50 protein-coding genes and 1 tRNA gene (1 of these 51 running past the window's edge) are annotated in these 57,671 nt (G+C 39.2%); 22 read left to right on the forward strand and 29 right to left on the reverse strand.

Going from position 1 to position 57,671, the window contains the following annotated elements:
* Nucleotides 1-1,047 (forward strand): T9SS type A sorting domain-containing protein (locus F3059_RS03540; protein ID WP_151166576.1); only part of this gene is annotated, 1,047 nt, incomplete at its 5' end.
* 20 nt (nt 1,048-1,067) lie between these two features.
* The gene (locus F3059_RS03545) at nt 1,068-3,170 is read left to right on the forward strand and encodes a T9SS type A sorting domain-containing protein (RefSeq protein WP_151166577.1); all 2,103 of its coding nucleotides are present in this window, start codon (nt 1,068-1,070) and stop codon (nt 3,168-3,170) included.
* A 114-nt stretch (nt 3,171-3,284) separates the two neighbouring features.
* Here the strand turns inward: F3059_RS03545 and F3059_RS03550 are convergent.
* The 5 genes from F3059_RS03550 to F3059_RS03570 form a co-directional block, all read right to left on the reverse strand.
* A tRNA-His gene (locus F3059_RS03550) sits at nt 3,285-3,360 on the reverse strand.
* 102 nt (nt 3,361-3,462) lie between these two features.
* Nucleotides 3,463-4,332 (reverse strand): tRNA (adenosine(37)-N6)-dimethylallyltransferase MiaA, encoded by an 870-nt coding sequence (miaA, locus tag F3059_RS03555; RefSeq protein ID WP_151166578.1) that lies wholly within the window; start codon nt 4,330-4,332, stop codon nt 3,463-3,465.
* Nucleotides 4,333-4,337: 5 nt separating this feature from the next.
* Nucleotides 4,338-4,856 (reverse strand): IS1096 element passenger TnpR family protein, encoded by a 519-nt coding sequence (locus F3059_RS03560; protein WP_151166579.1) that lies wholly within the window; start codon nt 4,854-4,856, stop codon nt 4,338-4,340.
* A 48-nt stretch (nt 4,857-4,904) separates the two neighbouring features.
* Nucleotides 4,905-5,618, reverse strand: coding sequence for a head GIN domain-containing protein (locus tag F3059_RS03565; RefSeq protein ID WP_151166580.1), 714 nt, complete (start codon nt 5,616-5,618; stop codon nt 4,905-4,907).
* A 70-nt stretch (nt 5,619-5,688) separates the two neighbouring features.
* Complete coding sequence (locus F3059_RS03570) at nt 5,689-6,168, reverse strand: response regulator (RefSeq protein WP_151166581.1); 480 nt, start codon at nt 6,166-6,168, stop codon at nt 5,689-5,691.
* Between the two features lie 179 nt (nt 6,169-6,347).
* On the opposite strand from F3059_RS03570, the gene F3059_RS03575 reads away from it, so the two are divergent.
* Genes F3059_RS03575 through F3059_RS03590 form a run of 4 tightly spaced genes read left to right on the forward strand, consistent with a single transcriptional unit; the run spans nt 6,348 to nt 11,329 of the window.
* Nucleotides 6,348-7,376, forward strand: a complete 1,029-nt coding sequence (locus F3059_RS03575) for a ThiF family adenylyltransferase (protein WP_151166582.1) — start codon at nt 6,348-6,350, stop codon at nt 7,374-7,376.
* Nucleotides 7,373-8,080 (forward strand): GNAT family N-acetyltransferase, encoded by a 708-nt coding sequence (locus tag F3059_RS03580; RefSeq protein WP_151166584.1) that lies wholly within the window; start codon nt 7,373-7,375, stop codon nt 8,078-8,080. Before F3059_RS03575 ends, F3059_RS03580 begins: the two co-directional genes overlap by 4 nt.
* A 2-nt stretch (nt 8,081-8,082) precedes the next feature.
* Entirely contained in the window at nt 8,083-10,236 is a 2,154-nt protein-coding gene (locus tag F3059_RS03585) for a sensor histidine kinase (protein WP_151166586.1), read from the forward strand.
* Nucleotides 10,226-11,329, forward strand: a complete 1,104-nt coding sequence (locus tag F3059_RS03590) for a hybrid sensor histidine kinase/response regulator (protein WP_151166588.1) — start codon at nt 10,226-10,228, stop codon at nt 11,327-11,329. Before F3059_RS03585 ends, F3059_RS03590 begins: the two co-directional genes overlap by 11 nt.
* 37 nt (nt 11,330-11,366) lie before the next feature.
* Here F3059_RS03590 and F3059_RS03595 read toward each other — a convergent pair whose 3' ends face one another.
* Entirely contained in the window at nt 11,367-14,036 is a 2,670-nt protein-coding gene (locus F3059_RS03595; protein WP_151166590.1) for a lectin-like domain-containing protein, read from the reverse strand.
* Between the two features lie 356 nt (nt 14,037-14,392).
* On the opposite strand from F3059_RS03595, the gene F3059_RS03600 reads away from it, so the two are divergent.
* The 3 genes from F3059_RS03600 (at nt 14,393) to F3059_RS03605 (ending at nt 16,043) form a co-directional block, all read left to right on the forward strand.
* On the forward strand, nt 14,393-14,977 hold the full coding sequence (locus tag F3059_RS03600; RefSeq protein WP_151166592.1) for a hypothetical protein: 585 nt from the start codon (nt 14,393-14,395) through the stop codon (nt 14,975-14,977).
* Nucleotides 14,978-15,040: 63 nt separating this feature from the next.
* Nucleotides 15,041-15,208, forward strand: coding sequence for a DUF6728 family protein (locus F3059_RS13860; protein WP_394349546.1), 168 nt, complete (start codon nt 15,041-15,043; stop codon nt 15,206-15,208).
* A 235-nt stretch (nt 15,209-15,443) separates the two neighbouring features.
* A complete protein-coding gene (locus F3059_RS03605) occupies nt 15,444-16,043 on the forward strand; it encodes a hypothetical protein (RefSeq protein WP_151166594.1) in 600 nt (199 codons plus the stop codon).
* Here F3059_RS03605 and F3059_RS03610 read toward each other — a convergent pair.
* The 5 genes from F3059_RS03610 to F3059_RS03630 are packed head-to-tail and all read right to left on the reverse strand — an operon-like array spanning nt 16,037 to nt 20,307.
* Nucleotides 16,037-16,759, reverse strand: coding sequence for a shikimate dehydrogenase family protein (locus F3059_RS03610; RefSeq protein ID WP_151166596.1), 723 nt, complete (start codon nt 16,757-16,759; stop codon nt 16,037-16,039). The two genes, F3059_RS03605 and F3059_RS03610, sit on opposite strands and share 7 nt — an antisense overlap.
* Nucleotides 16,760-16,817: 58 nt before the next feature.
* Entirely contained in the window at nt 16,818-17,765 is a 948-nt protein-coding gene (locus tag F3059_RS03615) for a DUF368 domain-containing protein (protein ID WP_151166598.1), read from the reverse strand.
* Complete coding sequence (locus tag F3059_RS03620) at nt 17,762-18,079, reverse strand: rhodanese-like domain-containing protein (RefSeq protein WP_151166599.1); 318 nt, start codon at nt 18,077-18,079, stop codon at nt 17,762-17,764. Before F3059_RS03620 ends, F3059_RS03615 begins: the two co-directional genes overlap by 4 nt.
* A 6-nt stretch (nt 18,080-18,085) precedes the next feature.
* The gene (locus F3059_RS03625) at nt 18,086-18,871 is read right to left on the reverse strand and encodes a phosphosulfolactate synthase (protein WP_151166601.1); all 786 of its coding nucleotides are present in this window, start codon (nt 18,869-18,871) and stop codon (nt 18,086-18,088) included.
* Nucleotides 18,868-20,307 (reverse strand): tetratricopeptide repeat protein, encoded by a 1,440-nt coding sequence (locus F3059_RS03630; RefSeq protein ID WP_151166602.1) that lies wholly within the window; start codon nt 20,305-20,307, stop codon nt 18,868-18,870. Before F3059_RS03630 ends, F3059_RS03625 begins: the two co-directional genes overlap by 4 nt.
* Nucleotides 20,308-20,608: 301 nt before the next feature.
* Between F3059_RS03630 and glmM the strand changes: the two genes are divergently transcribed.
* Genes glmM through F3059_RS03645 form a run of 3 tightly spaced genes read left to right on the forward strand, consistent with a single transcriptional unit; the run spans nt 20,609 to nt 23,916 of the window.
* Nucleotides 20,609-22,000, forward strand: a complete 1,392-nt coding sequence (gene glmM, locus F3059_RS03635; RefSeq protein ID WP_151166604.1) for a phosphoglucosamine mutase — start codon at nt 20,609-20,611, stop codon at nt 21,998-22,000.
* A gap of 3 nt (nt 22,001-22,003) precedes the next feature.
* The gene (locus tag F3059_RS03640; protein WP_151166606.1) at nt 22,004-23,155 is read left to right on the forward strand and encodes a cysteine desulfurase family protein; all 1,152 of its coding nucleotides are present in this window, start codon (nt 22,004-22,006) and stop codon (nt 23,153-23,155) included.
* Nucleotides 23,155-23,916, forward strand: a complete 762-nt coding sequence (locus F3059_RS03645) for an MBL fold metallo-hydrolase (protein WP_151166607.1) — start codon at nt 23,155-23,157, stop codon at nt 23,914-23,916. Before F3059_RS03640 ends, F3059_RS03645 begins: the two co-directional genes overlap by 1 nt.
* Here F3059_RS03645 and F3059_RS03650 read toward each other — a convergent pair.
* From F3059_RS03650 to F3059_RS03660, 3 genes are read right to left on the reverse strand one after another with little or no spacing between them, the layout of a single operon-like run.
* Nucleotides 23,913-24,581 (reverse strand): hypothetical protein, encoded by a 669-nt coding sequence (locus F3059_RS03650; protein ID WP_151166609.1) that lies wholly within the window; start codon nt 24,579-24,581, stop codon nt 23,913-23,915. The two genes, F3059_RS03645 and F3059_RS03650, sit on opposite strands and share 4 nt — an antisense overlap.
* A 7-nt stretch (nt 24,582-24,588) precedes the next feature.
* Nucleotides 24,589-25,842 carry a dihydroorotase gene (locus tag F3059_RS03655; protein WP_151166611.1) on the reverse strand — a complete coding sequence of 418 codons (1,254 nt, stop codon included), beginning with the start codon at nt 25,840-25,842 and terminating at the stop codon, nt 24,589-24,591.
* A 5-nt stretch (nt 25,843-25,847) separates the two neighbouring features.
* Nucleotides 25,848-27,866 carry a BatA domain-containing protein gene (locus F3059_RS03660; RefSeq protein WP_151166613.1) on the reverse strand — a complete coding sequence of 673 codons (2,019 nt, stop codon included), beginning with the start codon at nt 27,864-27,866 and terminating at the stop codon, nt 25,848-25,850.
* 140 nt (nt 27,867-28,006) lie between these two features.
* Here F3059_RS03660 and F3059_RS03665 point away from each other — a divergent pair, with 140 nt between their 5' ends.
* A complete protein-coding gene (locus F3059_RS03665) occupies nt 28,007-28,630 on the forward strand; it encodes an energy transducer TonB (protein ID WP_151166615.1) in 624 nt (207 codons plus the stop codon).
* A gap of 4 nt (nt 28,631-28,634) precedes the next feature.
* On the opposite strand, the gene F3059_RS03670 is transcribed toward F3059_RS03665, so the two are convergent.
* Genes F3059_RS03670 through F3059_RS03690 form a run of 5 tightly spaced genes read right to left on the reverse strand, consistent with a single transcriptional unit; the run spans nt 28,635 to nt 32,563 of the window.
* On the reverse strand, nt 28,635-29,909 hold the full coding sequence (locus F3059_RS03670; RefSeq protein ID WP_151166617.1) for a nucleoside recognition domain-containing protein: 1,275 nt from the start codon (nt 29,907-29,909) through the stop codon (nt 28,635-28,637).
* A gap of 46 nt (nt 29,910-29,955) precedes the next feature.
* The gene (locus F3059_RS03675) at nt 29,956-30,246 is read right to left on the reverse strand and encodes a helix-turn-helix domain-containing protein (RefSeq protein ID WP_151166619.1); all 291 of its coding nucleotides are present in this window, start codon (nt 30,244-30,246) and stop codon (nt 29,956-29,958) included.
* 41 nt (nt 30,247-30,287) lie between these two features.
* Nucleotides 30,288-31,070, reverse strand: coding sequence for a sulfite exporter TauE/SafE family protein (locus tag F3059_RS03680; RefSeq protein ID WP_151166620.1), 783 nt, complete (start codon nt 31,068-31,070; stop codon nt 30,288-30,290).
* Nucleotides 31,071-31,091: 21 nt separating this feature from the next.
* Nucleotides 31,092-31,808, reverse strand: coding sequence for an NRDE family protein (locus F3059_RS03685; protein WP_151166622.1), 717 nt, complete (start codon nt 31,806-31,808; stop codon nt 31,092-31,094).
* A gap of 5 nt (nt 31,809-31,813) precedes the next feature.
* Entirely contained in the window at nt 31,814-32,563 is a 750-nt protein-coding gene (locus F3059_RS03690) for an acyl-CoA desaturase (protein WP_151166625.1), read from the reverse strand.
* 229 nt (nt 32,564-32,792) lie between these two features.
* Here F3059_RS03690 and F3059_RS03695 point away from each other — a divergent pair, with 229 nt between their 5' ends.
* Complete coding sequence (locus F3059_RS03695) at nt 32,793-36,248, forward strand: T9SS type A sorting domain-containing protein (protein ID WP_151166627.1); 3,456 nt, start codon at nt 32,793-32,795, stop codon at nt 36,246-36,248.
* 32 nt (nt 36,249-36,280) lie between these two features.
* Here F3059_RS03695 and F3059_RS03700 read toward each other — a convergent pair whose 3' ends face one another.
* Nucleotides 36,281-36,607, reverse strand: coding sequence for a hypothetical protein (locus F3059_RS03700; protein WP_151166629.1), 327 nt, complete (start codon nt 36,605-36,607; stop codon nt 36,281-36,283).
* 69 nt (nt 36,608-36,676) lie between these two features.
* Here F3059_RS03700 and F3059_RS03705 point away from each other — a divergent pair, with 69 nt between their 5' ends.
* The gene (locus F3059_RS03705) at nt 36,677-38,278 is read left to right on the forward strand and encodes a T9SS type A sorting domain-containing protein (RefSeq protein ID WP_151166631.1); all 1,602 of its coding nucleotides are present in this window, start codon (nt 36,677-36,679) and stop codon (nt 38,276-38,278) included.
* Between the two features lie 35 nt (nt 38,279-38,313).
* On the opposite strand, the gene F3059_RS03710 is transcribed toward F3059_RS03705, so the two are convergent.
* The 7 genes from F3059_RS03710 to F3059_RS03740 all read right to left on the reverse strand — a co-directional run bounded on the left by F3059_RS03710 (nt 38,314) and on the right by F3059_RS03740 (nt 46,658).
* Complete coding sequence (locus F3059_RS03710) at nt 38,314-38,811, reverse strand: porin family protein (protein ID WP_151166633.1); 498 nt, start codon at nt 38,809-38,811, stop codon at nt 38,314-38,316.
* Nucleotides 38,812-38,921: 110 nt separating this feature from the next.
* On the reverse strand, nt 38,922-40,715 hold the full coding sequence (locus tag F3059_RS03715) for an acyl-CoA dehydrogenase family protein (protein ID WP_151166635.1): 1,794 nt from the start codon (nt 40,713-40,715) through the stop codon (nt 38,922-38,924).
* A gap of 19 nt (nt 40,716-40,734) precedes the next feature.
* Nucleotides 40,735-41,916 carry a thiolase family protein gene (locus F3059_RS03720; RefSeq protein ID WP_223274541.1) on the reverse strand — a complete coding sequence of 394 codons (1,182 nt, stop codon included), beginning with the start codon at nt 41,914-41,916 and terminating at the stop codon, nt 40,735-40,737.
* A gap of 11 nt (nt 41,917-41,927) precedes the next feature.
* Nucleotides 41,928-44,309 (reverse strand): 3-hydroxyacyl-CoA dehydrogenase/enoyl-CoA hydratase family protein, encoded by a 2,382-nt coding sequence (locus F3059_RS03725; RefSeq protein ID WP_151166638.1) that lies wholly within the window; start codon nt 44,307-44,309, stop codon nt 41,928-41,930.
* 43 nt (nt 44,310-44,352) lie between these two features.
* A complete protein-coding gene (locus F3059_RS03730) occupies nt 44,353-44,817 on the reverse strand; it encodes a MarR family winged helix-turn-helix transcriptional regulator (protein ID WP_151166640.1) in 465 nt (154 codons plus the stop codon).
* Nucleotides 44,818-44,957: 140 nt separating this feature from the next.
* A complete protein-coding gene (locus tag F3059_RS03735; protein WP_151166642.1) occupies nt 44,958-46,223 on the reverse strand; it encodes a Y-family DNA polymerase in 1,266 nt (421 codons plus the stop codon).
* Nucleotides 46,224-46,658, reverse strand: a complete 435-nt coding sequence (locus F3059_RS03740; protein WP_151166644.1) for a LexA family protein — start codon at nt 46,656-46,658, stop codon at nt 46,224-46,226.
* 276 nt (nt 46,659-46,934) lie between these two features.
* Here F3059_RS03740 and F3059_RS03745 point away from each other — a divergent pair, with 276 nt between their 5' ends.
* Nucleotides 46,935-48,122, forward strand: a complete 1,188-nt coding sequence (locus tag F3059_RS03745; protein WP_151166645.1) for a GAF domain-containing protein — start codon at nt 46,935-46,937, stop codon at nt 48,120-48,122.
* Here the strand turns inward: F3059_RS03745 and F3059_RS03750 are convergent.
* A complete protein-coding gene (locus F3059_RS03750; RefSeq protein WP_151166647.1) occupies nt 48,119-49,084 on the reverse strand; it encodes an SUMF1/EgtB/PvdO family nonheme iron enzyme in 966 nt (321 codons plus the stop codon). The two genes, F3059_RS03745 and F3059_RS03750, sit on opposite strands and share 4 nt — an antisense overlap.
* A 208-nt stretch (nt 49,085-49,292) precedes the next feature.
* On the opposite strand from F3059_RS03750, the gene F3059_RS03755 reads away from it, so the two are divergent.
* From F3059_RS03755 to F3059_RS03780, 6 genes are all read left to right on the forward strand, one after another.
* Nucleotides 49,293-50,192, forward strand: a complete 900-nt coding sequence (locus tag F3059_RS03755; protein ID WP_151166649.1) for an ORF6N domain-containing protein — start codon at nt 49,293-49,295, stop codon at nt 50,190-50,192.
* A 322-nt stretch (nt 50,193-50,514) separates the two neighbouring features.
* The gene (locus F3059_RS03760; protein ID WP_170265023.1) at nt 50,515-51,060 is read left to right on the forward strand and encodes a lysozyme inhibitor LprI family protein; all 546 of its coding nucleotides are present in this window, start codon (nt 50,515-50,517) and stop codon (nt 51,058-51,060) included.
* 157 nt (nt 51,061-51,217) lie between these two features.
* On the forward strand, nt 51,218-51,793 hold the full coding sequence (locus F3059_RS03765) for a hypothetical protein (RefSeq protein WP_151166653.1): 576 nt from the start codon (nt 51,218-51,220) through the stop codon (nt 51,791-51,793).
* On the forward strand, nt 51,790-52,230 hold the full coding sequence (locus F3059_RS03770; protein ID WP_223274532.1) for a DUF4145 domain-containing protein: 441 nt from the start codon (nt 51,790-51,792) through the stop codon (nt 52,228-52,230). Before F3059_RS03765 ends, F3059_RS03770 begins: the two co-directional genes overlap by 4 nt.
* Nucleotides 52,231-52,626: 396 nt before the next feature.
* Nucleotides 52,627-54,432, forward strand: a complete 1,806-nt coding sequence (locus tag F3059_RS03775; protein WP_151166655.1) for a DUF6119 family protein — start codon at nt 52,627-52,629, stop codon at nt 54,430-54,432.
* A 131-nt stretch (nt 54,433-54,563) separates the two neighbouring features.
* Nucleotides 54,564-55,427 carry a restriction endonuclease gene (locus tag F3059_RS03780; protein ID WP_151166656.1) on the forward strand — a complete coding sequence of 288 codons (864 nt, stop codon included), beginning with the start codon at nt 54,564-54,566 and terminating at the stop codon, nt 55,425-55,427.
* 950 nt (nt 55,428-56,377) lie between these two features.
* Here the strand turns inward: F3059_RS03780 and F3059_RS03785 are convergent.
* Nucleotides 56,378-57,671: the 3' portion of a heavy metal translocating P-type ATPase gene (locus F3059_RS03785; protein WP_151166658.1), read on the reverse strand. It continues 740 nt past the right edge of the window; the window shows 1,294 of its 2,034 coding nt (coding positions 741-2,034); its start codon lies off the right edge, out of view — the gene reads right to left on this strand; it ends in the stop codon at nt 56,378-56,380.

The following is a 57,671-nucleotide window of genomic DNA, read 5'->3' on the forward strand; positions in this document are numbered from 1 at the left end:
CTCAACGAAACTGCTTGTGGCTCTTACACAGTTCCGAGTGGAGATGAGACGTACACAACGAGTGGAACATACATGGATACGATTCCGAATGCTGCTGGCTGTGATAGTGTTCTGACGATTAACTTAACTATTCAGAATACTACTGCATCGATCACAGCAACTGCTTGCGATAGCTACACCGTTCCGAGTGGCGATGAAACATACTCGGCAAGTGGGTCTTACATGGATACGATTCCAAATTCAGCAGGTTGTGACAGCATCTTAACGATTAACCTCACAATCAACAACTCTTCATCAGCCACACTCATTGAAACGGCTTGCAGTTCATATACAGTTCCCAGTGGGGATGAGACGTATATTACGAGTGGAACGTACATGGACACGATAGCAAACTCAGCAGGCTGTGATAGTGTTCTGACCATTAATCTTAGCATTGAGAGCACGAGTTCTTTAATTGATGTTACTGTATGCGACTCTTATACTGTTCCGAGTGGAAATGCTACTTATAATACTACTGGAACGTATATCGATACTATTCCTAATACATCTGGCTGTGATAGTATTATCACAGTAAATCTTACTGTTAATCCGCTCGATACTTCTGTTACGGTGTTGTCACCTGGCGGACTCGTGTCTAACGCTTCAAATGTTACTTATCAATGGATTGACTGTGAAACAAATCGAGCTATTCCTGGTGAAACTGATAGTGCGTTTATTCCTGATGTTAGTGGAAGTTATGCAGTAGAGATTAGCAATGGTTCATGTACTGATACTTCATCGTGCCGAGAAGTTATTGGAGTAGGAGTTAACCAAGAAATTTCATTGAAAGGTGTAAATGTTTATCCTAATCCAACAAGAAACATTGTGAATGTCTCTATAACTGGAAATCAAACTGCATATAAGTATCAGGTATTGGATTTTACAGGAAAGTTGATAGAGTCTGGAAAGATGAGCAAAGGGCTTAATAGAATTGATTTATCAAACAATGCCCAGGGAGTTTACTTTTTGAGAATTGAAGGCAATATTTATAGAGTGATTAAGAATTAATTCCTAATTAAAAGTTAAAGATGAAAAAGATTCTATTTATAATAATAGTTTGTTTAGTTAACATTTCATTTAAAGGCTTGTCTCAGTGGAGCCAGTTAGGAAGTCCTATAGATGGGGTTGCTTCTGGTGATGAACTTGGTTATAATGTTGCTATTAGCGGTGATGGAAATGTAATCGCACTAGGAGCCAGGTTCATGGACTCTTCAAACTCCAGTAATGTGGGGGGAGTGTTAGTTTATGAGTTATCTGGTAACCAATGGATTCAAAAAGGTTCAATATTGTATGGTGAAGACTCAGGTGAAGAAGCTGGCACAAGGGTAGATTTGAATTATGATGGAAGTGTTGTTGCCTTTGGATCACCTGACAATAGTGATAATGGAAGTAATAGTGGACAGGTAAGAGTTTACGAATGGATCTCGAATTCATGGATGAAGAAAGGTACTGATATTAATTTTCCACAGGGTTCTTTTTTAGCTGGAGCAGCTCTTGATTCGGCTGGGATGACAGTTATTGTAAGTGGTAGATCATATAATAGTAGCACTGGTAAAGCCAGAGTATATGAATGGCAGAATGGAAATTGGTCTCAAAAAGGATCAGATATAAATGGGATTCAGAGTAATGATAAATTTGGTCAGGATGTAGACATAAACTTTGATGGTTCAAAAATAGTAGTTGGAGCTCTTGGCCCTGGAGAAATGAGAGTATTTGAGTGGAGTAATAACTCATGGGGTCAACTTGGAGGTTCAATATCTGCAAGTTCATCAGGTGGACAATTTGGTCGATCAGTATCAATGAATAGATCAGGGACAATCGTTGCTTCAGGAGCTCCAACAAATTCTAATGGAGAAGTTGGAGTATTCGAGTGGAATGGATCATCATGGGCTCAAAAGGGAGTGTTTTTGAATGGAGACAATTATGGTGATAGATTTGGTTATGGAGTTTCATTAGCAAAAAATGGTGATTACCTTTCTGTTGGAGCTTTCAGTTTTGATGGAAATGGATCAGAATCTGGACAATTAAAAGTGTTTAAATGGGATAATCCAAGCTCTTCTTGGATAGAGTCAGCAAGTTTTGTTGGCTCTAACTCAGGAGATCGATTTGGTTTTAATTGTGCCATTAGTGGAGATGGTAAGAGAGTTGTAGCAGGGGCTACTTACAATGACACTCCAGGCTCAAACTCTGGTCAGGCAATTGTTTATGAGTTTGTGTGTGAAAGTCATGATACTATAAATATATCTGAATGTATTTCCTATACAGTTCCTAGTGGCGATGAAATTTACACATCTAGCGGTACATATCTTGATACTATTCCAAACGTTTTTGGATGTGATAGTTTGATAACGATTAATTTGACTATTAATAATCCTTCAATTACAACAATTAATGAGTTTGTATGTGATTCCTACACGGTTCCTAGTGGCGATGAGACTTACACGAGTAGTGGTATTTATTTAGATACGATATCGAGCTCTGTTGGGTGTGATAGTATATTAATTGTAGATCTTGAAGTGGGTGTTACAAGCTCTTTACTTAACGTAACCAGTTGTGATTCTTTTACTATTTCTGGTAGTGGAAAAACTTACTATACATCTGGGACTTATCATGATACTATAATCAATGCTTTTGGTTGTGACAGTATCATAACTATTAATTTAACAATTGATTCTCTTGATAAATCTGTTACATCAGTAACTACTTCTATTCTCTTATCAAACGAAAGTAATGCGAGTTATCAATGGATTGATTGTGAAACAATGACTCCAATTCCCGGAGAAACAAAAAACCTTTTTAGGCCAGATGAAAACGGGATTTATGCAGTGGCATTAGATAATGGTTCTTGTGTCGATACTTCAAATTGTTTCGAAATTACCCAGGTATCATTTAATGAATATAGAAATTCTTCAAGAATTGACATTTATCCAAACCCAGTATCAGATTTTGTCAAAATTAAAATTGCTGGAGATAAACCTAATTATAAATTTATGATAAGTGACTACACGGGGAAAAGATTAAAAGATGGCAGGTTTAATAATGGAATGAATATACTTGATTTATCAAACAATGCCCAGGGAGTTTACTTTTTGAGAGTTGAAGGCAATATTTATAGAGTAATTAAGAATTAAGATTTTACAGTTATATTTTATTATTAAAGGCTGTCTTTGAAAAGAGACGGCCTTTTTTTATTATCCCTCAAAAACTAAAAAAGCTCCTTAAAGAAGGAGCTTTCAAAATCAAAAGGGTGGAAGATGGGACTCGAACCCACGACCTCCTGAACCACAATCAGGCGTTCTAACCAACTGAACTACAACCACCATTTTAAAATCCTCTAAAGAGCCTCGCAAGGCCGCTTTTGATGAGGGATTGCAAAATTAGAAATAGTTTTGAAATAAGAAAATAAATAAGCTCTATAAACTACTAATCAATTTTAAAAGGTGGATAGAGCCAGGTCGTATTTTCAAGTCTTCTAAACCACGTGATTTGTCGCTTCGCGTATCTGCGGGTGTTTCGCTTGATCAACTCAATTGCTCTTTCTAAAGAGATTGACCCTTCAATGAATTCAAAAAGCTCCTGGTAACCAACTGTCCTAAGGGCTCTATGGTCCTTGTATTTTTCAACGGATTTGACTTCATCTATTAAGCCAGACTCAATCATCTTATCTACTCGCAGGTTAATTCTATCGTGAAGTTCCTTTCTATCTCGGTTGAGAACGTAGATCTTGGTATCCCAGGGTCTTGTTCGTTGAGTGTTTTTTCTGAAAGAACTAAAAGTCTTGCCGCTGGCTCTCATAACTTCGAGGGCTCTAATGAGCCTTGTATGGTTCTGATCGTCAACTTCACTGTAGAATTGAGGGTCTAACTTTTCTACTTCGTATTGTAAAAATGCTAATCCGTGATCTTTATAATCTGAAGCGACTTGCTCTTTAATTTCGGTCGGAACCGAAGGCATTTCGTCAATACCGAAGAGTACAGCGTTTATATAAAGGCCGGATCCACCTGTGAGAATTACCTTATCATGAGTTTTGAAAAGGCTGTTGATCTTCTCAACTGCATCGATTTCATACTTACCTGCATTGTATTCTTCGAGAATACTGTGTGAGTTGATGAAGTGGTGTGGGATTCCCTGCATTTCATCATTGGTAGGTTTAGCCGTACCTATTGATAATTCTTTATAAAACTGTCTTGAATCGCAGGAAACAATTTCAGTATTCCACTTTTTAGCCAGCTCAATTGTGAAATCAGTTTTGCCAACAGCTGTCGGGCCTGTAATGACGATGAGCTGCTTCATGGAGCTTACAGTTCTTCCTCAAAAGGCTCGTCAAAATCTGACTTTTCGCTGTCGTCATCATCAGGATATGCATTCATAGTTCCAAAAAGGTCCTCAGCAGTTTTGGAGTGTTGATCTGGAGCTTCGCCATATGAAAGAGAGATTTTAGGGAACTCTTCATCTTTATCAGCATCACGAATTTCAGCTACTTCAACAAAGAATGTCCACATTCTAAGAAAATCAAAAACGTATAGAATCTTTTGTTTTTGGTCTTCAACAATGTCGTGGATGAGTGTTTCTTCCATCAATTTAGCCGGACCTTGCTTGCCGGCTCCCATATCCATTAATGCAATTTCTTCACCGCGTTCCCAGTCTTCATTACTGAGGTAGAATGATGCCATTTCTGAATTATCAAACCCAAATGCTTCCTGGATCTGATTGTGAAGATCTAAAAAAGATTGGTTGTTTTTGAGTACGATATCTCTGAAAACATCCTGCTTTTCAGCAGTGTCGATTAATACACGAAACTTAAAGGCTTTTTCCATGGCTGCAAATGTAGTTTTCCTTTAGCAGTTGTACGTAATAAAAGCGAATCAGTTATCATCAATTATCTCACCTGAGCCATCACCGGTTCTATTGATAGATGGAGATCCTTTGTATCGAATATCACCACTACCGGTTATGTTGGCATTAATTGTTTGTGAAACGCGAACTAAAGCATTTCCCGAAGCTGAAATGTCAGCATCAAGCGTTCTGGAGGGCATCTCAAATCCTTCAATATCTCCAGATTGGTTGATAGTGAGATTATGACTGTTACATTCGCCACGGTATATTACCTGTCCTGAACCGTTGATTAGAGTAGTTAATTGGTCAACTCTCATGGTCAGATCGCAGTCTCCAGATCCATTGATGACAACCTGGAAGTCCTCTACATCGATGATATCTTTAGAAGTTATTTTTCCAACTTGATCTATTGTAACACCAGTTAAAGAAGGCGTACGGACAGTCATTGAAACTTCTTTGTGGTTTTGGAGACAAGATGAGTAGGAGACGTGTAAGATATTATTATTTACACTTGTTTCAATAATTTCAAGAATATTTTCTTCTCCCTCAATTTGGATTTGAGTTTCGTTTAATGAAGTATCGATTTCTACGAATACATTACCAGATATTGAAACATCAACATAACTCGCTGGCTGCAGGGTTCTGATATTCAGTTTTCGCGGACCTGATCCTGATATGCACTCGTCTTTGCAAGCGTAAATTGAAAAGACCAGGACAAAAAATATTAAGTACCTCTTCATCATGAACGATACAAAGTTAGTGCAGATCTTTTAATAGTCTGTTCAATAAAGTAAGTTCTGAATACCAAAAGTATTAATCGAGAAGCTTTTGACGGAGTAGGAACTCTAATTGCTCGTTAGCTTTCTTTAGTTTTTCGAAAAGTATTTTATTCTCTTTTCTCAAAGAATACACTTCATGCGCATTTTTGATACTGAGCTCAAGTTGCTTATCATTCCAGGGTTTAGTAATGTAACGATAAACCTGACCTTTGTTGATAGAATCAATAACGGCTTCAATATCAGAGTATCCTGTCAACAGCATTCTAATAGGCTCAGGATGTTTATCCAAAATAGAAACTAAAAATTCAACACCTGTCTCATCTGGCATTCTTTGGTCAGTGATGATTATGTGAATTTCTTCTTTTTCTAAAACTTCACGGGCTTCATTTGCTGAGATAGCAGTCCATATTTTGAAGCTTCTTCTAAAACTAGCTTTAAAAGAAACCAAATTATGCTCCTCATCATCAACATACAACACGTGGATTTTTTCCTTTTCCTTATTTCCGTCTGTCATGATTCAGTGTTATGCTTGCAATACAATAATAAGGTATTCTAGCGATTATTTAACCAAAAAAGACCGTTAATAAAGCTAAAAACCTGATACTTTAAAGGAATTGACGTGTTGGCAAAAATGCTCACAAGAAAGGAATTGTTAATTTGGTGCATTCCAAACTCCACCAATAATAGTAAATAATGGATAAACAACTTTCACAACCAATTTTTCCTAACTCATTAGATGAATTAAAATCTAAACATAGTCCAAATTTTTATTCGAAGAGCTTATATTCAGATCAATTAAAAGAACTGGCAGTTTGTAGAGATGTCACAATAAAAGGAGATGATAAAAAGACACAAGAATTTGCCAATGAACTCAGTAACTCAGTAAATGCTAAATGGGTTTATTATCCCTGGCTAAATAGTGCATATGAAATCCTTGATGAAAAAGAGTTTGTAGAGGTCAGAACCAATAGAAACCAACTTAAAATCACACCTGAGGAGCAACAACAGCTTTCAGAATCTACAATTTCAATTGCCGGTCTTTCGGTTGGTAATTCTGTGGCTCTGACCCTTGCTATGGAAAGAGTTGGGGGTCATTTAATACTGGCAGATTACGATGAGCTCGAACTCAGTAACCTCAATAGATTGAGAACCGGTATTCCCCAAATAGGATTACATAAAGGAGTAATTGCTAAAAGACAAATTGCAGAATTAGATCCATATATAAAGGTTACTCTTTTTGATGAAGGGGTAACAGACAAAAACATTACATCTTTTTTAAATAAAGATGTTGACATATTAGTAGAGGTTTGTGATAGTTTGGATCTTAAACTGTCATTGAGGGAACGTGCTAAGGAAATTGAGATTCCGGTTATAATGGATACTAACGACCGCGGAATGATCGATATAGAAAGATTTGATCTGGAACCGGACAGACCAATTTTTCATGGGTTTCTTGAAGATTTAAACATGACAAATGAAGAACTCAAAAACCCTGAAAATAAACTTAGTTTGGTTCAAAGAATCGTGGGTGAAGATATATCAGAAAGATTAAAAAAATCAATGCCTGAAATTGGCAAAACCATCTCTAGCTGGCCACAATTAGCTTCAGGAGTTATGTTAGGTGGAGCCGCATCAACAAATATATGTAGACGAATATTACTCAATGAACACAAGAAATCAGGAAGATTTTATGTAGATTTTGAGCAGATTATAGGATCATGATCAAGATAAAAGCATTTCGAACCACCCAAAATCAGGAGTCTAGTGAGCTTTTTGCTGATGGTCATGAACAAGTTTTGCGTGATTTTGGCGTAGAAAAGGTTACAAGTGCTGATCGATCCTGGATGAGAAATCCTAATGTCTATGTAATTACTGTTGAAAATGAAGATGGTTCTAAGGTTTACGGAGGGGCTCGCATTCATGTAGTGGGAGATGAAACTGAAAAGCTCCCTGTTCAGGACGCTGTTGGTGAAATGGACAGTAATATTCATTCGATGGTAAAAGCTGATATACCTGAAGGAGTGGGTGAGTTGTGTGCTTTGTGGAACGCTAAAGAAATTAGGGGAAGTGGAGTTAGTACATTTTTGACAAAAGCCAGTGTTGCAAAAGCCGGAGTTAAAATTGCGAATCTTTTGAAGATTAATATTTTATGGGTACTCTGTGCTCCATATACTGTAGGCATGGTTGAAAAAGCCGGTTTTGAAGTTGTGAGGTCTTTGGGTAATGATGGCCAGTTCCCATATCCAAAACCTGACTTACCAGCTACTGTGCTTCGATTGAGTGATACAGATGATTTATCTAAAGCGAGTGATAAAGAAAGAAAAGAGATCATGAGCTTACGAAAAGAACCAAAACAGGAACTGGTAGAAAGAGGACCTAAAGGAGAATTAATAGTATCTTACGACTTATATATTGAAGATTTGTAGATATGAATAAAATAGCCACTATATTCATTTGCTTTATTTTTTCTACGATTCAGTTTTTTGCAGCTGTCGATACAATCAGTGTTTCTGATGAAATGAATGAACGCTTTATTGGCTCAAGGGTTAGTGTTTTTACTGATTCCACCGGGTCAATGAGTGTTTTAGATGTTCTGGATAAAAGCTTTACAGAAAATACCACCTCAGTAGTCAGTTTTGATCCTTCACAAAATGCTCAATGGATAAAGTTTAACCTCAAAAATGAATTGAATTCTTCAGAAGTGATTATTGAGGTTGACTATCCCATATTAGATTATATCGCTTTGTACGAGGAGACTGATGGTAAAGTGAGAATGATAGGGAAAAAAGGGGAGGAGTTTTCGTTTGATCAACGCGGAAATGAATATCCAAGCTTTCTGTTTAAAGTCAACATTCCCAAAGGAGAAACTAAAACATACTTCATTAGAGCTAAAAGTGGAGAAGTCATCAACTTGCCAGTCTTCGTAGGGGGGAATGATGATATGATGAGTACTCTTACAACACGCTCTCTAATTTACGGTATTTATGCCGGTGTAATGCTCGTAATGTTTTTCTATAACTTCTTTATTTACTTGACAACCAGAATTAGAAGTTATCTTTACTATGTACTTTATATAGCAATGGTAGGGTTGGTACAGGCTACATTAAACGGATATACATTTCGACTTTTCTGGCCTGATTCACCTGAGGTCGCACAACATAGTCTCTTTGTAATCAACGCTCTTACAGCTTTATTTTCCATAATTTTCTTTTTTGAATTCGTATCAATTAAAAGGATTTCAAAACCGCTTTACTATATAGTAATCGGTTCAGGTTCAATTTATTTAATAGAGTTGGTCCTGGTTTTTTCGGGCAATTTCAATGATGCTTACAGCGTAATGAATATTGCAGCTCTCTTATTAGCTTTATCAATGCTTATAAGTGCCATTTATGCAGCTTTTAAAAAGTCGAGAACAGCAATTTACTTTTCTATAGCCTGGGGTTTTTTCCTTACATCTGTTATCATTTTTGTTTTGAAGGATTCGGGCGTACTGGAGTACAACTTGTTTACAGCTAATGTTCTTGAATATGGCTCAGGCCTTGAAACTATAATGCTCGCTTTTGGTTTGGCTGATTATATTAACGTCTTGAGGAAGCAAAATGAAATAGCTCAAAAAGAAGCACTGGAAGTTTCAAAGGAAAACGAGAGATTGATCAAACGTCAAAATATCGTTTTAGAACAAAAAGTTCAGGAAAGAACAAAAGAGTTGAGTCTTACCAACTCAGAGTTAAATGAAGCTCTCGATGAGCTCAAGGAAGCTCAAACACAACTTGTAGAGCAAGAAAAAATGGCGTCACTGGGTCAGCTCACAGCCGGGATAGCACATGAAATCAACAACCCCATCAACTTCGTCACTGCAAACATTAACCCTTTAAAGAGAGATATTGAAGATATTATTGAAGTTTTCGAAAAATACCAGTCCATTAAAAATGGGGATGATTTTGAATTGAAAATCGATGAGATTAATGAACTAATTGAAGAGTTGGAAGTAGATTACCTCAAAGATGAGATTAACTCTCTTCTCAGAGGAATAGACGAAGGTGCTCGCAGAACAGCTGAAATAGTAAGAGGCTTAAAAGTATTCTCAAGAGCAGAGGAACAGGATATCAAGAAAGTGGATCTACTCGAAGGACTGGAATCTACCATAACGCTTTTAAATTCAACAATAAAAAATGAAGTTGAAGTTGAGCGAGACTTCGAGAATATACCAAAAGTAGAATGCTATGCCGGTAAAATCAACCAGGTGTTTATGAATATTCTCAGCAATGCAGTACAGGCCGTGAAGGAAGATAAATCACGGTCAGAGCCCGGTAAAATCAGGCTTAAGAGTTACTCCAAAGATGAAGATGTATATATCCAATTTATCGATAATGGACCGGGAATCGATCAAGAAGTTATCAATAAAGTATTTGAGCCATTCTTCACGACTAAACCAGTGGGTGAAGGTACCGGATTAGGTCTTTCAATAACTCGAAGTATAATCCAAAAGCACAACGGAGAAATTAAAGTTGAAAACAATAAAGATAGAGGTGTAACATTTACGATCAAACTGCCAAAATACCAGGTTACAGATGATAAATAAAATTCCTCCTAAAGCTAAAATACTCTTCATCGATGATGAAGAACCTAATCGATACGGATTCATTGCCGCTTTTAGAAAGTATTATGATATCACAACGGCTGAAACCGCTGAAGATGGTAAACATCGGCTATTAGAAAATGAGTTTCATATTGTGATATGTGATGAGCGTTTACCTGGTGAGAACGGTTCCTCGTTTTTGTGCTGGGTAAAAGAAAATTACCACGATATAATAACGATGCTCATAACAGGTTATGATGATTTATCACCTGCTATTGAGGCGATTAATAAAGGCGAAATCTACCAGTATATTCACAAACCATGGAACAATGATCAAGTGAAAATAATCATAGATCAAGCTTTTGAACGGTATTGTGATCATCTTAAGATTAAAAGTCAAAATTCACAACTTGAAAAAGCATATAATGAGCTAGACAGACTCCTATACAGTGCTTCTCACGACTTAAGAGGACCGTTGACCTCAATTTTAGGTTTGACCAGACTTATAAAAAACGAACGTGATGATGCCGTGCAAGGCACATATATTGGCATGATTGAAGAAAGTGTCAAAAAGCTCGAAAATATTCTTCAGGGTATTGCTCACTTTTCAGAAAACCTCAAGATTGACTTTAAGATTGAGCCAATAAAATTTGAAGATCTTCTAGAAGACGTTTTGTACAACATTAACTCTAGAGAGTTAAAGAACAGGTCAACAAAAATCATAAAAGTTGTAAGCCAACAGAATGAATTTAAAAGCGATCCAAAAAGGGTGAAAATTATTTTAGATCATTTGTTGAGAAATGCCTGTCATTTTCAAAATGAAAAAACTGCTGAACAAACAATAAAAACAGAGGTCATTGTTGATGAAGAAGAAGCGCGCATCTCTATCTCTGATAACGGTGTAGGCTTTGATAAAGAAACTGCTGATAAAGTTTTTCAAATGTTTTACAGAGGTCACAGTCAGAGCCGTGGAGCCGGCATAGGACTATACATTGTCAAAGAAGCGGTAGAGCGGTTAGGGGGATCAGTAAAAACAGAATCAGAACTCGGTAAAGGAACTTCATTTTACGTAACAATTCCAAATATTAGGGAATAATCCTGTTTCGGTTCTGACCGATAAATTTATTGAACTTTTAACGGTAGAGAAGGACGGTACCATCGTACTCACGTAGTTGTCCGCTAAAATCTCGATATTGAATCTTCCAGAGATAGGTCTCTTGATTTCTGTTAGCACTATTACTCTCAAAGTCAGTGCCATCCCAAAACTCATTAAAATCATCAGTTTCAAAGACAAGATCTCCCCATCTACTGTAAATAGTAAATCTGTAATTTCTAATATTTCGATCTACGATTTGAGGGCCAAAAGAATCGTTTAAACCATCACCATTTGGTGTAAATGCATTGGGAATAAAGAATGCCCGGTCTTCACCCATTACATAAACGGTTTTGATGGTAGTATCAAAACAGCCGGAGTCGTTTGAAACGATTAGCTCAACATCGAAATAACCTGAATCCTGAAACTCGTAACTGTGAGTATCAGCAGTAGATACAACAGTTCCACCAATGTACCAGGTTTGAGTTGTTTCACCTTCAGATTCGTCCTGGAAGAATGTCTCAAAGTTAGTCAATCTCGAGGCCGTATCAGGGCTATAAGTAAAGTCTGCCTCAGGAGTTTCATATATTTCGATAGCGCATGAATCAGTCCTCACACTATCACAATATTCTGTACTAATTGAGAGTGTAATATCATAGCAACCAGTATCTGGAAAAGGGTAATAAAATGAAGAGTCTGTAGCGAAATAACTATCACCAAATCCAAAGTTGAATTCGTAATCTGCTGAAGTATCGTATTCTGGAATCTCGAATAATATACCCTGATTGACACATGCAGGATCAACAAATGTATAAGCGTGTGAGGGATAATTATCAACAAAGACTTGAACGGAGTCAACCTGAGTTGGTGAACCGCACCCATCAGTTAGTGATACAGTGTAATATGTCGTAGAATCAGGATCGACATTAGTCGTTAAATTAGTAGTAGTATCAGGATCGTTCCATACAAAACTATAGTTACCATCCCCACCCGAACCTATTGACCATAAGTTGGCAGTATTACCAATACAAAGTCCTGTATCAGGACTAACTGTTAGTTCTAATGGAGGTAACACATTGAGGTCAAAGGAGGCATCATCTCCTGGACAGTTGTTATCATCAGTAACAGTTACTGAGTAAGTAGTAGTATCTGTTCCCCAAACATTAATTGCAGAAGAAACTTCTGAAGTATTCCAGGTGTAAGAGTAATTTCCAGATCCGCCTGTGACGTTAGTGAAAACAGAGATAGTTTCGTTTTGGCAAGCAACTATATCATTAAGTGGACTAATTGAAATTGGAGCAGGCTCATTGATGACTAATGGTATCGTATCCTGACATCCGCCACCATTATTGACAACTACATCATAATTTCCACCACATAAACCACTTTTAGATGTTCCTCCGGTTTGGTTAGGCCAGATGTATGTATAGCCTGAATTTGAGTGTGGGATATAAACCTGAGCTGCACCGTCACAGTAACCATTACAGGTTACATCTTGTGTAGTTGATTGCAATCCATTTAATATACCAATAGTAACTGTAGCACTTCCAGAAAAACCATTGGCACAGTTACCCTGACCAGAAAAACTGGTTATCGTATATGTTGTAGTAGTTGTTGGAGATACAGTGATTTTTTGTCCATTTGAAATCAGTCTACCGTTTATATCAACATTGTAGAGGTTTGCATTTGTGCCATCAAAAATTTGAACAGTAAACGGACCTGTTCCTGTGATATCTAAATTTAAAGGAACTGAAGTCCCTTCACATGTAATCGTATCTCCTGATAATGTAGCTGTATTACTATCAATGATAGTGTGAGTATAACTATCTGTTCTAAAGTAACCGCAAGAGTCATAAATGCTAACTGTATAGTTCGTGGTATTGCTTGGGGAGGCTATTGGGTCTTGAATAGTGCTATCACTTAGTCCTGTTCCGGGTGACCAATCATAAACATTTCCATACCCTGCATCAAGCGCAATAGGATTACCCTGGCACGTTGTTACATCTGGAATATCAGGCTGAAGCGTGGTGTATTCAATACACACTGTTTGAATATTACTATTAGATGATGTGCCGCCCGTAAAACCCCAATATACGTTTGGGTCAGATCCAAAAACTGAGTTAATGATATTATTATTGTAATCAATCACAAGATTACAGTCAAACCAAACTTTAAAGTTATTAACTGCAGGATCCCACTTGACGTGTAGCGCGTGATCGAGTGAATCTTCAATATTGGTAAGTATTGACGGACCAATCAAATTGTTAGTTGAAGTGTGCGAGTTATTTCCGTTTCTCATCAGTGAAATATGATCATCAGCTGGATCTGAATTTGCAGTACTTTGATCAGTATCCATCTCCACAACCAAACTTGGTAAAATCCCATTATAACCCATATTTCCGGGTGAAGGAACTCCAGCTAAAATGCCACCCTGATGAAATGAGAAACTCATACCGTTACCACCAGTAGTGTCTTTTCCACCAAAATTTAAAGTAGCATAAAGTTCAAAGGGTTGACTCAAATCAATTTGCTGGTTATACCAAACCTGACCTGTGACATTTGCCTGATCAGATGTTAACGTGAAGCAATCATTCCCTGTGCTCGTAGCATTATTATTTAATTGATATTGTTGTCCTACAACCACTGAACTTGCGAGCAAGGTCATGATAATAGCGATACAATACTTTAAAGAAAATTCCCTTTTATCCAATTTTTCTCCAGTTTTCCGTGCAAAAATCCTGCTTTGATAAACGAGTAAATACTCAAGCGGTTTGCTAAAATAATAACTTGAATTTTAATAGGCATTAACAGCATGTTCAAATTATTTATAATAGATAGCTCGTAATGCTAATTATAAACTTTTATTTTTATCACTTTAAACATATATCAAATTCATTCATGAATAAAGTTATTGCTTGTGTGATAGCTATTTTTGCTAACTGCTTCTTGTTTTCACAGGAAAATTCTGTTAATAATATTGATCTCAGAGTAGAGCTAATGTCTATTCATGAGTTGACTAATGATCACTATTTTAGAAGTAACAGTATAAATAGTGTCAGGTTTAATATGAAAATAAATACCCCTCAAAATTATTTCTTTGGATTGTATGCATCGCTAGGAGCTTCTGATTTAGATCCAGATAACTACAATAGTTATGTCAATAATACATTTACAGGACAGGGAGCTAAGGGAGTTAGAGAAGAAATAATGCTGGATTCATATATGAATCATTCTGGGTTTAATATTGAATTAGGCTTGCCTATCGGATTTACAATTGATTTATCAGATAAGCTGTACCTGGAAACAAGTGCCGGATTTTACGTAGCCTCCTGGGCTTCAACTATTAGTTCGGCCAGGCATAAAAATGCTATAGTCGAATATTCCTCACTTGGTTCAACTGAAGAAACCTATGAGCTCAACCAGTTGAGCTCAAATGGTTTTGGTTTCTTTACAGGTGTGGACCTTTGTTATAAATCAACCGAGAGCACAAGCGTTAATATAGGTGTAGGCTACAGCATGCTCGATAAAACATGGAATATAGAACACAGGTTAGGGCCTGATCTTGGAAATACTGAATATAATGCTCTTTTAGATTTACTTCGAGTTAGAATTGGTGTCTCTATTTTATCTGAAACAGATAGTTTTTTTTAATTACTTCTTTACCATAAGCTAAACTTTCAAACACGGCATCTGTTAAATTCGTAAACTTGTGATATGAAAGAATTGTGGTCAAAGTTTCTCAACTACCTTAACCCGGCTAGAGCATTTAGAAAATCAGAGACTAAGAATTTCAACCTAAAAATGATGCATGGTATTAACCGCATTTCTATTTTACTGTTCATCATTTGTTTGATTATCATGTTTTTTAAATTTGTATTGTAATGGCTAAGTTCAGTAAGTTATCTACGTCTGAAAAGTATAAGCTGGTCAAAAATAAAGGTCATTATGTAGCTTCACGTTATCACGGATCTTTTCATATTCACCTATACAGAGTTGAAGATTTTCTTACTGAAGTGTGGACAAGAGTAGGGCTAAACCAAATATGTTGGATCGAAGAAACCGATCACAAAGTTCTAGACTCCTATGCGGATCATGTTAAACTCAATATTAGCTTTTGATGAAAACCCACTTCACTAATTTAATAGTCTCAGTTTTATTACTCATTTTTTCAGGTACGTCTTATGCTCAAATAAAATCTCCAGCCGAGCATATTAAAGCCATGAAAAACGGAACTCTTTTGGTTCGTTTACACACAAAAGAAAACTCAATCCTGATGATGGAAGTTCAGGGGCAGCAGGAGCGAGCAGATAAAACTTTCAAAAAACAGCTCGAAAAGAATAAGGCTATAATGACTTCTTTTAAGAATACATTCGACTTTGCCCCGGTCTTATATTTCTTTAGTTATGATAGCGAAAAGGTTAAAAACAAAAACTTCAATGAGGTTTTCATTAATGAAGATTTCAAAATTGATCCTAACTTAAATGTTAAAGACACTTCCAATATTTACATCATTGATGTAGGAGAAGTTTACTTTAGGCGATTTGGTTCACATATGAAGGGGATCGTAATTCTTGATGATCAGTTCAATCCCTTACCTGATGAAATGCCGGTTATTGTAAGAAAAAGAGATGCAATTGCACTTTTTAGGAGATCTTATCCTGATATGATTGTCGAGTTAAACCAAAACCTGACTGAATTTTATAACGAGTATTATTGATTCCAAATCTCCCATGCCGCTTCAGCCTGCTTTTCCAGCATCTCATGACCATTCTTAATTCTACAACCTGCATTTTTAGCACGCATTAACAATTCTGTTTTGGGCGGATTGTAAACCAAATCAAATACTAACATATGTGGTTGTAGCGCTTCATAATGAATTGGCAAAATATCATCTTTTCCGTGTTTTGTTCCAACCGGTGTCGTATTAATCAAGATGTCATATTTGGCTAACTTGTTTGGTGTAAGCGAGTCATAATGCATGATTCCGGGCTTCATGTTTCTCGAAACCAGTTCAAAAGAAATGTCCAGTTTGTCAAGAGCAAAACTAACTGCTTTTGAAGCACCTCCGGTTCCAAAAATCAAAGCATTTTGGTCAGATCCATTTAGTAATGGCTCAATAGATTCCTTAAAGCCTACCCAGTCCGTATTGTGACCGATTAACTGACCCTCATTGATTTTTATTGTGTTGACTGCTCCTATCTCAATTGCTTCATTTGATAATGAGTCGAGGAGAGCGATAATTTGACTCTTAAAAGGAATGGTGACATTTAATCCAGAGTACTTTTGGAAATCAACACTCCGTAAATTAGCAGGGTTTTCGACTTCAATTAACTCGTAATCGGCAGTGATGTGTTCGTGCTTAAATTTGTCTTTGAAGTAGGAAGGAGAGAAGGAGTGTTTTAGTGATTTACCGATTAACCCGTATGATTTCATTTCCCCGCAAAATTGATTTTGGGAATCAAGATAGGAAAATTTCGGCTCTGACCGTTACTTAGTCTTCTTTTTGAATTGCTACTTTCTCGATCAGAATAATAAATGCTGCGCCTGCGATCATTAGTCCAATTGCTAAACCGATCTGTGATGGGGCCCCAGTAATCTGTTCAAATTGTAAGGGTAATACGCTAACCTGTTCAACCGGAACAACTTCTTCCTCAGGGGTGCCGGCTTTCTTGACCATTGTTGAAATGGTCTCTTTCCATGGCCATATTTTGTTTAATGAACCTAATAAGAATCCTGAAAGTAAAGCGATTGTTGCATCGTGATATTTGTGAAACATCCACTTGAGCAGGCGGGAAAAACTCAAAAGTCCGATGATTGCTCCGGCTCCGACCGTAGCGATAATAGCAAAGTCTCTTTCGTGAACCGCATCTAAAACAGCTTTGTACGATCCCATTAACAACAGTATGAATGAGCCTGAAATTCCCGGCAGAATCATAGCACAAATGGCGACCATTCCCGATAAAAAGTAATACGGATACGAAATGGGTCCCTGCGTAGCGGAAAGAATCGTGATGTAATAGGCAATTGAAGCTCCTATAATAAAAGTAAGAATGGGAGGGAAGGTCCATTTTTTTACTTGTTTGGCGACAAACCAAATACTGGCTGCAACCAGACCAAAGAAAAATGACCAAATTGGAATGGGGTGGTTCTCCAGTAAGTATGTGATGGCTTTGGCCAGTGAAACAACACTTATTCCGATTCCGAGTAGCAGGCTAACGATGAAGTTTCCGTTGACATGATTCCACGCAGCAGCCAGGCCTTGCTCTCTCAATACTTTAAAAGTATTGAGGTCGAACTTATTAATCGTTTCAATTAACTCTTCGTAAATGCCAGTAATGAATGCGATTGTTCCGCCAGAAACACCGGGAACAACATCAGCTGCGCCCATTCCCATGCCGCGGATGGCGATTCCTAAGTACTCTTTAACGGTACGACTCATGATACGTCAAGTGAAGAATCGATTTTATCTGCCCAGGCTTTGATTCCGCCTTCGAGATTGTAGAGGTTATCGTAACCGTACATTCTTTCAAGGCTGTCGATAACTGATGCGGAACGTTTACCACTTCGGCAGTGAACAATTACCTGTTTGTCTTTAGGGATTTCATCGATACGGTCGATGATGCTGCCCATCGGGATGTGATCAGCGCCAAAGTTTGCTTCTTCAACTTCGTAGTCTTCTCTTACATCAATCACTTTGATATCTTCTTTATTGTCGAGCTTTTGTTTGAGCTCTTCAACAGTAATAGAGTTCATAGTTGCTTACTTAAAAGGTTTGGCTACATCATCAGGGATGAAGCTAAAGAATGTATCTCCGCGCAGACCCAAGCGAAGTGTTTCGAGCGGAATAACCTCTTCAGGAGCGATGTTTCCGAGGTTTACATTGGCACCAAAGTGGTTGATAAACCAAACCTGCTGAGCTTTTTGAGGAGCTTCCCAAATGATGTTTTCAGCATTTACCTGCTCTGAAATGTGATCGATCATTTCACTTTTAGCACCACCTTCAGAATCGTAAATTCCGATTGTGCCACTTTCGCGTGCTTCAGCAATCACTTTCCATGAACCGGCTTTTAGCTCACTGTTCATTTTTGAAATCCACTCGCCATCGCTGAGAACAACATCAGCACTTTTACTACCAACCTCAGAAAGTACTTTAACCTGGTTGCTCAATTCTGAGATGTATTTCAGTTTCTTTTCCTGGTCGATGTGAATGCAACCGTCAGAAACCTCTGCTACTTCGAGATCGAGCTCATCGAGCAGCCTGCGGTAGTCGTCAAACATATCGCGAACTGCATAGGCCTCGAATAACGTACCACCGAGATAGCAGTTGATGTTAGCTTCTTTGTAGAGAGCTAATTTTATTTTGAGGTTTTTGGTCAGATAAGAAGTACCAAAACCAAATTTTACAAAATCTATGAGTTCACCACACGATTCAATGATGTATTCTGTTTGAGTGTTGCTCAAACCTTTATCCATCATCATTGTGATCCCGCTTTTACGCGGTTTTTGAGTTCTTTCGGGAAGAAAGGGTAAGTCGAAATTTTTCATTTATTCTCGAATTCTTCAAGCATGTTGTTTACGAAATCGTAATCTTCAGCTTCAGGCATAAAGTCAAAGAGGTAATTAATTTTACTCTTGTCCATCGACAGGGCGAGAAACAAAATATTCTCAGCCTCATCTAACTGCCCTGATTTAGTCAAATAGGCGGCAAATCTATAATAAATTTCAGATTTGTGCGGCTGGTTATCGAGCGCTCTATTCACAACTTTTGAAAGGTTATTTTCTTCACCGGCAGTATAAAGTGTATCGCAGTAATCAACCCACACATCAACTCCTTTCATGCCTTTATCTAGAGCAATTTCAAACGAATCGAAAGCCTCTTCAAAATAGTTCATTTTTCCCTGTAGTTGGGCTAACTTGTAGTATGGCTTTGGATTGTTTTTATCAATGATAGTTGCATGACGAGCGTGGTGAAGGGCTTCAACCCATTGCTCCTGCCTACTCAGTACTTTAGCCAGGCCTAACCAGGCATCACTCATGCGCTCATCGCTCTTTACACACTTGCGGTAATAGATCTCAGCCTCACGGTAATGTTCTAGATCTTCATAACACAATCCTATGTAGTAGAGATTGACAGATTCTATAAGGTCGTATTTCAAAGCACTTTGAAATGCATCAATTGCTTTTTCGTATTCTTCTAATTTTCTTAGTGCTAATCCTTTATTGAAATGACCGCTGGCAAATTCTTCGTTGACAATTGTGCAAAAGTCAAATGATTCAAGTGCCTTTTCGTACAAACCGAGCTGAACATACATATTACCCTGGTTGAACCAGGCGTGCGAGGAGTACGGGTTCTGATCGATAAAATTTGAATAGAACTCAATTCCCTCTGTCATTTTGTCGAGTTCCTCATAACAATAGGATATCTCGTAAATCGCCTCGTCATTTTCAGGATTGCGAAATAGGGCTCTTTTGAGGTATTTTAGAGCCGGATCGTATTGTCCAAGGTTCTGATACTCAAAAGCGATATCCATGTAAACTTCATCGAGTTCCGATTCTTCGGCAATTGTCAGAGCCCTCTTTAAAGTTGATATAGCTTCTTTGATTTTTCCGTTTTGACTGAGAATTGAAGCTTTGGTTAAATATACTTCAAGGTTGTAAGGCTCGTAGTCTTCAACCGAGTTTATCGCTGTTAGTGCTTCTGTAAATCGTTCGTTTTGTGCAAGCAATTCAGCTTCTCTTATGAGTAAGTCTGAAGTTGAAGGGTGCTGCTTCTTCGCAATGTCCAAAACTTCAAAAGCCTGGGCATTTTTACGCTCACTGATATAGTAGTCAATGAGGTTTTGAAACTCCTCCACGTCAAAGAAGTATTGATCGCCTCGAGCGAGCATACTTTCGTAACGATTGATAAGTTCTTTAGGTGAGTTGCCGAATAATGAATTAAAATCTTCTTCCATTGCTTTTGCAAAGATGGTTTCATTCAAATTTAGAAAAAAGCCTTTTGCAATATTTGTGAGATAATTATGACTTATTCACAATGTTATTAACGAATGTGACGAGTACCTTTAATGCTGAATCTGCTTTATTAGAAATTGCTTGAGCGATTATGATATGCGCTTTGATTTGCGTATTGAAGTTTTTTACTTGATATCATTAGAGTCCTAACTCTTAAATTGAGCTTAAAGCAGGGATAATATGTTTCCATAAATTGATGTTCAAAACCCAACACCACTATTCGAACTGAGGTCTTTATATTTGTGGCCTTAATTAAAGGAAAACCTATCAATGACGTTAATTAAATCAATCTCAGGAATTCGAGGCACAATAGGAGGAAAGCCTAACGAAGGGTTAACACCAACTGATATTGTCAAATTCACAGCTGCTTATGGTACATGGATCAAAAATCGCAGTAATAGTGAAGAAGTCCGCATAGTTATCGGTCGCGATGCGCGCATTTCAGGTGAAATGGTTGAGCAATTAGTGGTGGGAACGCTGCGCGGACTCGGGATTGATGTGCTCAATCTCGGCTATTCCACCACGCCAACAGTTGAAGTGGCAGTGTCTAATGAAAACGCAAATGGCGGAATTATTCTCACGGCAAGTCACAACCCGGCTCAGTGGAATGCACTCAAGCTTTTGAATGAAAAGGGTGAGTTTATTTCTGGATCTGACGGTAAAGAAGTGCTTGAAATAGGAGATAATGCAGATTTTGAATTTGCTCCTGTTGATAAGATTGGGAAATATTCGGTAGACGAAAAATATATTGATAAACACATTCAGGCTGTCTTGGATTTGCCACTTGTAGATGTTGAGGCGATCAAAAAAGCAAAGTTCAACGTTGCTGTAGATGCTGTCAATTCAACTGGCGGACTAGCAATTCCAAAATTGCTCAAAGCGCTTGGAGTTGAAGAAGTTATTGAGCTCTATTGCGAACCAACTGGTCATTTCCCTCATAGTCCGGAGCCATTGCCTGAAAATCTCACTGAAATTTCATCAACAGTGAAAAAGCAAAATGCCGATCTCGGTATCGTTGTGGATCCTGATGTAGATCGTTTAGCACTCGTTTGTGAAGATGGTGACATGTTCGGAGAAGAGTACACGCTCGTTGCTGCCGCAGATTATGTTTTGGCAAATACTCCGGGAAATACGGTTTCTAATCTTTCATCGACAAGGGCATTGCGTGATGTAACTGAAAAACACGGTCGGCAATACGCTGCATCGGCAGTTGGAGAAGTCAATGTTGTGGAAAAGATGAAAGAAACGAATGCGGTCATTGGAGGAGAAGGCAATGGAGGCGTTATCTATCCGGAATTGCATTACGGTCGCGATGCGCTTGTTGGAGTAGCGCTAATTTTGAGTCACCTCGCTAAATCGGGGAAAAGTCTTTCTTCACTGCGATCTGACTATCCAAATTACCATATTTCAAAGAATAAAATTGAACTTTCACCTGAAATTGATGTCGATAAGATTTTGGCGAGTATGCAAAAGCGCTATGCGAATTACGATATCAACACGATTGATGGCGTTAAAATCGATTTTGAAGATCAATGGGTGCATTTGAGAAAATCAAATACTGAGCCTATTATCCGTATTTACACTGAAAGCGGAAGTACTTCAACTGCGAACAACCTCGCAGAAAAGGTAATGTCTGATATTAGAGAAATCATTAAACAGTAAGCGATGTCAAAAAGGGTTTATTTAGACAATGCCGCTGCAACACCCTTGGCCCCTGAGGTTTTTGATGTAATGGCACCAATGCTAAAGGATGTTTTTGGAAATCCAAGCTCTACGCATTCCTTTGGTAGAGCTGTTAAAGGAAAAATTGAACAGGCGAGAAGAACGGTTGCTAAATTGCTCAATGTAACTCCGGGTGAAATCGTTTTTACATCGGGAGGAACCGAAGCTGATAATATGGCAATAGTCGGAGCCGTGCGTGACTGCGGTGTGAAACGCATCATTTCGTCTCCCATCGAGCACCATGCTGTGCTCCATACAATTGAGGAAGTTGAGCGACTAAATAGTGTGAAAGTAGATCACGTAAACTTGACAGTTAATGGAGAAGTTGATCTCAATCACCTCGAAGAATTACTCAAACAGAGTGGTGAAAAAACGCTTGTTTCGCTGATGCATGCCAACAATGAGATCGGGAATCTTCTTCCGTTGAGAGAAGTGGGAGAGATGTGCAGGAAATACGATGCATTGTTTCATTCTGATACGGTTCAAACAATGGGGCATTACCGATTCGATTTGCAGGAATTGCCGATCGATTTTGCAACCTGTGCTGCTCACAAGTTTCACGGTCCCAAAGGTGTTGGGTTCCTCTATATCAGGAATGAAGTAAAAATTAAGCCCTTTATCCAGGGCGGAGCACAAGAGCGCAGTATGCGTGGCGGAACTGAAAATGTTTACGGTATCATTGGACTAGCTAAAGCACTTGAGTTGTCTCATGAAAACGCTGATGAACACGAAAAGCACATCGAAGGATTGAAAGATCACATGATGAGCAGGTTAGATGCTGAACTCGAAGGAGTTCACTACAACGGAATCTGTTGTGATCACGAACGATCGCTCCACACGGTTCTGAACGTTACATTACCGAAAACAGATAAGGCCGAATTGTTGTTATTCAATATGGATCTTATGGGAGTAGCTGTATCGGGTGGTAGTGCGTGTACATCGGGTAGTAATACCGGTTCTCATGTTTTGAGAGGAATTGATGTGAGTATGGAGAGGCCGAGTGTTCGTTTTTCATTTAGCCGCTACAACACAAAGGAAGAAGTTGATTACGCAATTGATTGTTTGTTGAAAATCTATCAAAAGGAAAAAGTTTAGTGCGCATAACGTTATTAGGGACAGGAACATCACAGGGAGTGCCGGTTATCGGATGCAAGTGTGATGTTTGCCAATCGTCAGATCCAAGAGATAAACGACTCAGAACCTCTATCATGGTTGAGACGGAGGGAAAAACGATTGTAGTGGATACCGGCCCTGATTTCAGACAACAAATGCTTCGCGAAAATGTGAATCAGCTCGATGCTGTACTTTTTACTCACGAGCACAAAGATCACATGGCCGGACTCGATGACATAAGAGCCTTCAACTTTATTCAGCGCAAGGAAATGACAGTCTACGCCAGCGACAGAGTTCAAAAGGCTTTAAAACGCGATTATTTCTATGCTTTTGAGGAGAAAAAGTATCCCGGAGTTCCGCAAATTCACTTAACAGATTTACACAATGAACCTTTTAAAGTGGAAGGGATCAACATTATCCCGATAGAGGTGATGCACTTCAAACTACCGGTCTTTGGATTTCGCTTTGGCGATTTCACTTACATCACTGATGCCAATTATATTTCACGTAAAGAAAAGGAAAAGATAAAAGGCTCAAAGGTGATGGTGATCAATGCTTTGCGCAAAACAGATCACATTTCACATTTCACACTCGATGAAGCAATTGAACTTGTAGATGAACTCGGTGTGGAAGAGGCTTACATCACTCATATTTCTCATCAAATGGGACTGCATAAAGACGTTGAGAAGGATACACCTGACAATATCCATTTGGGATATGACGGTCTTAAAATTGTGATTTAGTCGTTTTCAATCTTATTTTTTAAAGCTCTAATTTCATCTTCTTTTGCAAGCAATGTTGAAATATCCGCTTCAATCGTAATTATCTGTTTTATCCTGGGAAATGAAAGCCTGCCTTTCCCCACAGAGTTCGTGACGAGAAGGTTGAAATAATTGAAAATTAGGATAACTTGTTGCAAAAAGTCTTTTTTCACAACCTTGAAGCCCAGTTTTTTAGCAGTCCGCTCATTGAGAATGTAACTCGTTCCTTTTATTTTAATATCGAGATCTTTCTTTTCCTTTTGTTCATCTATTAGGTTGATGAGTCCGCTTAAAAACTCTTTAATGATAAATTGCTTTCGTTGTTGAGCATTCCAGTTCGAATCAATTACATAAAGATAATCCAGCAGCGTTCCTCCGTGAAGCTTGATAACTCCGTTTTGGCCCTTTTCGGTCAAAAGTAAAAGTGATTGATATGTCAGTTTGCCTTTATCAACCATTGCAGGGACATCCAAAAACGGAGCAATGATCGTAATGACAATCGGGAAGAGTAGGGCGGGCAACAAATAAAGGTTCGTTACAAAACCGATAACAAAAAAAATGATAATAATGGTCAGAGCCAGCAGCCCTACCTTTAACTGAACATTGCGTTGTTCTTTTTTTGTCTTTTGGTAAAACGGGTGTTGCAAAACGCGGCTATTTGCCGTTGATAGTTCTGATCACAACTCCTTTTAATTCACTCCCCAGCCAATAGTTGTTTTTAGACTTACTTTTAAGGAAGTTTTTATCGATTTTAACTTTTTTAGACGAATCTAAAATCGTTACTCTTGCTGGTTTTCCTTCTTCCAGTTGCGGAGTAGGTAAGCCGATGAGTTGTCTGGATTCTACGGCTAATTTATCGACAAATAATTCAATCGAAATATCGTCTTTGAGGAAGGTGTTGTAAACCGGATAGAGGGTTTCAAGCGAAGACATGCCAAATGCTGCATTGTCAAATTCACGTGCTTTTTCTTCGATGTTTTGAGGTGTGTGATCAGTAGAAATAGCATCGATGGTTCCGTCTTTGAGTCCTTCGATTAAAGCTTGTCTGTCTGCCTCGGTGCGGAGTGGCGGATTCAATTTCAGGTTTGTGTCAAAGTCCTCGAGATCTTTGTCGGTCAGAGCCAAATTCATGTACGAAACATCACAGGTTACCGGGATTCCTGCATCTTTTGCAGATCTGATAATCTCAACACTTTCCTTGCTGCTGATGGAAGAGAAATGGATAGGTGAGTCGCAGTATTTAGCGAGATCAATGTCGCGCTTGAGTTGAATTTCTTCAGAAAGCGAAGGCATGCCTTTTAATCCGAGCGAAGTGCTCATTTTGCCTTCGTTCATTTGACCATTTTTGTTCAATGATTTATCGCTGGCAAAGCTCATCACCGGCATTCCCGACTTTTTAGCGTAAAATAGAACACGTCTCAGTAAATCGGCATTTTGGATGGCTTTTTTGTGATCTGTGAGAGCTACGATTCCGGCATCTTTCATGTCGTACACCTCAGTGATGTCTTCACCTAATAAACCTTCAGATGCTGCTCCGGCTATGTGAATATTTGTTTCGGAAAGTTGGGCTTTTCCCTTGACATAGTTCACCACGCTTTTCGAGTCGATAGCGGGTTGTGTATTGGGCATGAGGAGAACATCAGTAAAGCCGCCATGCTGTGCTGCCTGTGATCCTGAGGTGATATCTTCTTTGTGCTCGTTTCCGGGATCGTTGAAAGATACGTGCAAATCAAACCAACCGGGAGTGAGGATGAGTTTTTTGCCAGTTATGACTTCATCGGCCTGCTGATTGAGGTTCTGACCAATAGCCTTTGTTATTCCGTTTTCAATGATGACATCGGCTGTTTTGCGGTGCCACTTGCTCCCGGGCCAAATGATTTGTGCGTTTTTAATGTGCAGCGTTGACATGCGTTTTATTTTATGAACCTCAATAACAGAATTTCAATTCCCAAAAATAACAATGCGAGGACGATACACCATTTCCAAAGCGAACTTTGTTGCCCGATGGAGCTCACAAAGTTGCCCAGTGAAGTATTGTCGCCCGTTAAAACTTGTGCTTTATTCCAGTTGTTTTGCTCGATCAATTGTTCGATTTCAGACTCGCTCATGAATGACAGTTCAGATTCGCTACTGCCGTAATTGAATGCTGCGTAAGTGAGTAGCGAGTCTGCATCGTTCGTGATTTCATACACTCCCGATTCGGTCACGTTTTCACGTGCATTGACGAGCAATTTATCACCTTGTGGTATGATTTGCGGAATGAATTCGTTTTCGCTGCTTTCGATCGGAGCCATTTTTACCAGCTCGTCTTTCAATCCCTGTGTGCGGTTGATCGTCAAATTGCTTTTTTCACCAATCGTGTTGTAGTAAGAACCGGCATTTTGAGATTGAAACGCCATTTCAAAAAGGATTGGGAGTAGGAGTCCGCCCTGCTTAAAAGTTGTTTCCTCAATGGCTGATGTCCACAGGTAAAGCTTGCCGTTTTCGTGCTCGATTTCCATCAAAACCGGTGAATCGTCTTCTGTTTTGATAACCGGTATGGCCGGCTTTGCACCGCGCTCAAATCGGTATTGTTTTGTGATTGAGGGCCAAACAGGATCTTTTGGTTTTTTGCTGAAAACACCTCTGAAAATTGGATGCTCAAGATTAATCGTTCCAACTCGTTTCTTTGTCGTATCTGCTTCACCGAGCGTTCCGGCTCCAATTTTTTCAAGCAGCAGGTTGATTGCTTCACGGTCAGATCCCGGGAATACAATGCCTGTTCCACCTTGCGAGAGGAACGACTCAAACTCTGACCAAAATCCGGCCGATTTCAAATCAACGCCATTCGCGATCAGTGCTGATGCGTTTTTCCACGACTCAAAATCCGGCTCTGTTTGGCTCTGACCGAGATACTTAAAAGCCTCATCGGTTGCGTAAATACGCTCGATTGTTTTCGTGCTTTCCTGAGGCTGGATTTCGACTATATTGAAAGCTTTGGGAACTTCAAATGTGAAATGGAATTTGTTGTCGAAATCTGCAGCATCGTTCTCAATTTGAATAATCCCGTAGTGCGGACCAGCATCCTGAACCGTGAAGTAAATTGTGGTATCGTTTTGCCCGGGAGATAGATCGACTTTGAGAATGTTCTGCATTTTTCCGTCTATGCGTAGTTCCAGCGAAGAAGAAATATTCTCATCTCCTGTGTTGATAATCGAGATTTGGGCTGAATCCTGAATGCCCGCTTTGCGAACAGGCGAAAAGAAAGCCAGCGAGTCGATGTAAACATTCGATCGGTAAGTGGAATTGACTGGGAGGAAATTTGTTTGTGCCTTTAGCGAATCACTATTCGCTTTTTGCAAAAATGAATTTTGAAAATCGCTGATGATGAAGCGGTGATTGTTCTTTGCACCCGATGGCAGGGAATTGTTAATTCGTTCACGAACCTGATCGAAATTGCGAATATTGGGTGAAAGTCTCAGTTTTTGAATTTCGTCAATCGCTTCGTTGGGAGAGAGGAGTACACGATCAGTTCCTTTGAAGTCATTTGAAATCAGCTGAATTTTATCAGTTGGAGCTGCCTGCTCCAGGATTGAAAAAGCTTTTTGTTTACCTCTCTGGAAAGCTTGTCCTTCCGGACTCGAAAAAGACATACTCAATGAGTTATCGAGGTATAGCGAAAGCGTTTTATCGGCAGATTCTGATTTACCTTCTCCGGGGAAATAGGGCTGGGCAAAAGCCAAAACCAAAAACACGATAAAGAGAATTCGGGCTAACAGTGTGAGTAAATGCTTTAGCCTGGATGTCGACTGCGTCTTTTCCTGAACAGACTTGAGGAACTGGTTATTGGAAAAATAAACTGTTTTGTACCGCTTGAGATTAAAGAGGTGAATAGCAACCGGAATGGCAATTGCGAGTAACCCGTACAGAAATTGTGGATACAGAAAGTTCATTGGCGCACAAAGCTAATGAATGCAGGTGATTATATAAGATCAAATTTTGAGTGTTTTAATTTTATACTTTCAAAAATTGCGGGATTTAAGTTATTATCATTATAATCGCTATTCGATTAATTAATATAAACCCTATTCAAATGAAGTACTTAATCCTACTAATGTCAATTGCAGTGTTTTTTAGTTGTGCAGCAATAAAATCAATGAGAGGAAAATCAAAAGTTGAAGAGTATAGAACTGAAAAATCATATTCAGGAGATACATTGATTTATAAATATTATAAAAAAAATACTGATATTCTTTTGAAAGAGGAAAAGCTAGTAAATGGCGAACCAGTAGGAGCTTGGAATGAGTATGACAAGTCTGGGAATATAATATTAACACGAGATTTTAGCAAATTAGTTTATGATCTTGAGCCCCCAGAAGGAGTTGTCGAATCCCCTAAAGATGAAGAGGATTGTGAAAACTGTGAAAAGCCTTCCTTTCCTGGTGGAGAAGACCAGTTATTCAAGTATTTAGGTGAAGAAATCTCTTACCCAGAAGAATCTAAGGAAATGAATAGCTCAGGTGTTGTTTATATGTGGTTTATTGTAAGAAAAACCGGAGAAGTTGAGCCATATTCAATTATTAGAGGTGTAGATACTTTTATTGATGAAGAAACATGGCGTTTAGTTGAGAATATGCCAGATTGGGAACCAGCGATAATGAACGGTAAACCAATTGATACTTATATTAATTTACCAGTTAGGTTTACATTAAAATAAAACCCTACCAAAAAATATACGCGATAATGATCGCTGCAACAATTCCCATGAAATCGGCAAAGAGGCCGGCTGTTGCGGTGTAGCGCGTGCGTGTTACATTGATTGCACCGTAATAAACCGCGATAGTGTAAAATGTTGTCTCAGTACTTCCCTGGAATACTCCGGCTAAAAAGCCCTGGAATGAGTCTGACCCATAATTGCTCATGGTCTCAACCATCATAGCACGAGCTCCGGAACCTGAAAGCGGCTTCATCACGGCTGTGGGCAGTGCTCCCACAAAATCGGTGTTAAACCCGAACCAACTTACGAGAAATTCAATTCCGCCAATAATCCAATCGAGTGTGCCGCTGGCTCTGAACACAGCAATTGAAATGAGCATTCCCACGAGGTAAGGAATGATTTTTACACCAACATTGAATCCTTCTTTTGCGCCATCGATGAAGGTTTGGTAAACATCTACTTTTCTTTTCAGCGCGAGTAGAATAAACCCTACTATCACACAAAAAAGAATCAGGTTACCGGATACGACTGAGAATTTCTCTGCAAAATTATCGGGCATTTGGGTGAGCCATGTTACCAGAGCCAGAACGAAAATTGTGAGTCCGCCCAAAACCAACAACATCGTTTTGTTGAACAGGTTAATGCGTTGCCTGATGGAAACGAAAATCAAACCGGTAATTGTCGCAAAGTATGTGGCTAGCAGAATCGGTAAAAAGACATCGGTTGGAGTAGAAGCGCCTTCTGCAGCACGCAAGGCCATTACACTGACAGGGATAAGTGTCAATCCACTAGTGTTCAGAACCAGAAACATGATTTGCGCGTTGCTGGCTGTTTTTTTGTTAGTATTAGCATCCTGGAGCTGCTCCATAGCTTTGATGCCGAATGGTGTAGCAGCATTGTCGAGTCCCAGCATGTTGGCAGCAAAGTTCATCATGATGGCTCCGTGAGCATTGTGATTGCGCGGAATCTCAGGAAAGAGCCGAATGAAAAACGGTTCTATTTTTTTCGAGAGCCATGCGATGACTCCGGCCTTTTCTCCAACGCGTAATATTCCGAGCCAAAAGGTCATAACGCCAATTAGAGTCAAAACTATAGCGATTGAAGTATCAGCCATATCAAAGGTTGACTGAACCATATCGCGAAAGACGTAGAGGTCACTTTCGTCAAATACCAGTCCGATTGCTTCTAGTTGATCGCGAAAGAAATAGCCAATGGTTCTGACCAAAGCCACGACAAACGCGATCACAAAAAAACCGATGAAAATATAGTTCAGTACCACTTGGCGTTATTTTCGCTCAAAGTTGTGAAATATTTTTAATGATGGTTTAAAGATCAATTGAGATTTTGATTTTTCCACCAAGACCCTTTTCTACAATGTCATAAAGAGTCTTGAGCGTTATGTTATTTCCATTATTTTCAATTCTGGAAATATATGAGCGTTTTTTATTGATAAGAGAAGCGAGCTGACTTTGTGTTAAGTTCTTTTCTTTCCTTGCCTGACGCAGCAGAATACCAATTTTAAAAGATTCAAAATCTCTTTCAAGTTCGTCTCTTCTATCAGTTCCTTTTTCTCCGTAAACGGAATTTTTTATTTCATCCCACGATTTAATTCCCATAACAGAATCAAATGTAACATAAAAGTTACGTTTTTTTGACTTTAAAATAAATACTCATGCACATCCAATAACCCGAGAAGAGCAACTATAATAATGACGACAACGAGTCGCCTTATCCAGATTTGTGCTTTTGGGTTTTGAAGGGCATAGCGAGCAACAGCCCATCCCGTTGTGGCTTGTCCGGCTGCGAGTGCGAGTCCGGCACCCCAGTGAATCATGTCGTTGAAAATGAAGACAGCGAGTGGGACAGAGGCGAGTCCAAAAACCAGGATTTGCTTGATGAGATTGGCTTGCCGGAATGAAAATTTACTCAAAAGCACCAGTGAAGCGAGCAGAATGATGCCAACTCCCATCTGAATAAATCCGGCATATAAACCGGCAAACAGAATTGAAAAACCGGTGAGCCACTTGTTGGCACCTCTCAATCCGCGATCTTCCCGACCCCATTTACCTGGCTGTAACAACATGGATAGTAGGATCAATGCCAGAGCGCCAATTGCCACGTACTGCAGCATTTTATCGCTGACTAGTGTGGCTCCGTAAGCCCCAATTCCGGATCCGACCAAAGCCGGTATCGATAACCATGCATTTCGCTTGAACAAGCCTACTGTTGAAGGTGATTTCCTGATGGAAAAGAGGACTGTAACGGCCAAAACAAAAACGCCAACACGGTTAGTCGCATTGGCAATAGTGGGTGAAATCCCGAATAAAATAAGTGTGGAGAGCGTAATCGCAGAGCCGTTTCCGGCAAGCACATTAATGATTCCGGCCATTGCACCGGCTGCAAAGAAAATGAGATATGCGTACCATTCTAACTCACTCATGCCGGCAAAGGTGTAATAAAATCAGCTAGCAGTTTTAAACGAGTTGGTTTGTTCTTCGTTGAGGAGTAAATCATTGTGATGAAAAGTCACATGGTCAGATCCCTGTTCAATACACGAAATACTCGTTGTTTGTACTTGTCCGTCCCGGTTCATCCTGATGTCGTTATAAATGTCGCCTTCACCGCCAAAGTGATGAAAATGCAGGATTTCATTACTCGTTGGATTTTTGTGATTCTCGAGCCATTCGTTGAACCAGTTTTTGCGTTTTTCAATTGTATCGGGCGTGTAGAGCTGTGCTGATGACCAAATATGCGGTTTGGCGGGATCATAAGAATTGTAATGCTTCTGTTTACCATCCCAGCGAAACTCCTTGATTCCATCGTTGAAGATGACCACAGTAAAAGGCTCAATATTGGTCAGATCCGTAGCTTTCAAAGCTTCGATCGGATTCCCTGTAGCTAATGACTCGGTTAAGATTAGTCCTCGACTTTTACGATAAGGCGGATTGTGCTCGTGTTGCTCAAAAGCTCCGTTGAGCAGACAAGCAATAATTCCATTCACATTGATCGCTAACCAGGTTCCTCCGGCTAATCCATCTTTAGGAAAATACAGATCAGATCCCTCAACATTGTGCCAATCAGGAAAGCCTGCCTTTTTACGCTCAGGGCTTTCATCCCGGTTAGATGTTATGAGTCTGGGAGAATTGTTTTGTTCCGGTAAATAAGTCAGCGTGCACATAATGCTTATTTGGCTCTGACCATTACAGGTTTTGGTTTCATCTCGATCATCTTCAACTTTTCAAAGAGTTTGATGAAGTAGTATACCGGATCGAGTTCGTACCATGAGTGACCAAAGTTTGCGCTGTTTGGTTTTGTGTGGTGATTGTTGTGATAACTCTCACCAAGCATGAGAAAATCTATTGGAATGAGGTTTTTGCTTGTGTCGTTAACTCTGAAGCGTACTGTCCCTATTTTGTGTGCGAACCAGTTGATGATTGCTCCGTGAAATGGTCCCATGACAAAGTGAATAGGGAGAAGGAGGAACATCCACCAGTGAGTTGCAAAAATGGCATAAAACCCGATGTAGAGTAAGCCCCATGAAATGCGAATCATCCAGTTATCTGCAAATTTTTCAAAGCTTTTCCACTCGGGAAGGTTTTTCGTGAATTTTTCATCTGTTTTTACGCGACCATAGAAAATGTCACTGTAAATAACTTTCGTCTTCCACATCATATCGAAAAGGCTCTTCGAGTATTTGGGCGAATGTGGATCTTTTTCGGTATCGGCATAGGCGTGGTGTTGGCGGTGCAAAATTCCATACGTGTTAGGGCTCAAATAGGAAGACCCCTGCCACAACCAACTGAGGATAAACCATACTTTTTCCCAGCCTTTACTCATCGTAAACATTTGATGAGCTGCGTAACGGTGATGGAAAAACGTTTGGGTAAATAGTGATAAATACCAGTGTGCTAAGAAGAAAATTAAAATGATCACGATTGAAATGATTTAATATCAGATTAGAAAAAAAGATATGCTGCAAATAACGGCATTGATGGAGCACGGGTTACCATTTAGTTGAAAAATATTTTGATGTTCAACTTATTCCTTAAAAACGCATCTTGAGTACTGAAAAGTTCACTTCAGGGAAATGGTATTTTGTAGGGTGATATTTTCATGGTTGTGATGTATCTTTGATGTAAGGAAATCTAACAATAAAAATATCATGAAAAGAATTGGCTCAATTGCGGTTGCGCTGGCGTTCTCCTGTTTTTCATTACAGGTTTTTGCACAATCCATTACTACCGGCTCAGTATCAGGAAGTCCATTTTGTCAAAGTGAAAATTTAACAGTTAATTATTCAATCTCCGGCTCATTCAATGGCGGAAATACTTTTTATGTTGAATTGAGTGATAATACGGGAAGTTTTTCATCTCCTGATACTATCGGATCTACTTCATCTACATCAGGTGGATCAATTACTGCTACTATTCCGTCAGTTATAGATCCCGGTTCCGCTTATCGAATTAGAGTGTCAGGAGATTCTCCGGCTGTCACAGGTAGCGATAACGGCTCTAACCTCACAATTAATTCAAGCGGCCTCGATCCTGCAGAGTTTGGAAATAACGAATGGTATGTTTTCGGTTACAATGGGAAACAGTTTGTTACGTATTTGGGAAGCTACATTGATACCAGCTTAAATATTTTATCATCAGATTATTTCCCTACAAATGGATCACCAAGTGACGCCTCAAACTATCAGGGCTGTTCAATTCCAAACGATCAACATTCATTTTCATACAAAAGAGAAGGTTTTACTGCCGGTCAGTACACTCTTGATATAAGAGGAGATGATGATCACAGGCTTTATGTCAATGGAGTGCTTGAATATTCTTCATCTTATACTTCAACTATTCAGAATGCTGTTTGGTCTGGAAATTTAGGAGCCAATTCTAAAATAGAAATACAGGTTGAAGAAAGCGGTGGAGAATCAGCATTAGAAGTTGAGTTCAATTACACACCAACTCTTGTAATTTCTGATGATCTCGATGTTTGTACTGGGGCCACTGTTAAGATTGGTGTTGACGGAGGTGCTAACTATGATTGGTCTGGAGGTAATACAACTTACATGAGTGCTCCTTACAATACTGATAGTGTTGAATTGGTGATTCCTTCCTCGGCACCTACAGGAGTTCAAACCTACACAGTTACAGGAACTGATGTAAATGGTAACGGGAATTATTCTGCAAGTGTCGATGTATCTATTGTTAGTACTTATGATGTTTCTGTTTCTGATACAGCTTTAGGAATTTGCTCTTCAAACACAGCTAATGTAACTGCCTCTGGAGCTACAAACTTTCTTTGGATTCCATCAACAGGAGTTCAATTCAATAATAGTTCAGGAAGTAATGTTACACTATCTCCTTCAAGCAGTACGGTCTATAAAGTTACTGCTGATGGAAGCTGCCCAAGTGATACAGAATACGTGAATGTGACAGTATTCAATTCATCAAATGGCACTAATCCAGTTTATGGTCAGAACCAGTGGATTCTTCACGGCTATGATGATGAAACTTTCTCTGACTACAGAGGATATTACAGCTTTTCTTCATTCAATTTTGACACACGTGATGATTGGTCAATAAATAATTCACCATCAGATGCAGCTAATTGGCAAGGTTGCTCAATAGGAAATAACAATCATTCTTACAGGGTAAGAAGAGAAGGATTTCCTTGTAGCTACTATCAAATAGACATCCCGAATCACGATGACGGTGTAACTCTTTATATAGATGGTGTACAGGTTTATTCTAAAAACACCTGGTACAGCAATAATTACACATCTGATGTTTGGCAAGGTTACCTCGGTCCAGATAGTAAGGTAGAAGTTACCATCAAAGAGCAATCAGGTGGTTCACATGTAGGGCTTACCTTTATTCCATTGTACGGACCTGAAGCAAATAATAATCATGCAATTTGGGAAGGAACAACTTCCACTTCATGGAATACATCCAGTAACTGGTGTGGCACTGTTCCGGGAAATGGAGATAAAGCATATTTGCTAGATCTGGGGAATAACGATCCTGTTGTTTCTACTTCAGTGAGTATTGATACTTTATACATTAGTTCGAATGTTACATTTTTAATTGACGGAACGGGAGCACTCACCGTTAGTGAGCCAATAGAAAATGACGGAACTATTGAAGTTGAGTCTTCGGCTTCTTTGGTTCAAACACATTCGGGATCTGACCAAAATACCGGAAGTGGAAATTATATTGTTCATAAACAGGGTAGAGTAGGCACAGCGGGATATAACGCATATTCCTCACCAGTTGAAAATGCTGATATAGCTACTGTTTTCGCAAATACTAACCCTTGTGATATTTTTGTCTTTGACGCATCTGACCAGTCCTGGAAATACGATTATCCAAATAACTATTCTACTACTTGTCTGGGTAATAATGTGACATTTACTTCTAGTTACCTGATTTCAGGATCTGACGGTGATATGGATGAAGGAAGAGGTTATTTCATCCCTGGTGGGGCAAATACATCACAGGCAAATAGAACTTTTACCGGGCAGGTTAATAATGGTGATATTTCATATTCTATCGCTACTCAACCTAATCCGGGAAATGTAAACTGGACACAGGATAACTGGAACCTGATTGGTAATCCTTATCCATCATCAATTAATGCAGCTCAGTTTTGGAATGAAAATGCTGTTTTGAATTCTCGCATAATGAGCGGAATTTATTACTGGGATGATGATGGCACAAACACAAATTCATCAAGCGATTATGCTGCCTGGAACAACTCTGGTGCAACTGTTGGCCCAAACAGCAATGTTACGCCAAACGGACATATAGCGAGCGGACAGGGCTTTTTCGTTATGGCAAATCAAAATACCTCAGTAGAATTTAACAATTCAATGAGAAGCAGTTCAAATGGTCAGTTCTTTAAAAATGGTCAGATCCAGTCATCAGTCAACTTTCCACGTTTATGGATTAGTTTGAAAAAGGACAGTACATTTAAAAGCCAAATGCTCGTGGCATTTCCAAATGAAGCAACAGAGGAAAAAGACAGGCTTTACGATGCGTTGAAAATGGAATCTGATAATCCTGTTTCAATTGCTGCCATAATCGATGAAGACAAATTTGTGATTGAGGGAAAAGCACCAATGCAATTTGAAGGAGACTCAGCCATATCAAAATTGAGTATCCATGCTTTAGATAGCGGAAAGTACAATTTTGAAATTACTGATTTTGAGAATTTGTTTGGAATAGATGTTTATCTGGTAGATCTTGAAAATGATTCTATTCACAATTTACGTGAACATTCTTACGAGTTTGAGGTGAATGACTCGTTGAAAACGGACGATCGATTTGAGGTGCATTACAAACTGTCAGAGATCAGTGATCCTTCTTCAGTTGAGTTGATCGATGAAAAGAATGATATCAAGGTTTATGCAGCTCCAAATAATGTTATAGTTGAAGCGATGAACACTCAAATTGACCAACTGCAAGTCTATGACATCAGTGGTAGAGAAGTGGTAAGTCGTAATGGTCAGAACGCTACCAGAATCAAACTGAATTCGTCAAGCTGGCTGAATGGAGTCTACATTGTGTCAGTTGTCGATGATAAAGGAAAACGCTATCGGGATAAAATAGTAATTCAATAGAGTAAACAGAGCCGGCTAAATGCCGGCTTTTTTTATACAGGAGCTTCAACATCAGCGATAAACCAAACATCTCCGTTTCTTTCTACCAGCCATGGGACTTCCCACCAAATTCCTTCTTTGGCAAATACCGTGAATTGATCACTCTTGTTTGAATTATTGTCAAACGTAAAACCCATTTCTGAAAGCTTACGGGTTATTTTATCGACACCTGCTGCGTATTTGGTTCTGATTGTTACGAGATATTTGTCTTCATCAACATTTTCAAACTGACTGATAAATGAACGAATATTTCCCTCGAACACATCATCAATGATGTGTTTTGGTATTATGACGTTGTTGCTTGACGTGAGTTCGATCATAATTCGAATGTAATTTTTATCACTTAAGGTAGAATGACTTAGTCGTAATTTTGGACAAAATACACTAAAATGAAAAAATCTATTGCGCTAATACTAACACTATTTTCAACTTTATTCATTTTTTCACAATCTCCTAATTATGGAGTAGCTGTTAAACCGGTTGAGTTTGAAAACATGCCCGGACTCCAATCTTTTGCTTTTGGAAAGTACGATGGAAATTGGGTTTTAGTAGGAGGTCGGTTAGATGGACTTCATCGCAGGCAGCCCTGGGCTTCTTTTGATGCAGGAAATAACAACGCATTTATTTATGTCGTTGATCCCGCTACTGAGGAAGTATTTCAAAAGTCTATAACAGGACTTCCAACTGCGATACAGGAACAATTCAAAACAACCAATCCAAACTTTCATCAGGATGGAAAATACCTGTATTATGTTGGAGGATACGGATACAGTAACACAGCAGGAGATCACATCACACACGACCGACTCACGAGAATTGATATGAGTACGTTGATTCCGGCTATTAAAAATAATGCGTCAATCGCGGCTTCTTTCAAATCGATACAGCATGCAGATATGGCTAATACAGGAGGTCAGCTGGAAATGATAGGGGACACTTTTTACCTTGCCGGTGGACAAGAGTTCACAGGTAGGTACAATCCTATGGGAGGCCCAAGTTTTACTCAACAGTATCATGAAAAAATAATGCGGTTTACTGTGGATGAAAACTCAAGTGGTAATTTGGTAATCAACAGGTTGTCTGATTTTGTCGATCCTGTCAATCTGCACAGGAGAGATTACAATATGCTTCCTCAAATATTTCCTGATGATTCATACGGCTTTACAATGTTTAGTGGCGTATTTCAGCCAACTCAGGATTTACCATTTTTGAACTCTGTTGATGTTAAACGAAACGGACATCAGGTAAATAACAACTTTACTCAATATTTGAATCACTATCACTGTGCTACAGCAGCTTTGTATGATCCTGATAGTAAGGTGATGGATAACTTGTTCTTTGGTGGAATCAGTCAGTTTTATCTCGATGTAAATGATAGTTTGATCGAAGATACTGATGTTCCATTTGTGAATACCATTGCCAGGGTAAGAAGACTTGATGATGGTTCTATGAATGAGCAAAAAGTTGCAGAAATGCCCGGTCTGTTAGGATCGGGATCTGAATTCATACCAGCTAATAACATCCCTTTTTACGAGCACGGAATAATTGATTTAAGCGAGTTAGACCTCTCACAGGATTCAGTCCTCATTGGCTATGTAGTGGGAGGTATAGAGAGCAGTGAAAAGAATATATTCTTTATTAATACCGGCTCTGAAAGTTGGGCTACACAAGTTGTTTATGAAGTTTATCTGGTCGATGAGCTCTCTACGGGAAAGTTAATAAACAAGAAACAACTCTTTGATGGAGGTAATGTTTATCCAAATCCTGTTTCAGGAGAATATTTTACGCTTTCGTTTGGCTCTGAAGTGAATAAAGAAAGAGCTGATGTAATGATTTATGATCAATCAGGAAGGCTTATTGATCAATTAAAGATAGGAGTTAAGTCAGGACAGAATAAAATAGAATTAAAAACTCCTGATACGAGTGGAGTCTATTACATTACAGTTGTAGTTGGCCAGTATTTGAAAACCTTCACATTGACAAAAAAATAAAGGAGGGAAATTTCCCTCCATATATTAAAGTCTTCTTAGAAGTTTTTCGTGACACCAAAGCTACCACCTGATGCTGCATTACCACCGCCAATCTCCAGATTGACAGCCCAGGACTCATCAAAGTAATAGCGACCACCTACTTGAGCCCCCAATCCCAATCCTGAGGAACTGTCACCGGGGTAGCTTGATGGTGAGTCGTAAATATAAAGACCGAGATTTAGTCCGGCATAAATGTCAAAGTTGGAAGGGAGTTCTAATACCTCGTTTACGTGATAATTACCTCTTGAAACAATACCAAAAATATTGTGGTTGAATCCATTACCTCTAATGTCCTCATTCCAACTGCGCCATGACAATCTACCTCCAAGTGTAAAATTGTTTGCCACAGCAGTTTCAAATCCTCCATAAACTGGAATACCCCATGTACTAATGCCAACTCCTAAATCAACAAAGCTGGAGCCTTTATCAAATGAGTTTTGGGCGTAACTAATACTTGAACATACTACGAATAAAAATAATGTTAATCTTTTCATTGTTTAAGCTTTTATTGAGTGCAATTAAAATGTAGCTAAAATCATCTCCAATACCAAAAAAGACCGCAATAATACGGTCTTTTTCTACATTACTATATGTGTATTGAGAACTAGAAAATATACTTGTTCTCTTTAATTATCGCTTCAGCGATTTCTCTTCTCGTTTGCTTGATGTTGAATGGTTCGATTTTCGTAAATCGCTTGATCCCCATCATTTGCATGCGGAGTTCGTCTCCTTCAGCATAGCTCATCAACGCTTCTCTACCGCACTTACCGATTTTTTCGGCTGCATCGTAGATATAGGCTCTGACCATGTTTTGTTGAAGTTTTGTTTCTTCCTCGCCTTTCATTCCGGCCAGTTTTTCAACTCTCAATAAAACTGATTCGGCCACATACGCTTCAATTAGCATATCTGCGATATTCAGTAGTATTTCCTGTTCTTTGGCGAGCTCCATCATGAACTTTTGAGCCGCTGAACCGGCTACCATCAATACCGCTTTCTTGAAGTTCTTGATGTAGCGCTTTTCAGAACCGAAGAGTCCGCTGTCATCGTGGTCGAAATCTGGAATAGACATGAGTTCTTCACCAACTTTCTTAGCCGGCCCCATCAAATCTAATTCGCCTTTCATGCCTTTTTTGAGCATCATGTCAACCGTGAGCATTCTGTTGATCTCATTGGTTCCTTCGAATATTCTGTTGATTCGGGCATCACGGTAAGAACGCTCCACAGGAGACTCAGCAGAGTATCCCATACCACCGTAAATCTGAACACCTTCATCAACAACAAAGTCGAGCGTTTCAGATCCGTGTACCTTCATCATAGCACACTCAGCAGCGTATTGTTCAATACCTTTTAAATCGGCTTTGGCTTTATCCATTCCTTCTTTTTCATGAAGATATTTGATTCTATCTTCAATGTTTTGTGAAGCACGGTAGGTGGCTGATTCAGATGCGTAAGTCTTAATCGCCATTTTAGCGATTTTGTCTTTAATCGCTCCGTATTTTGAAATTGGTCTGCCAAACTGATTGCGCTCATTAGCGTAGTTTGTAGCTTGTGAAATAGTTCCTTTACAACCACCAAGAACAGCTGCAGCCAACTTGATTCTACCGATATTCAAAATGTTGAGTGCAATCTTAAATCCTTCATTTTGCTTACCGAGTAGATTGTCTTTTGGAATCTTCACATCATTGAAAAACACCTGGCGAGTACTGGAACCTTTAATTCCCATCTTCTTTTCTTCAGGGTTTAGCGAAACGCCATCCACATCAGCCGGAATGATAAAAGCACTTAGGTTTTCATCGTCACCAATACGAGCAAATACCGTAAACACATCGGCAAATCCGCCATTTGTGATCCACATCTTTTGTCCGTTGATCACGTAGTGCTTGCCATCATCAGTGAGTTCGGCTTTTGTTTTTGCGCTGTTCGCGTCAGATCCTGATCCCGGCTCTGTTAGGCAGTAAGCACCTTTCCATTCTCCTGATGCTAGTTTTGGAAGGTATTTTTCTTTCTGCTCCTCAGTTCCGTAATAGAGGATAGGTAACGTACCAATTCCGGTGTGAGCAGAATACGATACAGAGAATGAGTGACCTGCACCTGTGGCTTCTGATGAAAGCATAGAAGTCACAAAGTTTTTCCCAAATCCTCCGTATTGTTCGGGAACTGAAATTCCCAGCATTCCCAATTCGCCTGCTTTATCTAAAATTGAAGGCATCAAACCTTCCTCAAGTGCATCAATACGATCGAGGTTTGGGGTAACCTCTTTATCCACAAAGTCCTTACAGGTTTGTGCGATCATCAATTGTTCTTCATCAAATTCTTCAGGGATGAAGACGTCTTTAGCATCTGATTCACGGATGAGGAATTCACCTCCCATCAGTGCCGATTTATTATTATCACTCATAATTCTTTGTTTTAGTTGGTTATTTCAATAATTCGTAAACTCCGGCTGCTCCCTGTCCGCTACCCACGCACATGGTTACAACACCGTATTTTTTGTCGCGCCTGCGCAACTCATCGATCATTTGAACAGAGAGTTTTGCTCCTGTACAACCCAGCGGGTGACCCAGGGCAATTGCTCCACCATTTACATTCACGAGTTCAGGGTCTAAGTCCAGCTCGCGAATAACGGCTAACGATTGAGATGCAAACGCTTCGTTGAGTTCAATGAGGTCGATGTCATTTTTGGTCAGACCCGCCTTTTTCAATGCTGCGGGTACAGCATCTACCGGTCCGATTCCCATTATTCTCGGGTCAACTCCAACTGCAGCGTAGGAGTGGAGTCGAGCGATTGGTTCTACACCTAATTCTTTCACCATCTTTTCACTCATAACGAGCGTAAAAGCTGCTCCGTCACTCGTTTGAGAAGCATTACCGGCTGTGACCGAACCCTTTTGGTCGAATACGGGTCTGAGCTTACCCAGCTTTTCAACGGAAGTATCTTTACGAACACCTTCATCAGTATCGACAGTGTAGTTGCGGCTCTGCTTTTTGCCGTTTTCATCAAGGTAAGTCTCTTCAACATCAATCGGAACGATGCCGTTTTTGAAATATCCGTTCTCAATGGCATTGGCCGCTCGTTGGTGAGACTGTAGTGCAAATTGATCCTGATCTTCACGGCTCACTTTGTAATCCCTGGCTACAGCCTCAGCTGTAAGTCCCATTCCCCAGTACCAGGTTGGATTTTCTTTTGCCACTTTTGAGTTAGGCACAATTCGCCATCCGCCAAACGGAATAGGAGACATCGTTTCAACACCCCCGGCTACAATGCAATCTGCTATACCGGCATGAATTTTTGATGCTGCCACAGCGATTGTCTCCAGTCCCGATGCACAATAACGATTGATCGTCATTCCAGGAACTTTATCGGTTTGGAGACTCATCAATGAGATCATCCTACCGATGTTCAATCCCTGCTCAGCTTCAGGTGTTGCATTTCCCACGATGAAATCATCAATGCGTTCTTTTTCTAAGTTAGGCACTTCTTTGAGCATGCCTTCTATAACCTGTACGGCCAAATCATCGGGGCGGAGGAAGCGGAAACTACCTCTCGGTGCTTTCCCAACGGCCGATCTTTTTGCTGCTACTATATATGCGTCCATAATTGAATGTCTTTTTAGTTTCTTAATATTTTTCCGGTTTTCAGGAGACTCTGAATTCGTTCGAGCGTCTTCTTCTGCATACACAACTCTAAGAAAGCTCTGCGCTCCATCTTGAGCAAGTATTCTTCATCGACTTCAGTCGGTTCTGACAAGTCACCGCCACACATCACCATACCTAGTTTTTCAGAGATAAGTTGATCGTGTTCGCTGATGTAATGACCAGATTTCATACTGTCGGCTCCTGAATACACAATTCCCAAACCTTCTTTTCCAAGAACCTTGATATCCTTGCGCATAACTGGTTTGGAATACCCTTTTTCAAAGAGGTTGAGAGCGCTTTGTTTAGCGTAAGCGAGTTGATGATCACGACTGATGATCACTTCATCCTGTCCGTGACGCAAATAGCCGAGGTCAAACCCTTCGTGAGCACTTTTCGCGACTTTCGCCTGCCCGATTGTGAGGAATCGGTTGCGCAATTGATTGACACGAATGTCCCCTTCGTTGAGATCGTCATTGAGGCGCAGCGTAAATTCTTTTGTTCCGCCACCGCCCGGTACAAGGCCAACACCAAACTCAACCAACCCGATGTACGTTTCAGCGTGAGCGATTACTTTATCAGCGTGCATGGATAGTTCACATCCGCCACCGAGTGTCATTCCGTGTGGAGCAACCACAACCGGAATATTACTGTAGCGAACGCGCATCATGGTGTTTTGGAACGATTTTATCGCGAACTCCAGTTCATCGTATTCCTGTTCAACCGCAAACATGAAGATCATCCCCACATTAGCTCCGGCAGAGAAATTATCTCCGGTATTGGATATCACCAGACCTTTGTAGCTCTCTTCAGCCATGTCGATCGCTTTGTTGATACCCTGAATAATTTCCTGGCCAATCGTGTTCATTTTGGTGTGGAACTCCAGGTTGATAATTCCGTCACCTAAATCGACAATCGTTGCACCTGAATTGCTCCACAGCGTATTTCCCTCGCGGATTGTATTGAGGTTGATCGTGTCTTTTTGACCGGGGATTTCTTTGTAATCTCCCGAGTTGATATCGTAATAGAGCTTGAGCCCGTTTTCAATTTTGTAAAACGCTTTGTGACCGGCATCCTTCATTTTATAAAGCCAGTCTGCAGGCTTTTTGTCGGCTTTTTCCATTTCGTTCAGAACCGTGTCAAAGCCAATTGCATCCCAGGCCTCGAACGGACCTTGCTTCCAGCCGAATCCGGCTCTTAGGGCATCGTCAATTCTGTAGAGTTCATCAGAGATCTCCGGAATGCGATTCGTTGCGTATTGGAAGAGCGAAGTGAAAGTCGTTCGGTAAAATTCTCCGGCTTTGTCTTTTCCTTTGAATAAAACCGGCATGCGCTCCCTGAGGCTGTCGATTTGTTTCGTTTGCTCTAACGTGTCGAATTTCACCTTTTTCTTTGGATTGTATTCGAGCGTGTTGAGATCGAGGGCCAGGATCTGACTGTTACCGTCATCATCTTTTACCTTTTTATAAAAGCCCTGTTTCGTTTTGGAGCCCAACCATTCGTTGTCGACCATCTTTTGAATGTAATCGGGCAACTTGAACAGGTGATTGGCTTCGTCATTGGGCGTGTTATCCTTCAATCCGTTCGCTACGAGGACCAGCGTGTCGAGGCCTACCACATCTGCGGTTCTGAACGTAGCCGATTTAGGTCTGCCTAAAACCGGACCAGTCAATTTATCCACTTCCTCAACAGTGAAATCCATGTCTTTCACCGTGTGGAAGAGCGACATGATGGAGAAAACACCAATTCTGTTCGCGATAAAAGCGGGTGTATCTTTACAGAGAACAGTCGTTTTGCCGAGGAATTTTCTTCCGTAATCGAGCAAGAAATCCACGAGTTCCTGATCGGTTTCCTTCGTGGGAATGAGTTCCAGGAGTTGTAGATATCTTGGCGGATTGAAAAAGTGAGTTCCCAAAAAGTGTTTTTTGAAATCATCGCTTCTGTCTTCGAGCATCATATTTATAGGAATTCCCGAAGTATTTGAGGAAATGATGGTTCCCTGCTTGCGGTGCTTCTCAACATTAGTGAAAACCTCTTTTTTGATGTCGAGTCGTTCGATCACCGCCTCAATGATCCAGTCGCAATCGCTGATGAGATCCATGTTGTCTTCCATGTTTCCCGTCACGATATTCTTGGCGAGCTTTTGATCATAAATAGGAGAGGGGTTCGATTTTAATGCCGTTTTGAGCGCGTCATTCACGAGCTTGTTGCGCGCATTTTTGTCGTCACTATCTTTTGCCTCTTTGGGCACAATGTCGAGTAGCACAACTTCACATCCTGCGTTGGCAAAGTGACAGGCGATCCTGGAGCCCATCACTCCCGATCCCAGGACAGCTACCTTATTGATGTTTCTTCTCATAATTGAATTTTATTTTTTTGATAAAAAAAGCGCAATTGACGAATCAATGCGCTTTAAGTGTTTCTGTTTCTAATTGGAAAATATCCTCATTATCGAGCAGGTGATTAATTTTATTCATAGTTGATAGCATTTGGTTGAGTTCTTTATCGGTCAGAGCCGAGTGAACTGCATCATTAAACCTCAAAACGGTGTCTCGGCTTATCTTTCTTTTTTTCTCTCCTAAATCGGTGAGAAAGATTCGAACTTTTCGTTTGTCGAACTCATCAGGTTTGCGCTCGATAAAACCGAGATCTTCCATGCTTTTTAGCGTGCGTGTAAGGCTTCTCGACTCCATTCCCATGAGCGGACCCAATTTCGTGGATGGTGTTCCTTTATCACGATCGATGTTCAGCAGCACATATCCAATCGACATGGTGAATCCGTGCTTTTGCGCCTCTATATTATAAAGACGTGATATCTTGTGCCAGGCCCACCTAATTGGGAAATCTATTGTTTCTTCCGGTTTCATCGTTTTCAAATTTAATAAAAAAGGTATGCACGCATAACAAAATACAAGAAAATTATTTTCTCTTATCTGAATTGACTACAATATGTGGCTCTCAGCCGATTTCAATTTGAATTAGATGAAGAAGAGGAGTAAGAGCAGACTTACACCTTTACCCGAATAATCTCATTGATATTGGTCGTGTACTTTTTTGAAAGCCTTCCCTGGCGTGTTTTCCATCTCTTTTCTTTGCCGAGGTACTGAGATCCAAGCCTGATTTTATCTTCCCCAATTTTATCATTGAGTTTGTCGATGGTGCTCATCAGTTTTTTGTGTCGCGGATCTTTTTGTTCAAAGAGATTGGTTTGCTCCTGTGATTCTGGCGTGAAGTCAGAAATGATGACTCCGGCTTTTTTGTAGTGGTAGCGGTCGTAGTATATTTTTTCCAGCGCGATGAGTGCGTATTTGGCGATAACCAGGTCAGAGTTTGACGCGTAGGGGAGCTCAACGGTGATGCTGTTGTAGTACTGCGGTTGCTCTATTTTGTGCGGATTGGTTCGCAGGAAAACGGTTACGGCATTACAGTTTGACCGCTGCTTGCGAAGCTTTTTGGCGCAGGCCACTGCAAAGCTGGATACGTGTTCTTTGAGGTGAGAGAAATCATTGTAATCGCGATCAAATGAACGGGTAGTGGCAATGTTCTTTTTGGGTTGTAGAGCTTCCAGACCCAGGGTGGGTTTTCCGCTCAAGTCGTATTTTAGTCTGAGGCCTACAATTGAAAGTTCCCGTTTTACAAACTGATCAGATAATTGGGTGAATTGCCAGGCATTTTCAACTCCAATTTTAATTAGGTTTTTAGTATTTCGTCTTCCAATTCCCCAGATATCTTTAATGTTTGCCCATTTTAGCGCTTTTTCAATTTTTTCAGGAGTATCCATCACATAAACTCCCTCAGTGTATTGCTGGTACTTTTTTGCTATGCGATTGGCGAGCTTTGCTAATGATTTGGTAGGGGCGAAGCCTATACTCACAGGTATTCCTGTACTTTTCAGAACCTTTTTTCGCAAGTTTTCACCATCGACAGCAGGCTGGAAGGTCAGGTTCTGACCGTAATAGAGAAAAGCTTCATCAATGCTGTAAATCTCAATATCGGGTGTAGAATCTGATAAAATACTCATCACGCGTTTACTCATATCCCCATAGAGCGGATAGTTTGATGAGAATACATGAATATTGTGTTGCTTGAAAAACCGTTCATATTTAAAACACGGAGCACCCATAGGAACGCCCAGAGCTTTAGCCTCTGTATTGCGTGCAATGACACAACCATCGTTGTTTGATAGAACTACGATGGGTTTACCTTTTATATCAGGTTTAAAGGCGGACTCACAAGAGGCGTAAAAGTTGTTACAATCTACAAGTGCATACATTTAAAATGATTTTATGGAATGTATAACAATTCCCCAAATGAGGAACTCATTTTCTTCTGTTACCTTGATGGGAGTATAATTTTTATTCCCTGGAAGCAACCAGCAATGGTTCCTGTCAATCTTGATTTTTTTGAGTGTAAATTCCCCATCAATATAGCAAACTGCTATTTTTCCATTATGTGGTTCCATGCTCCTGTCAACAACGAGCAAATCACCATCGTCAATACCAAAGTCTTGCATGGAGACTCCATCAACCCGGCAAAAAAATGTTGAAGGAGGGTTTTTGATTAATTCTTTGTTGAGATCTATTGGTCTTTCCTCGTATTCTTCTGCCGGAGAAGGGAAGCCTGCTTTTACACCAATCTCAAAAAACGGGATACTGGTTTTTGTTGACCTGTTTATCCTGTAAAAAGTAAGATTGTTTTTATTATTCATAATGATTACTTGTGCAAAGTTAAACGCCTGACTAATTGTAAAGTTTTTTGAATTAAACATTACTCAGTTTTTCTCCTAGTGTACAGAGAGTGATGCTTTTCTTGCAAACTAAAATTTCACTAAAGAAGATCATTATAGAATATTATATTTTTTCAAAAGTAATGTGACTTTATTTTGGTTTATTCGCGATTTTTAAATCAGTTTCTGATTGAGGAGGTAAGGTTTTGATTTCTATTTACTTATGAACTTGTGATAAATGATGATATAACTACTGCCATGACTTCTAAATCATCTTCTAAAAGTGATACTGCGTTTACTACTGGTTTAAAAAGACAGGAATTATTGAACTTTATTGCTTTTCCGGCACTATTGATCGATTTAAATAATCGGAGTATTATTTCGCTCAATAGAGAAGCATTAGACTTCTACGGCTTCAGGGAAAATGATATTAAAGGGAAGTCTATTGATGATTTTCGCTTTTCCAGAGATACATCGGGTTGGAATTTGTCATCAACCGATGTGACATTTGCTCATCACCAAAACGCTGATGGAAAAAAGGTTTCGGTACTTGAAAAGTGGAAAAAACTTTCAGCTGATTCATCGATTGCTCTATTACAGTTGACAGATGTAAGTGAACAGCTTTTACAGGATGAGTTATTGGAAAAAAACCGCGCTTTTGTTGATGTATTAGGTTGTGCGATAAGGAACTTGAGTAGATCAAATCAATGGGAGCCTCAGCTTCAACGATTATTTAAAAGAATTGGCCAAACACTTGAAGTACAAAGTGTTTACTATTATGATATCGAGCTGAATGAAGAAGGTAGTTTATCAGCCTTAAAGCATGAAATGTGGAGTAAGAGGGAAGTTCAGGATGATATATCCGTTATTCCAATCGATATAGATACTCCTTTTTATCAAAAACTCCTCAGTGGAAACCCTTTTAAAGCTGATACAGATGCGATCAACTCTACAATAATTCGCGAGTTGTTGACAGCTTATGAAGTCTATTCATTTTTGATTTATCCGATTTTCAGAAACAGTCAACTGAACGGTTTCCTGGGTATTGCTGATTGTGAAAAGAAGCGCAGGTGGACACTTGATGAAGTTCGGTTTTTAAAATCAATATCGAGATTGTTGATCGGGTTTATCAAAGTAAAAAGGTTCGATTTAATAAAAAATGACCAGGTTGAAAGAGGAGAAAAGAACGACCAGCTTGAATTAAAAGGAAATATCGCTACTTCAGAAATGGAGACTCACGAAAGCATTCTCAATCGGCTGAATGAAGTTGCCTGGCTTCAATCTCATGTGGTAAGGCCTCCATTAGCCCGAATAATGGGACTGGTTGGTCTGTTGCAAAACAAGGAAGTAGAAGTCGATCAGGAAAAACTACTCAGTGAAATCAGTAAATCAGCCGGTGAATTGGATCGTGTTATTAACGAAGTCGTTCGGAAGTCTGAAAATTAGAGATAATAGCATTTGTAAACAAATACGCGTAAGCCTACAAACCTAGATGGCAAGCTGTAGGTTTCTGTCGAGTACTTTTTTAATTTATCAGGGAAACTATGCCATGAGCCGCCATGTGTAACACAAATTGAATCATTTTTCTCGTGACAGGACTCCAAAACAATTTCAGCAACATTACCTGCCATGTTGTTGAGGAAATAGTCATTTTCAATGTAGGAGTCTACAGGTTTAGGCCCTTCAAAAACAGCGGTATAAGCGGAGTCTTTATTCTTTGAAAGTCTCAACTCATTTTGATTAGGCTCTTGTCTTAGTTGACGCAAGTCTAACGTGGCGAAGCTTGCTAATTTGTAATTGTTGTTGTCAAGGTAAAAATCTGTTTCCCACGGATAAAAAGCAGAGTCATGTTTTTTGTTTTTACGATAAGCTTCTAGCCATTCTTCTTTACTCGGTATTTTATAGTGTATGATTTCATCTTTATCGCTGGTACTAATTGCGTTTAACCACTCTACATAGTAGTCCATGGCTTCTCTAGAAATATTTACAACCGGATGATTTTCATATTCTTTAGAGTGGGCATAGTTTTTATGGTAATTATTTACAACTCTTTCATCGAGTAGCTCAAATCTTTTATTCTCTATCCAGTTAGAGCGTTTTCTCTTACATTTCTGATAAATATCGGTGTAGTTATTATCTCTCAAAGATTTTAAAAACCGGTTGTATTGTGCATTTGATACTTCGTGTTCAGCTGCGAGAATAAAGATACTGTCGGGAGGGTTTGTATCTAATTGGGCTGTGATGTATTCTACTGCCTGTTCGTGGAGTTTCTTATCTACATTTAAGTAAGAATAAACGCCTTCATTAGCATCGGAGTTATTGACAAAGTCATTGAATAAAACGATGAACGAGCAGGATGAGACAATTAGGGAAAGAAAAATAATTAAGAAGCTATTGTAGGATTTCATTTGTCATGATTTTATAGCGAATATATAATTTACCTCAAACTTACAGGCTCCAGCCCAATTGCATCCCTTGGCTTACGCCCAACTCATTCAACCAACACCAAAAAACGAACGCTTAGCACTGTACTTTACGGGATCGTTTTGTATATTTACCCTTCTTAAATCATAAACTGGAAGCGGAACCGTAGTACGATTAAAGTTCAACTGCCCGATGGGTAAAAATAAAATTGCCATATCACACATTCAAGACCGCATTTTCACCATTCGTGGGATGCAGGTCATGATTGACAGTGACCTGGCAGAGATGTACCAGGTAGAATTAAAACGCCTCAATGAGCAGGTAAAGCGCAATGAAGACAGATTCCCTGAACATTTTCGTTTTCAACTCACTGCTGAGGAATACGATTCCTTGAAGTCGCAAATTGCGACCTCAAGTGGTCATGGTGGCAGAAGGTACTTACCCTACGTGTTCACAGAGCAGGGTGTATCCATGCTTTCTGCCGTATTGCGCAGCAAAACAGCCATACAGGTCAGTATCCAAATTATGGATGCGTTTGTACAGATGCGAAAGTTTATTTCCCAAAATGCAGGGCTATTTCAAAGACTTGATGGATTAGAAGAAAAACAGCTTCATTTCCAGTTGGCAACAGATCAACGTTTTGAGGAAGTATTCAAGGCACTGGAATCCGGAAACAAACTACCCAATCAGGGGATTTTCTTCAATGGGCAGATGTACGATGCCTACGCTTTTACTGCAGAACTTATTCGAAAAGCCAATACATCCATTATTCTGATTGATAACTACGTAGACGATACCGTATTGACTCTTTTGAGCAAGCGAAGTGAAGGCGTCAGCGCTACTATTTACACCAAAAGCATCCCTAAGCAACTTCAGCTCGACCTCAAAAAGCACAACAGCCAATACCCCGAGATCAAGGTGGTTAAGTTCACAGAAGCACATGATCGCTTTCTGATTCTGGATGAAAAAGAAGGCTACCACTTTGGCGCATCGCTGAAAGACCTGGGCAAAAAATGGTTTGCTTTTTCGAAGATGGAAGGGATGACGGAGATGATTTTAGAAAACCTTCAAAAAGTAAAGATTGATGAGTGACATTGAGCCAGTGGAAATGTGAGTCGAAAGAATATCAGTAACCACATTTTCTGACATCAAAGCAGGAATAAAGCTAATTGTATTCCTTGGTTTACGGCCAATTCATTCAACTAACACCAAAAAACGAACGCTCAAAGCCATACATTCCACATCATTTTATATTTTTACCCGACTTAACCCAATTCAAAAGCTAGATCAATTCTCATCGCTTTGGAATTGAAAGAATGAATTTTAAAAATCCTTAAAAGTTAATTGAGCTTCAATTTAATTGAGGGTGAGTTTGCTGTAGGTTGGCTTTTAAGGGAGTTTTAGCATGCTTAAAATGAAGACTCTACTGACAATATTAATATCTCTGACATTTGGATTTGATTCTTATGGGCAGACACCAAGACAATTGACAATGCTTGACTCAACTGAAATTGAAAAGAAAATTCAAATTAAAGTTCAAGAATTGAAGGAGACCCTGACAAAGAATGAGATGACTTCAGATGATTTGCTTGTTGAGTTTAGAGTAGACACATTAAAAATTGAAGAAAGAGAACGGCTCAAACTAGATATTGACTATTCTACGAACGGAATGGTAACCGCAGCTCTAGATGCAAATAGAGAGTATGACGAACTACTGAATAAATATTATAAAATTCTAATGAAAAGTCTGAATGAAGAAGACAAGGAAATATTGAAAAAATCTCAAAGAAATTGGATTGTCTTTAGAGACTCCGAGTTAGAATTAAATGGTGTTCTGATGAATGATTACTATTCCGGTGGAGGAACTATTCAAAGAGTGATTGCAGCTGTAAGAGTTTTGGACCTTACTAGAGATAGAGTGATTGAGTTATACAGATACCTGAGTAGGAAACTAGAATAAAAAAGGCCTACAACCAACAATTGGTATAAAATATATATAGACAATAGACTTACGCAAGTCTACTGCACTTAGCAAGTTTGATTTTGCCAGGACAGAAATGAGCTTTTTAGAGCCCACGTTTCTTAGCTGCAAAACGTTGGACAAAATAAAGAACTAAATGGAGTTAGGAAAAATAGATAAAGGCATTGCAACATTAATAGCAGCAGGAATAGCAGCCGTAATTTCGATTTTCACCTTAATGCTTACGCTCTTCTTTAATCGAAAAAGTGAAATAAGAAGCGCTAGAAGAAAATCATTGGAAGAGTTCATCTATGATGTTGCTGATTCAGTCCATCAGCTAATTGCGATAAGTAATATTCTGCTAAAAAATAAAACTCCTGAAAGCCGTAGCAATTGGACTGATAAAGCTAACAAAGCAAAAATGAAACTAAAGGCATTGCGACCTAAGATAAGATATGCTTTATGGGGATTGGACAAGCCAATAAAGGTGCTAACTAGATTACCTGATTACACTCAATACACATTGGAATCTGACGAAGTATCTAAAAAAACCGTAAAAAGGGGAAGTAACCTTGGGGATGCGTTAGACAACTGTATACGCAAATGCTATTTAAATGGACGTTCACCTAGGTTTTATGAGATTTGGTGGTTACGATTTTTGGCTTGGAAATGTGAAAAGCCTAGAAATGAATATAAACTAGAAAGAGATAAAAAACTTGAAAAACAATCATGAAATATATTCAACCAGAAGTATATAGCAAGTCATTTACCTGCCCACACTGCGGTACAATTGCAATGCAAAATTGGTGGAACAGACAATGGAGCGGAGGCGAACACTCTCAACCTAAGCATAATCCGCTAAGAGTAGGGATTTGTCAACATTGCAACAAAAGTTCAGTTTGGATAGAAGATAAAATGTTTTTTCCAGATACAGGGAATGCACCTTTTCCTAACCCTGAAATGCCTGAACCTGTCCTCAAACTATATAGAGAAGCAGCCGCCATTCACACAAAATCACCTAGAGGTGCAGCTGTATTACTGAGGTTATCAATTCAGATTCTTTGCAAGGAACTAGGTGAACCTGGTAAGAATATCAATACTGATATTGGAAACTTAGTTAAAAAGGATTACCTAATATCGTACAGCAATCTCTTGATATCGTCCGAGTAACAGGTAACGATGCTGTTCATCCAGGTCAAATAGATACAGACAACCCACAGACGGTAAGTCAGCTTTTTGACTTAACAAATATAATAGTGGAATATATGATTGCACTACCAAATCGAGTGAGTGGAATATACAAAGAGCTGCCCACAGATAAAGTGAAAGGTATAAGTGATAGAGATAAAAAATAACTGTGCCCAACCTGTATATAGCAAATAGGGCGTTCGGTGGTTAACGAAAGTTTAGTGCTATTTACCAACACCGCCAAATCATTGATTTGGCTTTTAAGAATGAATAAATTAAAAATAAAATACAACGCTTTGGCTCAGTGCAAACTTGAAAGTTTATCACTTTCTATCGACCTACTTGCCATATACTAAACGTTGGCGTTAATTTGAAAAAATGACTCAGAACCCTAAAATTTATCAGATAAATCGCAACCACATTGACCTAAAAAACAAAGTCGATACTGAGTCTATTATTCAAACAATAATTTACACCTACCAAAAGAAACTAAAATTAAAAAATGCCCCTAAAGGTTTGAACTTAAATCGTTTTGAAAAAGACGATATATCTTATTACTTATACCTTTTCAATACAGATGAAATAATTTCAGATTGGCAGGGTTTCTTACCTGAAGAACTGACACATAATTCTGATTTCACACAACAAAAACTTTCGTTAATTCTATTTGCGCGGACACCTATTGAACTGTACTGTGTCATTGGTGGAAATGCTTACAGAATGGTTGTTCCCTTTATAAATCACTCATTTGGACTGAATACATACTCAAGGATAATGAAACCTGAATCAGACCAACTCTCATCCATCAAATCACGAGGTATTACAGGATATAGAGCAGGTTTGAGCGAACATTTTAGGGACAACTATAGAATTATTGACTTCATTAAGTTTGGGAAAATCCCTAAGGAAATAAACCTCATACTAAGTTCTGAAACTTCTAGCTTACATTTTTCCTTCCTCCAAGGAAAGTCAGATGAAACTATACAAATTGGTGTCGGCAAATCATTTAAAATTAAAAAATCGGTAGATTTCTACAAGCTTCATCAATTATTCAGTGAGTTGGACGTAATATCAGAACTAGCTCCTTCAGATTATCTGAGTTCATACAAGGAAATCGATGACCAAAAGTTCATAAGAGAGTTCCTATATCCTGAGTTAATCAAAAACATATTTAACGACATCCAAGGTTTAGGCAGAAGAAACAACCCGAATATAAGACGATTTGAACATGACTTTAGCAACCCAAATGATATTGAGCAATTTTATGAAGCGGACAGTTATGACTTGAAAGAGAAAACTAAAAACAAAGGCTATAAAACCTTTAAGACAGTAACAAATAGAAGAGAAATATACGATGCAGTACTGACTCGTGCAGTAGAACTACATGGTGAAAATGACAGGTTTAATTTCATGGTATTTCTCCAAGGAGCAAGAGTTACTTGTGTTAAAAATAATAAGGCGACTATTGGAGCTAGTTTTCTATTTCACATTACAACGGAATTAAATGTTCTGAATCGACCATATTTTCTTGTAGATACAAAATGGTATAATTTAAGAAATTCATTTGTCCAAGATCTTAGGACTAGTGCATTACACATTTTGAAAACATATAAAGCACCATCAGAAATATTGACCATTCCATGGGACAAGCAAATTGTAACGAAGGAAGGTGACTATAATTTACAGTACAATGGTCACGAAAATTATTTCGTGCTTGATACTATAATCGTTGATGGTCTAGAGCTATGTGACATCCTTTACTATACTGATGATACTTTATACTTGACTCATGTTAAATATGGATTTGAGTCAAAAATGAGAGAACTTCACAATCAAATTAATATTTCAGCTCGAAGACTCAAAGATGTACTAGGAACTTCTGATAAATCGCTTTTAGAAAAGATTTATTACAAATTAGTAGAAAAAAGACTTAGTACAAATTCAATGACTATTTCTGAATTTATCAAGTTATTTGATAAGAGAATAGTCTTCGTTTTAGCATTTACGTCACATTTAAAAGATGACTTATTGGTGGAAGACAACATAGATAGTTTTACTTCTAATATTACTAAATTTTCACTCGTCCAATGTTCTAGTGATTTACGAGCAGACTATTTTGATCTTGTAGTGCACCAAATAAGAAGAAGTAATAAAAAAACTAACGCCAAGAATGGGGGGATATAGCGAAGACAGTAATTTACACATGTTATGGATTCTTAGTAAACTTTGTCTCGGTGGACAAGTACGCAGCTCCGAAATGCCATGCGTTTCATACTATAGACCATTAAAGAGCATTAAAATAAAGACAATAATTAATGGATAAATATTTTAAATATAAATATGATGATCTCTTCAATCCAACTTTGAAAGCATTGAAAGAATTGGGTGGGTCTGGATCAGTAAGTGAAATTGAAGAAGAAGTCACCCAAATTCTTAATTTAAGTGAGGAAGCAGCTAATGAAATTCATAGAGAAAGCACTACTAAATTGACTTATCGGTTAGCATGGGCAAGAAACTACTTGAAAAGATACGGACTGCTTGAAAATTCTTCCAGGGGAGTATGGGCATTGACAGAAAATGGACAGAAAATCACTAAAGTTGACCAGGAAAAAGTTAAAAGAACAGTAGTAAAGAAAGATCGAGAAGAAAGGCTTCAAAAGGAAAATGATAAAAGCGAAAAACCTGAACTTAAAGAGACTACTGAAGAGATTGAAGAATTCTCATGGCAAGATAAACTAATTGACACAATAAAAAATATACATCCAGACCAATTTGAAAGACTATGCCAGAGACTGCTCCGTGAACTTGGATTTGTAAATGTTGAAGTAACTGGCAAAACAAATGATGGGGGGATTGACGGTAAAGGTCTTATAAAAATTGGTGGAGTGCTTTCATTTCACGTAGTTTTTCAGGCTAAAAGATATCAAGGTTCAGTCTCTTCCTCTGTAATCCGTGACTTTAGAGGAGCAATGATAGGCCGGGCTGACAAAGGATTGATAATGACAACAGGAAGCTTCACAAGAGAGGCTAAAAAGGAAGCTCAAAGAGATGGAGCAACTCCCATTGACTTAATTGATGGTAATGATTTCGCTGAGAGATTAAAGGAATTGAATTTGGGTGTGGAGGTAGAAATGGTTGAAGAGGTAAAGGTTAATCAAGACTGGTTTATGAAAATTTGAAACCTTGATATGCAGTGCAATAAGGTATAAAAAACATAGGGTAGATAACGTTTCAGAGAATTTAGTGGACTAAATAAACTTCGTACTCGGTTGATAGGTAAGTGCTTCGGAACACTAAAGTTATTTCACAAAACGTTGGCAGTAATATAAATGGCAAACATTCAACCATATATTGATTTGAAAAAGGCTAATTTCACAATATCGACACTTATCCTTTTGACGAATTTCTATTTTATACCTTTCAGTTTCATTACTATAAAAAGCTCAGGCGGAGCAATGGGGTATGGACTGTTAATCTTACCAATTTCATTGTCAATCAATTTGTTAACTCTAAGTTCTGTATTAGGCTACACAATAAAATATAAAAAGAGTATTGGACTCCTAATTCTTAACTCTATTGGTCTAGTTTGGGCTTTATTTTGGCTTTGGCTACTTCTGACAATACCAAAAATGGACTGACTTGAAATGAAATCCTTAATTACTCAATCATTGACATGTCTTATTATCTTCTTTGTAATATATGGGATTATTCAACTCATTGTAGACGTTATTGGTTGGTATTTCCTTTATCTATTTATAATAGGTTATTTGGGTTTTATCATTTTAACTTCCAGATATAATTGGACTATAACTATACTCCAATTCTTATTGGTAGGATTTATAAGCTTCATGGTAATTGGGTTTTTATACGATGAAGTATATGAACCTGTTCTTGAACTGAACTTCCCTAGATATGAGTTCGAAATAGCCATAACAATTGGGCTAATAGAACTGATAATTATAAAACTGCTCTCTGACAGTATATTAAGCATGACTAGAATTGGATTAAAGAAAAGTTTAATTGAAAAAGTACTACTGCCAAATAAGTCTAATAAAAAATAAGCCAGACAAGCTTTAAGAAAGACTAGTTCAACTGGTGAAATTTGCCTATTCAACCAACCCCAACCCCTTCACCTCAAACTCCTCTTCAGCAATTGTGCATTGATCGCTACAATCACGGTACTCAGGCTCATGAGGACAGCGCCCACAGCCGGACTCAAAACTATTCCTGCCCAGGCAAGAACGCCTGCTGCGAGCGGAACAGCAACAATGTTGTAACCGGCAGCCCAAAACAGGTTCTGAACCATTTTCTTGTGTGTCGCTTCGCCAAAGAGGATCAGTGAAGCAATATCTTCAGGGTTGCTGTTGACCAGCACGATATCTGCTGTTTCAGCAGCCACATCAGTTCCTGAACCTACAGCTATGCCAATATCGGCCTGAGCCAGGGCAGGAGCATCATTGACACCATCTCCTGTCATGGCTACAAATTCGCCTTTGTCCTGTAATTCTTTAATGATCGAGCTCTTATCTTCAGGTGATACCCCAGCGTGATAACCATCGAGCTGTAACTTATCGCTCACAGCTTTTGCAACCTCTTCGTTATCTCCGGTAGCCATGATGACTTTTATCCCGTCATCCTGTAGCGTTTTAACCGCATCAGCCGATTCGGGTCGTATTTCATCTGCCAGCGCGATGTAACCCAAAACGGATTTCTCCCTGATGACATAAATCACGGTCTCAGCCTCGTCATGGTCAGAGCCGAACGATCCCTCAGGCTCTTCGATTCCTTGTTCGCTCAGGTAACCCGGGCCGGCTATGATTGTGCTCTGACCGTCAACTTTTGCCTGAACTCCTTTTCCTGTGATGTTTTCAAAATCTGAAGAGTTGGGAATGGTCAGATCCAGGGATTCAGCTTTCTTCAGTATTCCGCTCGCTATCGGGTGTTCAGAGTGTGATTCGATTGACGCAGCCAGGGCGATGAGCTCATCGTCTGACAGCTTTTCGTCAACACTCTTAAAACGCGTGACACCAAACTCGCCTTTGGTCAACGTTCCCGTTTTATCAAAAATAATGACAGAGAGTTTCCTGGCATTCTCAAAGGCTGTGCGGTTGCGGATCAGTAGCCCGTGCTTTGCCGAGTGAGAAGTGGAAATGGCAGCCACAAGCGGAATTGCGAGTCCGAGCGCGTGCGGACACGAAATAATCATCACCGTTACCATCCGTTCGAGTGAATAATCAAATGGCTTACCAATTGCCAGCCAAACGATAAGCGTGATAATTCCGGCTCCCAAAGCGAGGTAGAAAAGCCATCCCGCTGCTTTATCAGCAAAGTTTTGGGTTTTGGATTTCTTTTGCTGTGATTCGCGTACCATGTTCACGACTTTCGACAGGTAGGAATCGTCACCCGTTTTTTGGACTTCTACT

Origin of the sequence: Salibacter halophilus, from assembly GCF_008806325.1 — a bacterium.
Lineage (GTDB): Bacteria > Bacteroidota > Bacteroidia > Flavobacteriales_G > Salibacteraceae > Salibacter > Salibacter halophilus.

Coding starts and splice junctions, on each gene's coding strand:
- F3059_RS03545 (WP_151166577.1), top strand. CDS start 1,068: ATGAAAAAGATTCTATTTATAATAATAGTTTGTTTAGTTAACATTTCA.
- miaA (WP_151166578.1), bottom strand. CDS start 4,332: ATGAAGCAGCTCATCGTCATTACAGGCCCGACAGCTGTTGGCAAAACT.
- F3059_RS03560 (WP_151166579.1), bottom strand. CDS start 4,856: ATGGAAAAAGCCTTTAAGTTTCGTGTATTAATCGACACTGCTGAAAAG.
- F3059_RS03565 (WP_151166580.1), bottom strand. CDS start 5,618: ATGATGAAGAGGTACTTAATATTTTTTGTCCTGGTCTTTTCAATTTAC.
- F3059_RS03570 (WP_151166581.1), bottom strand. CDS start 6,168: ATGACAGACGGAAATAAGGAAAAGGAAAAAATCCACGTGTTGTATGTT.
- F3059_RS03575 (WP_151166582.1), top strand. CDS start 6,348: ATGGATAAACAACTTTCACAACCAATTTTTCCTAACTCATTAGATGAA.
- F3059_RS03580 (WP_151166584.1), top strand. CDS start 7,373: ATGATCAAGATAAAAGCATTTCGAACCACCCAAAATCAGGAGTCTAGT.
- F3059_RS03585 (WP_151166586.1), top strand. CDS start 8,083: ATGAATAAAATAGCCACTATATTCATTTGCTTTATTTTTTCTACGATT.
- F3059_RS03590 (WP_151166588.1), top strand. CDS start 10,226: ATGATAAATAAAATTCCTCCTAAAGCTAAAATACTCTTCATCGATGAT.
- F3059_RS03600 (WP_151166592.1), top strand. CDS start 14,393: ATGAAAATAAATACCCCTCAAAATTATTTCTTTGGATTGTATGCATCG.
- F3059_RS13860 (WP_394349546.1), top strand. CDS start 15,041: ATGAAAGAATTGTGGTCAAAGTTTCTCAACTACCTTAACCCGGCTAGA.
- F3059_RS03605 (WP_151166594.1), top strand. CDS start 15,444: ATGAAAACCCACTTCACTAATTTAATAGTCTCAGTTTTATTACTCATT.
- F3059_RS03610 (WP_151166596.1), bottom strand. CDS start 16,759: ATGAAATCATACGGGTTAATCGGTAAATCACTAAAACACTCCTTCTCT.
- F3059_RS03615 (WP_151166598.1), bottom strand. CDS start 17,765: ATGAGTCGTACCGTTAAAGAGTACTTAGGAATCGCCATCCGCGGCATG.
- F3059_RS03620 (WP_151166599.1), bottom strand. CDS start 18,079: ATGAACTCTATTACTGTTGAAGAGCTCAAACAAAAGCTCGACAATAAA.
- F3059_RS03625 (WP_151166601.1), bottom strand. CDS start 18,871: ATGAAAAATTTCGACTTACCCTTTCTTCCCGAAAGAACTCAAAAACCG.
- glmM (WP_151166604.1), top strand. CDS start 20,609: ATGACGTTAATTAAATCAATCTCAGGAATTCGAGGCACAATAGGAGGA.
- F3059_RS03640 (WP_151166606.1), top strand. CDS start 22,004: ATGTCAAAAAGGGTTTATTTAGACAATGCCGCTGCAACACCCTTGGCC.
- F3059_RS03655 (WP_151166611.1), bottom strand. CDS start 25,842: ATGTCAACGCTGCACATTAAAAACGCACAAATCATTTGGCCCGGGAGC.
- F3059_RS03660 (WP_151166613.1), bottom strand. CDS start 27,866: ATGAACTTTCTGTATCCACAATTTCTGTACGGGTTACTCGCAATTGCC.
- F3059_RS03665 (WP_151166615.1), top strand. CDS start 28,007: ATGAAGTACTTAATCCTACTAATGTCAATTGCAGTGTTTTTTAGTTGT.
- F3059_RS03675 (WP_151166619.1), bottom strand. CDS start 30,246: ATGGGAATTAAATCGTGGGATGAAATAAAAAATTCCGTTTACGGAGAA.
- F3059_RS03680 (WP_151166620.1), bottom strand. CDS start 31,070: ATGAGTGAGTTAGAATGGTACGCATATCTCATTTTCTTTGCAGCCGGT.
- F3059_RS03685 (WP_151166622.1), bottom strand. CDS start 31,808: ATGTGCACGCTGACTTATTTACCGGAACAAAACAATTCTCCCAGACTC.
- F3059_RS03695 (WP_151166627.1), top strand. CDS start 32,793: ATGAAAAGAATTGGCTCAATTGCGGTTGCGCTGGCGTTCTCCTGTTTT.
- F3059_RS03700 (WP_151166629.1), bottom strand. CDS start 36,607: ATGATCGAACTCACGTCAAGCAACAACGTCATAATACCAAAACACATC.
- F3059_RS03705 (WP_151166631.1), top strand. CDS start 36,677: ATGAAAAAATCTATTGCGCTAATACTAACACTATTTTCAACTTTATTC.
- F3059_RS03710 (WP_151166633.1), bottom strand. CDS start 38,811: ATGAAAAGATTAACATTATTTTTATTCGTAGTATGTTCAAGTATTAGT.
- F3059_RS03715 (WP_151166635.1), bottom strand. CDS start 40,715: ATGAGTGATAATAATAAATCGGCACTGATGGGAGGTGAATTCCTCATC.
- F3059_RS03725 (WP_151166638.1), bottom strand. CDS start 44,309: ATGAGAAGAAACATCAATAAGGTAGCTGTCCTGGGATCGGGAGTGATG.
- F3059_RS03730 (WP_151166640.1), bottom strand. CDS start 44,817: ATGAAACCGGAAGAAACAATAGATTTCCCAATTAGGTGGGCCTGGCAC.
- F3059_RS03735 (WP_151166642.1), bottom strand. CDS start 46,223: ATGTATGCACTTGTAGATTGTAACAACTTTTACGCCTCTTGTGAGTCC.
- F3059_RS03740 (WP_151166644.1), bottom strand. CDS start 46,658: ATGAATAATAAAAACAATCTTACTTTTTACAGGATAAACAGGTCAACA.
- F3059_RS03745 (WP_151166645.1), top strand. CDS start 46,935: ATGACTTCTAAATCATCTTCTAAAAGTGATACTGCGTTTACTACTGGT.
- F3059_RS03750 (WP_151166647.1), bottom strand. CDS start 49,084: ATGAAATCCTACAATAGCTTCTTAATTATTTTTCTTTCCCTAATTGTC.
- F3059_RS03755 (WP_151166649.1), top strand. CDS start 49,293: ATGGGTAAAAATAAAATTGCCATATCACACATTCAAGACCGCATTTTC.
- F3059_RS03760 (WP_170265023.1), top strand. CDS start 50,515: ATGAAGACTCTACTGACAATATTAATATCTCTGACATTTGGATTTGAT.
- F3059_RS03765 (WP_151166653.1), top strand. CDS start 51,218: ATGGAGTTAGGAAAAATAGATAAAGGCATTGCAACATTAATAGCAGCA.
- F3059_RS03770 (WP_223274532.1), top strand. CDS start 51,790: ATGAAATATATTCAACCAGAAGTATATAGCAAGTCATTTACCTGCCCA.
- F3059_RS03775 (WP_151166655.1), top strand. CDS start 52,627: ATGACTCAGAACCCTAAAATTTATCAGATAAATCGCAACCACATTGAC.
- F3059_RS03780 (WP_151166656.1), top strand. CDS start 54,564: ATGGATAAATATTTTAAATATAAATATGATGATCTCTTCAATCCAACT.